Source organism: Crossiella sp. CA198, from assembly GCF_052078295.1.
Taxonomy (GTDB): Bacteria; Actinomycetota; Actinomycetes; order Mycobacteriales; family Pseudonocardiaceae; genus Crossiella.
The window spans coordinates 114008-170269 of sequence record NZ_JBQJIM010000004.1 but is presented as its reverse complement, the minus strand read 5'-3'; the positions used below and the strand labels follow the sequence as shown (position 1 = coordinate 170269).

The 56262-nt window shown below is 70.7% G+C and carries 51 protein-coding genes (2 of these 51 only partly in view); 26 read left to right on the top strand and 25 right to left on the bottom strand.

All coding sequences use genetic code 11. The features are described 5' to 3' along the window. On the top strand, positions 1-2149 hold the 3' portion of the coding sequence (locus tag ACTOWY_RS08060) for a S8 family serine peptidase (protein ID WP_441308979.1). 632 nt of this gene lie to the left of the window's left edge; the window shows 2149 of its 2781 coding nt (coding positions 633-2781); its start codon lies beyond the left edge, outside the window; its stop codon occupies positions 2147-2149. Here the strand turns inward: ACTOWY_RS08060 and ACTOWY_RS08055 are convergent. The 3 genes from ACTOWY_RS08055 to ACTOWY_RS08045 form a co-directional block, all read right to left on the bottom strand. Beyond that, positions 2139-3113: a hypothetical protein gene (locus tag ACTOWY_RS08055; RefSeq protein ID WP_441308978.1), complete on the bottom strand. Its 975-nt coding sequence runs from the start codon at positions 3111-3113 to the stop codon at positions 2139-2141. The genes ACTOWY_RS08060 and ACTOWY_RS08055 overlap by 11 nt on opposite strands. Before the next feature lie 111 nt (positions 3114-3224). Then, a complete protein-coding gene (locus ACTOWY_RS08050; RefSeq protein ID WP_441308977.1) occupies positions 3225-4682 on the bottom strand; it encodes a trypsin-like serine protease in 1458 nt (485 codons plus the stop codon). A 43-nt stretch (positions 4683-4725) separates the two neighbouring features. Further along, positions 4726-6252, bottom strand: coding sequence for a S8 family serine peptidase (locus tag ACTOWY_RS08045; protein WP_441308976.1), 1527 nt, complete (start codon positions 6250-6252; stop codon positions 4726-4728). Between the two features lie 142 nt (positions 6253-6394). Here ACTOWY_RS08045 and ACTOWY_RS08040 point away from each other — a divergent pair, with 142 nt between their 5' ends. After that, complete coding sequence (locus tag ACTOWY_RS08040) at positions 6395-9118, top strand: ATP-binding protein (RefSeq protein ID WP_441308975.1); 2724 nt, start codon at positions 6395-6397, stop codon at positions 9116-9118. A 13-nt stretch (positions 9119-9131) separates the two neighbouring features. Here the strand turns inward: ACTOWY_RS08040 and ACTOWY_RS08035 are convergent, their stop codons facing one another. Beyond that, complete coding sequence (locus tag ACTOWY_RS08035; RefSeq protein WP_441308974.1) at positions 9132-9791, bottom strand: response regulator; 660 nt, start codon at positions 9789-9791, stop codon at positions 9132-9134. A gap of 90 nt (positions 9792-9881) precedes the next feature. On the opposite strand from ACTOWY_RS08035, the gene ACTOWY_RS08030 reads away from it, so the two are divergent. The 5 genes from ACTOWY_RS08030 (at position 9882) to ACTOWY_RS08010 (ending at position 14175) form a co-directional block, all read left to right on the top strand. Further along, the gene (locus ACTOWY_RS08030; protein ID WP_441308973.1) at positions 9882-10628 is read left to right on the top strand and encodes an SDR family NAD(P)-dependent oxidoreductase; all 747 of its coding nucleotides are present in this window, start codon (positions 9882-9884) and stop codon (positions 10626-10628) included. Positions 10629-10710: 82 nt separating this feature from the next. After that, complete coding sequence (locus ACTOWY_RS08025) at positions 10711-11361, top strand: TetR/AcrR family transcriptional regulator (protein WP_441308972.1); 651 nt, start codon at positions 10711-10713, stop codon at positions 11359-11361. 179 nt (positions 11362-11540) lie between these two features. Next, positions 11541-12770, top strand: coding sequence for a cytochrome P450 (locus tag ACTOWY_RS08020; RefSeq protein ID WP_441308971.1), 1230 nt, complete (start codon positions 11541-11543; stop codon positions 12768-12770). A 12-nt stretch (positions 12771-12782) separates the two neighbouring features. After that, a complete protein-coding gene (locus ACTOWY_RS08015; RefSeq protein WP_441308970.1) occupies positions 12783-12974 on the top strand; it encodes a ferredoxin in 192 nt (63 codons plus the stop codon). Position 12975: 1 nt separating this feature from the next. Continuing rightward, positions 12976-14175 carry an NAD(P)/FAD-dependent oxidoreductase gene (locus tag ACTOWY_RS08010; protein ID WP_441308969.1) on the top strand — a complete coding sequence of 400 codons (1200 nt, stop codon included), beginning with the start codon at positions 12976-12978 and terminating at the stop codon, positions 14173-14175. Here the strand turns inward: ACTOWY_RS08010 and ACTOWY_RS08005 are convergent. After that, positions 14139-15227: a sensor histidine kinase gene (locus ACTOWY_RS08005; protein WP_441308968.1), complete on the bottom strand. Its 1089-nt coding sequence runs from the start codon at positions 15225-15227 to the stop codon at positions 14139-14141. The genes ACTOWY_RS08010 and ACTOWY_RS08005 overlap by 37 nt on opposite strands. Positions 15228-15361: 134 nt before the next feature. On the opposite strand from ACTOWY_RS08005, the gene ACTOWY_RS08000 reads away from it, so the two are divergent. The 3 genes from ACTOWY_RS08000 to ACTOWY_RS07990 are packed head-to-tail and all read left to right on the top strand — an operon-like array spanning position 15362 to position 17659. Next, positions 15362-16258, top strand: coding sequence for an ATP-binding cassette domain-containing protein (locus ACTOWY_RS08000; RefSeq protein ID WP_441308967.1), 897 nt, complete (start codon positions 15362-15364; stop codon positions 16256-16258). Beyond that, positions 16255-17040 (top strand): ABC transporter permease, encoded by a 786-nt coding sequence (locus ACTOWY_RS07995; RefSeq protein ID WP_441308966.1) that lies wholly within the window; start codon positions 16255-16257, stop codon positions 17038-17040. Before ACTOWY_RS08000 ends, ACTOWY_RS07995 begins: the two co-directional genes overlap by 4 nt. Then, positions 17033-17659 carry a DedA family protein gene (locus tag ACTOWY_RS07990; protein WP_441308965.1) on the top strand — a complete coding sequence of 209 codons (627 nt, stop codon included), beginning with the start codon at positions 17033-17035 and terminating at the stop codon, positions 17657-17659. The genes ACTOWY_RS07995 and ACTOWY_RS07990 overlap by 8 nt, the downstream gene beginning before the upstream one ends. Positions 17660-17711: 52 nt before the next feature. Here ACTOWY_RS07990 and ACTOWY_RS07985 read toward each other — a convergent pair whose 3' ends face one another. Further along, positions 17712-18839, bottom strand: a complete 1128-nt coding sequence (locus tag ACTOWY_RS07985; RefSeq protein WP_441308964.1) for an epoxide hydrolase family protein — start codon at positions 18837-18839, stop codon at positions 17712-17714. Between the two features lie 53 nt (positions 18840-18892). Between ACTOWY_RS07985 and ACTOWY_RS07980 the strand changes: the two genes are divergently transcribed. Next, a complete protein-coding gene (locus tag ACTOWY_RS07980) occupies positions 18893-19900 on the top strand; it encodes a helix-turn-helix transcriptional regulator (RefSeq protein ID WP_441308963.1) in 1008 nt (335 codons plus the stop codon). A 175-nt stretch (positions 19901-20075) separates the two neighbouring features. Here the strand turns inward: ACTOWY_RS07980 and ACTOWY_RS07975 are convergent, their stop codons facing one another. Further along, the gene (locus tag ACTOWY_RS07975; RefSeq protein ID WP_441308962.1) at positions 20076-21458 is read right to left on the bottom strand and encodes an ankyrin repeat domain-containing protein; all 1383 of its coding nucleotides are present in this window, start codon (positions 21456-21458) and stop codon (positions 20076-20078) included. Positions 21459-21650: 192 nt separating this feature from the next. On the opposite strand from ACTOWY_RS07975, the gene ACTOWY_RS07970 reads away from it, so the two are divergent. Together ACTOWY_RS07970 and ACTOWY_RS07965 are read left to right on the top strand one after the other, a co-directional pair. Then, the gene (locus ACTOWY_RS07970) at positions 21651-22028 is read left to right on the top strand and encodes an ArsR/SmtB family transcription factor (RefSeq protein ID WP_441308961.1); all 378 of its coding nucleotides are present in this window, start codon (positions 21651-21653) and stop codon (positions 22026-22028) included. Positions 22029-22031: 3 nt separating this feature from the next. After that, the gene (locus ACTOWY_RS07965) at positions 22032-23921 is read left to right on the top strand and encodes a heavy metal translocating P-type ATPase (RefSeq protein WP_441308960.1); all 1890 of its coding nucleotides are present in this window, start codon (positions 22032-22034) and stop codon (positions 23919-23921) included. A gap of 81 nt (positions 23922-24002) precedes the next feature. On the opposite strand, the gene ACTOWY_RS07960 is transcribed toward ACTOWY_RS07965, so the two are convergent. The 9 genes from ACTOWY_RS07960 to ACTOWY_RS07920 all read right to left on the bottom strand — a co-directional run bounded on the left by ACTOWY_RS07960 (position 24003) and on the right by ACTOWY_RS07920 (position 37031). Then, positions 24003-24749, bottom strand: a complete 747-nt coding sequence (locus ACTOWY_RS07960) for a GNAT family N-acetyltransferase (RefSeq protein ID WP_441309128.1) — start codon at positions 24747-24749, stop codon at positions 24003-24005. A gap of 5 nt (positions 24750-24754) precedes the next feature. Then, positions 24755-25798 carry a pyridoxal phosphate-dependent aminotransferase gene (locus ACTOWY_RS07955; protein ID WP_441308959.1) on the bottom strand — a complete coding sequence of 348 codons (1044 nt, stop codon included), beginning with the start codon at positions 25796-25798 and terminating at the stop codon, positions 24755-24757. Continuing rightward, a complete protein-coding gene (locus tag ACTOWY_RS07950) occupies positions 25795-26160 on the bottom strand; it encodes a cupin domain-containing protein (RefSeq protein ID WP_247764945.1) in 366 nt (121 codons plus the stop codon). The genes ACTOWY_RS07955 and ACTOWY_RS07950 overlap by 4 nt, the downstream gene beginning before the upstream one ends. A gap of 6 nt (positions 26161-26166) precedes the next feature. Beyond that, positions 26167-27240 (bottom strand): hypothetical protein, encoded by a 1074-nt coding sequence (locus ACTOWY_RS07945; RefSeq protein WP_441308958.1) that lies wholly within the window; start codon positions 27238-27240, stop codon positions 26167-26169. After that, positions 27237-28334 (bottom strand): CurL C-terminal domain-containing protein, encoded by a 1098-nt coding sequence (locus ACTOWY_RS07940; RefSeq protein ID WP_441308957.1) that lies wholly within the window; start codon positions 28332-28334, stop codon positions 27237-27239. Before ACTOWY_RS07940 ends, ACTOWY_RS07945 begins: the two co-directional genes overlap by 4 nt. Beyond that, positions 28331-32704: an amino acid adenylation domain-containing protein gene (locus ACTOWY_RS07935; protein WP_441308956.1), complete on the bottom strand. Its 4374-nt coding sequence runs from the start codon at positions 32702-32704 to the stop codon at positions 28331-28333. The genes ACTOWY_RS07940 and ACTOWY_RS07935 overlap by 4 nt, the downstream gene beginning before the upstream one ends. Then, on the bottom strand, positions 32701-34593 hold the full coding sequence (locus ACTOWY_RS07930) for an AMP-dependent synthetase/ligase (RefSeq protein WP_441308955.1): 1893 nt from the start codon (positions 34591-34593) through the stop codon (positions 32701-32703). The genes ACTOWY_RS07935 and ACTOWY_RS07930 overlap by 4 nt, the downstream gene beginning before the upstream one ends. A 161-nt stretch (positions 34594-34754) precedes the next feature. Continuing rightward, a complete protein-coding gene (locus tag ACTOWY_RS07925) occupies positions 34755-35570 on the bottom strand; it encodes a hypothetical protein (protein WP_247764940.1) in 816 nt (271 codons plus the stop codon). Between the two features lie 108 nt (positions 35571-35678). Next, positions 35679-37031 (bottom strand): KamA family radical SAM protein, encoded by a 1353-nt coding sequence (locus ACTOWY_RS07920; RefSeq protein ID WP_441308954.1) that lies wholly within the window; start codon positions 37029-37031, stop codon positions 35679-35681. A gap of 288 nt (positions 37032-37319) precedes the next feature. Here ACTOWY_RS07920 and ACTOWY_RS07915 point away from each other — a divergent pair, with 288 nt between their 5' ends. Further along, complete coding sequence (locus ACTOWY_RS07915; protein WP_441308953.1) at positions 37320-38867, top strand: MDR family MFS transporter; 1548 nt, start codon at positions 37320-37322, stop codon at positions 38865-38867. Next, the gene (locus tag ACTOWY_RS07910) at positions 38864-40213 is read left to right on the top strand and encodes a condensation domain-containing protein (protein WP_441308952.1); all 1350 of its coding nucleotides are present in this window, start codon (positions 38864-38866) and stop codon (positions 40211-40213) included. Before ACTOWY_RS07915 ends, ACTOWY_RS07910 begins: the two co-directional genes overlap by 4 nt. Positions 40214-40406: 193 nt before the next feature. Here the strand turns inward: ACTOWY_RS07910 and ACTOWY_RS07905 are convergent, their stop codons facing one another. Next, positions 40407-40658 (bottom strand): acyl carrier protein, encoded by a 252-nt coding sequence (locus ACTOWY_RS07905; RefSeq protein WP_441308951.1) that lies wholly within the window; start codon positions 40656-40658, stop codon positions 40407-40409. A 113-nt stretch (positions 40659-40771) separates the two neighbouring features. Here ACTOWY_RS07905 and ACTOWY_RS07900 point away from each other — a divergent pair, with 113 nt between their 5' ends. The 6 genes from ACTOWY_RS07900 to ACTOWY_RS07875 are packed head-to-tail and all read left to right on the top strand — an operon-like array spanning position 40772 to position 45756. Next, positions 40772-41800: a methyltransferase gene (locus tag ACTOWY_RS07900; RefSeq protein WP_441308950.1), complete on the top strand. Its 1029-nt coding sequence runs from the start codon at positions 40772-40774 to the stop codon at positions 41798-41800. 41 nt (positions 41801-41841) lie between these two features. Continuing rightward, a complete protein-coding gene (locus tag ACTOWY_RS07895; RefSeq protein WP_441308949.1) occupies positions 41842-42093 on the top strand; it encodes an acyl carrier protein in 252 nt (83 codons plus the stop codon). Further along, on the top strand, positions 42090-43640 hold the full coding sequence (locus ACTOWY_RS07890; protein ID WP_441308948.1) for an amino acid adenylation domain-containing protein: 1551 nt from the start codon (positions 42090-42092) through the stop codon (positions 43638-43640). Before ACTOWY_RS07895 ends, ACTOWY_RS07890 begins: the two co-directional genes overlap by 4 nt. Further along, on the top strand, positions 43637-44380 hold the full coding sequence (locus ACTOWY_RS07885; protein ID WP_441308947.1) for a class I SAM-dependent methyltransferase: 744 nt from the start codon (positions 43637-43639) through the stop codon (positions 44378-44380). Before ACTOWY_RS07890 ends, ACTOWY_RS07885 begins: the two co-directional genes overlap by 4 nt. Before the next feature lie 40 nt (positions 44381-44420). Beyond that, positions 44421-45314: an ectoine hydroxylase gene (thpD, locus tag ACTOWY_RS07880; protein WP_441308946.1), complete on the top strand. Its 894-nt coding sequence runs from the start codon at positions 44421-44423 to the stop codon at positions 45312-45314. Positions 45315-45354: 40 nt separating this feature from the next. Next, positions 45355-45756 carry an ectoine synthase gene (locus tag ACTOWY_RS07875; RefSeq protein WP_441308945.1) on the top strand — a complete coding sequence of 134 codons (402 nt, stop codon included), beginning with the start codon at positions 45355-45357 and terminating at the stop codon, positions 45754-45756. Between the two features lie 63 nt (positions 45757-45819). On the opposite strand, the gene ACTOWY_RS07870 is transcribed toward ACTOWY_RS07875, so the two are convergent. Next, entirely contained in the window at positions 45820-46224 is a 405-nt protein-coding gene (locus ACTOWY_RS07870) for an arsenate reductase ArsC (protein ID WP_441308944.1), read from the bottom strand. A 27-nt stretch (positions 46225-46251) separates the two neighbouring features. Between ACTOWY_RS07870 and ACTOWY_RS07865 the strand changes: the two genes are divergently transcribed. Further along, a complete protein-coding gene (locus ACTOWY_RS07865) occupies positions 46252-46551 on the top strand; it encodes an ArsR/SmtB family transcription factor (RefSeq protein WP_441308943.1) in 300 nt (99 codons plus the stop codon). Continuing rightward, the gene (arsB, locus tag ACTOWY_RS07860; protein ID WP_441308942.1) at positions 46551-47675 is read left to right on the top strand and encodes an ACR3 family arsenite efflux transporter; all 1125 of its coding nucleotides are present in this window, start codon (positions 46551-46553) and stop codon (positions 47673-47675) included. The genes ACTOWY_RS07865 and arsB overlap by 1 nt, the downstream gene beginning before the upstream one ends. On the opposite strand, the gene ACTOWY_RS07855 is transcribed toward arsB, so the two are convergent. Continuing rightward, entirely contained in the window at positions 47573-48910 is a 1338-nt protein-coding gene (locus tag ACTOWY_RS07855) for an NAD(P)-binding domain-containing protein (protein ID WP_441308941.1), read from the bottom strand. The two genes, arsB and ACTOWY_RS07855, sit on opposite strands and share 103 nt — an antisense overlap. Before the next feature lie 104 nt (positions 48911-49014). On the opposite strand from ACTOWY_RS07855, the gene ACTOWY_RS07850 reads away from it, so the two are divergent. Continuing rightward, entirely contained in the window at positions 49015-49857 is an 843-nt protein-coding gene (locus tag ACTOWY_RS07850; protein WP_441309127.1) for a helix-turn-helix domain-containing GNAT family N-acetyltransferase, read from the top strand. A gap of 146 nt (positions 49858-50003) precedes the next feature. Here the strand turns inward: ACTOWY_RS07850 and ACTOWY_RS07845 are convergent, their stop codons facing one another. Then, the gene (locus ACTOWY_RS07845) at positions 50004-50324 is read right to left on the bottom strand and encodes an ArsR/SmtB family transcription factor (RefSeq protein WP_441308940.1); all 321 of its coding nucleotides are present in this window, start codon (positions 50322-50324) and stop codon (positions 50004-50006) included. 61 nt (positions 50325-50385) lie between these two features. Between ACTOWY_RS07845 and ACTOWY_RS07840 the strand changes: the two genes are divergently transcribed. Further along, positions 50386-51435, top strand: coding sequence for a flavin-containing monooxygenase (locus tag ACTOWY_RS07840; RefSeq protein WP_441309126.1), 1050 nt, complete (start codon positions 50386-50388; stop codon positions 51433-51435). Positions 51436-51447: 12 nt separating this feature from the next. Here the strand turns inward: ACTOWY_RS07840 and ACTOWY_RS07835 are convergent, their stop codons facing one another. The 4 genes from ACTOWY_RS07835 to ACTOWY_RS07820 all read right to left on the bottom strand — a co-directional run bounded on the left by ACTOWY_RS07835 (position 51448) and on the right by ACTOWY_RS07820 (position 55287). Then, a complete protein-coding gene (locus tag ACTOWY_RS07835; protein ID WP_441308939.1) occupies positions 51448-52482 on the bottom strand; it encodes an LLM class flavin-dependent oxidoreductase in 1035 nt (344 codons plus the stop codon). Positions 52483-52575: 93 nt separating this feature from the next. After that, the gene (locus ACTOWY_RS07830; protein ID WP_441308938.1) at positions 52576-53424 is read right to left on the bottom strand and encodes a glycoside hydrolase family 16 protein; all 849 of its coding nucleotides are present in this window, start codon (positions 53422-53424) and stop codon (positions 52576-52578) included. A gap of 70 nt (positions 53425-53494) precedes the next feature. Next, positions 53495-54154, bottom strand: coding sequence for a DUF3159 domain-containing protein (locus ACTOWY_RS07825; RefSeq protein WP_441308937.1), 660 nt, complete (start codon positions 54152-54154; stop codon positions 53495-53497). Next, entirely contained in the window at positions 54151-55287 is a 1137-nt protein-coding gene (locus ACTOWY_RS07820) for an FAD-dependent oxidoreductase (protein WP_441308936.1), read from the bottom strand. The genes ACTOWY_RS07825 and ACTOWY_RS07820 overlap by 4 nt, the downstream gene beginning before the upstream one ends. 103 nt (positions 55288-55390) lie before the next feature. Between ACTOWY_RS07820 and ACTOWY_RS07815 the strand changes: the two genes are divergently transcribed. Next, positions 55391-55984: a TetR/AcrR family transcriptional regulator gene (locus ACTOWY_RS07815; protein ID WP_441308935.1), complete on the top strand. Its 594-nt coding sequence runs from the start codon at positions 55391-55393 to the stop codon at positions 55982-55984. Here the strand turns inward: ACTOWY_RS07815 and ACTOWY_RS07810 are convergent, their stop codons facing one another. Beyond that, a protein-coding gene (locus ACTOWY_RS07810; RefSeq protein WP_441308934.1) for an SAM-dependent methyltransferase crosses the window boundary here: on the bottom strand, positions 55985-56262 show its 3' portion. It continues 622 nt past the right edge of the window; only the last 278 of its 900 coding nucleotides appear in the window; the start codon falls outside the window, past its right edge — the gene reads right to left on this strand; the stop codon is at positions 55985-55987.

The following is a 56262-nucleotide window of genomic DNA, read 5'->3' as shown; positions in this document are numbered from 1 at the left end:
CTACACTTCGGCGGACCTGGACCTCGACTCGATGCGGATCGGACCGGGCACCGCGCCGCACGCCTCGCTCTACGCGCTGAGGGTGCTCGGCTGCACAGGCGGGACATACCTGGCCCCGAAGGCACTGGACTGGGCACTCGACCCGAACGCGCTCTTCATCCGCAAACTCGTGTCGAACGGCGTGGTCGCGGTGGCAGCTGCGGGCAACGAAGGCGACATCTACGACGTGGGCCTCTGGACGGGCAACTCCCCCGAGGCGATCGCGGTGGCGAACAGCCGGGACGCGTTCGCGATGCTCGACGGCGTCGCCATCGCGGGCAAGCCCGTCGCGGGGCAATACAGCACGAACTTCACCAAGCCGATCGCCCTCGAACAACCGGTGGTCCGGTTGACGTCCAATGTGGACGGTTGCAAGGAGATCACCGAGCCGCTAGCGGGCAAGTTCGTCTGGTTGGAGTGGGACGACAACGACTCGACCCGGGCCTGTGGTTCCGGCAAACGCGCGGACAACGCACAGCAGGCCGGTGCGGCCGGGATGCTGCTGCCGACCACACTGGATGCCTGGACCGGACCCGTCGGGGGCAACGCGCACATCCCAGCGTTCCAGTTCACCGCGGCGGCGACCGAGGCGGTGCGCCCGGCGCTGGAGGCAGGCACGCTGACGGTCCGGATGACGGATTCGCTGCGCAAATCGGTGCCGACCGTGACCCCGTCGCTCACGGACAGGATCGTGTCGACGTCCTCGCGCTCCCGGGCAGGCAAGCCCGACGTGGCGGCGCCCGGCGACTCGATCTTCTCCGCTGCCGCAGGCACCCGCGACCAGGGCGTGAGCCATCGGGGCACGTCGATGGCGACGCCGCACGTCGCGGGCATCGCGACGCTGATGCGGCAGGCACATCCGGACTGGACGGTCGAGGAGATCAAGGCCGTGATCATGAACACGGCCGGCGGCAACGTCCGGTCCGATGCCGGGATCCGCGAGGCCCCGATGCGGGTGGGCGCCGGCCGGGTCGACGCGCACTACGCGCTGAACGCCGATATCCTGGCCATGGCCGAGAGTCCGCACGGCGAAGTCGGGGCCTCCTTCGGCACGATCGAGGTCGACCGCCCGTTGTTGCGGTACCACACGATCAAACTGGTCAACAAGGGCACCAAGACGGTCCGGCTCACCGGCGGCTATGAGCCGATCACCACGGTGCCCGGCGTGACGTTCCGGCTGACCGAGCCCGTCCTGGTGCTCCAACCGGGCGACACCGCGAGTACGCAGGTGGAGCTTCGGATCAACGACCACACCAAGCTGCGCAAGACCCCCGACCCCACCGTCGACCTGTCCGGGAGCAGACAGTTCCTGGCCGAGGCTTCGGGCCTGGTCGAGTTCGCGCGCGCGGGCGAACCCTCGCTGCGGGTGCCGGTGTACGCGGCGCCGAAACCGGTATCGGCCCTGTTCGTGCAGGACGACGGCAGGGTCAACGGTCGTGACCTTGACCAGCACGAGTACCGGAACCGGATGACCGTGCTGAGGCTCGGCGGCACCAGCCCGCGGCTGCCGGACTGTTCCAGCCAGGTGCGACAGGACTGCGCGGTGAACCGCACTGCCCGTGGCGCGGACCTGCGCTATGTGGGTGCGACCTCGACTGACACCCTGCTCGCCTTCGGCGTCGCGACCTGGGACACCTGGGCGAACATCGGCAGCATCATCTCGCCGGAGGTCTGGTTCTCGGTGGGCGGCAAGGAGTTCAGCACGAAGGCGGTGAAACCGACCAACGCGAACGACGAGGTCACCAAGGACCAGTGGCTTGCCCGGACCACGGACAAGGAAGGCACGGTCATCGACGAGCAGCCACTCAACGGCCGCGCCGGTGACGTGGACACGAACCTGTTCGACAGCGACGTCGTGGTGCTGCCGGTCTCACGGTCGGTGCTGCCGGCCGGTCCGGTCAGTTACACCGTCTGGACAGCGAGTCGCTACACCGCGCCCGCGGACCCCGACGACTATGTCGACGAACTCCGCGAGCCCATGACGTTCAACTACGAACTGGTGATCCCTGAACTGTCCACTGTGGTTCAACCGGGCGACACCGTGCCGGATGGCAACCTCGTCCTGTTCCACCACAACGCATCGGGTAACCGCGCGCTGATCAGGGGATGAACACCGCGCCCACGCTCTGGTTGTTGGCCTCGATCACGAAGGAGTTGCTGCCGGAGTTCGCGGTGGCCCTGGTGTAGAAGACGAAGTCGCGCGAGCAGTTCGGCACGATGGGCACGTTGATGAGGTACTTATTGATCTTGAAGTGGTGGATGGTGGTGGTGACGTTGACTCCGGCGAGGTCGCCGTTGGTCGTGGTCTTGCAGGCCGAACCGTCCGCGGCGAGCTGCTCCATCACCAGTTGCGTGCCCACCAGTGAGCTGCGGCCGTCCATCCGGGCCTTGAGCGAGCGCTTGCAGAGGTCCCCTTCGTCGGTCTCGTCCTTGCCGTAGCAGACCGTCACGTTCAGGTCGCTGATCGCCTGGACGGCGGTGGCGCCCGCGGGGGCGGTGAACGATACGGGGTTCGCGCGCACCGAGGTGTTCACCAGGACCTTGCCGTTGAACGTCTGCCGCACCGCGGTGGTGGCGCCGTGGACGTCCTGCAGATAGGAGGAGGGCATCACCTCGAGGTGGCCGGGCCGGTCCGCGGTGTGGTTGACGAACTGCGCGTAGACCTCGCAGTGCAGCAGGCTGTCGGCGGGCGCGGTCACGAAGCCCCGGGTGATCAGGGTGGTCGCGGTGTTGGCCAGCACGTTCTGCCCGCTCACCAGCCGGGCGGCGTTGGTCGTCTGCCCCGGCCGCCGGCAGAGGACCAGGTGCGAGACCTCGCTGATCTCGTCCACGTCGTCCACGGTCAGCCTGCTGTTGAGGTAGCGGGTCTGCCCGGCCGGGATGGTGACCCGGCCACCGAGCGATCGGGTGATCTTCTGTGCGGCGGTGGCGCCCGAGCGCTGGGTCGCGTAGCCGCCCGGGTTGGAGATCGGCACCGGGGCCGCCGCGCTCGCGGTGCCCGGCACGACCACCGCCGACAACGCGACGACCAGGAGCCCGACACCGGCCACTGTGGACAGACGCTTGCTGCGCACTGAATTCCCCCTCGACTCGCTCACCGACCTGGCTGGCAGCATAGTCGCGCACCGCGCTCCCGCCTGTCGAGCCCGTGACGTGGGTGGTCGTCACGGGCTCGACGGGAGGAGCTACTGGACGGTGAGGGTGTACTCGGTGCTGCCGGTCTTGCCCGCGCTGTCGGTGGCGACGACGGTGATCTTGTAGGTGCCGGATTGGAACGGGGCGGCGATGCTCATCCGCGAGCTGCCGCCGGGGCTGACGGTGGAGGGCAGGAACATCGGTGCGGACGGCAGGCCGGTGGCGCTGAGGCTGATCGGGCCGGTGCCGCCGGTGACGGTGATGGTGCTGTTGATGAATCCGCCCGGCGAGACGGTGCCGGAAGCCGGTGTGGCGGCGGGCTTCGGGCCTTCGGTGGACCCGCCCTCGCCCACGGTGAGGGTGTAGCCGGCGGTCTTGGCACCGGAAGTGCCCTTGGCGGTGACGGTGATCTGGTAGGTGCCCTTCGGGGTGCTCGACGCGGTCTCGATGGTCAGCTTGGCGACCTCGCCCGAGCTGATCGAGGTGGGCTGGAAGGTGGCGCTGGCGGAGCCGGGCAGGCCTGCGGCGCTGAGTTCCAGCTTCTCCGGGCCCTGGTCGCCCGCCTTGCTGGTGACGCTGGTGGAGACGTGCTTGCCGGGCTCGACCTTGCCGGAAGCGGGGGACAGGTCCACGGTGAACTTGCCGTCGCCGGGCTGGCCGCCGATCTCCTTCTTCGCCCAGTCACCCATCTCATTGGTCAGCCGGGCCATGATGCTGTACCGGTCGCAGCCGCTGGCGCCCCAGGACACGACCCCGACCACCACTCCGTCCACCATGTACGGACCGCCGCTGTCGCCGGAGCAGGTGGCGACGCGGCCGTCGTCGAAACCGATGCACACCATGACATCCGGGTTGACCTTGATGTTGAAGACCTGGCAGTTCTTGGCGTCGTTGACTGGCAGGGAGGCCTTGTAGAGCACACCCGAACCGCCACTGGCCCCCGTCTTGCCGTAGCCGACGACGGTGCCGGACTTGCCGGGCGCGGTCAGCGCGCTGTCACCGGAACCCGCCACCTTCGCCCACTGGCTCTGCGGCACGGGCAGGTCGTCCTCGGTGGTGATCACCGCGACGTCGTAGCCGGTCTGCCAGGAGTTCGGGCCGGTGTAGCGCGGGTGCACCTTGTGCGAGGCGACCTTGGTGCGGAAGGTCTCGCCGCCGGGTGAGGTGAGGTCGTCATCGCCGTAGACGTAGCTCTTGGCGCCGCCGACGTCGATCATGCAGTGCGCGGCGGTGAGGATCTTGCGCTTGCCCACCACCGCGGCGGTGCAGGACTGGCCCTGCGGCCCACCGCCGCCGGCCCGCAGGCCCGCGATGACAAAGGGATTCTCCTTGACCGTGGTGCGCTGCCCGTTGACCACCTGGGTGCCTGCGTCCCCGGACCTGAGCTGGTCGGTGGGGGTGGCGGCGTCGCTGATCTTGTCGGCGGGTGCGGCCGCGGCGGCGGTCATCGGCAGGGTCAGCGCGGCCAGGGCCAGACAGATCGCGGTGACCAGACGTGGTGTTCTCATCGTGCTCCTCACATTGCAGGGTAAGGAAAAGCAGGGATGTTGATCAGAAGGTGATCGACCAGCCGGTCAGGGTGCCGGTGTCGAAGCGGTAGACATCGCGCACCGAGAGCCGCCAGGTGCCGTTGGCGTCCTCGCGGGAGGCGTCCACGGTGAAACTGCGGTGCACGCCACCGGTTTCGCCGACCCCGCCCGCGCGCTGCAGCGGATAGGTGGCTCCGCTCGGGCCGATCAGGTCGATGGCCAGGTCGCCGGTGTAGCCGTGGTCGATGTCCACCCGGACCGGCAGCGTCGCGGAAGCCTTGCCCTGGCAGGATTCCTGCACGACGCTGGTGCCGACCGCGGACCCGGCGTCCGGAATGGACAGATCCTCCTCGTTGGTCTTGACGCCGCAGCGGGGCGGCGGGTTGCCGCCGATGAATCCGGTGTAGAGCAGCTTGTTCGGCGAACCGGCACCCGGATTGGTGACCAGGTCCGGGGTGGCGTTGTCCACCAGCGCGTCCCGCACCTGCTGCGGGGTCGCGCCCGGGTGTGCGCCCAGGTACAGCGCGGCACCACCCGCGCCGTGCGGGGAGGCCATCGAGGTGCCGCTGCCAGTACGGAAACCGCCGGTGTGGTCGGTGGAGTAGATGTTGCCGCCGGGTGCGAACAGGTCAACGCAGCGGCCGTAGTTCCCGCTGCGGCCGCCACCCTGGTTGATCCAGCCGACGGTGAGCGCCTCCGGGGTGCGGCCGGGGCTGGCCGTGCAGGCGTCCTGGCCGTTGTTGCCTGCCGCGACCGCGACCACGAATCCCTTGGCCACCAACGCCTTGATCTGTTCGTCGCCGACGCCGACGGTGTCCATGACCAGGCTGAGGTTCACCACCCCCGGCTTCACCCCGTTCTTGCCCACCCATTCCAGGGCGCTGACCGTGGCCGAGTCCGGCCCGGAACCGCCGCAGTTGAGCGAACGGACCGCGACCACCTTGGCCTTCTTGGCCACCCCGACGGTCTTGCCCGCGATGGTGCCCGCCACGTGGCTGCCGTGCCAGAAGCAGTCACTGGCGTCGTTGTCGTTGTCGATGAAGTCGTAGCCGTGGCTGGCCCGGCCCTCGAATTCGGGGTGCCGGATGCCGATTCCGGAGTCGATCACGTAGGCGGTGACGTTGTCCGCGGTGTTCGGGTAGGCGTACTTCTTGTCCAGGCTGGTGGTCCGCTGGTCGATCTGGTCCAGGCCCCAGGACGGCGGGTTGGGCTGTTCCCCGGCCACCGCCCTGGTCGTGCCGTCCTCGTGCACCGCCTTGACCGAGGGGTCGGCGGCCAGGCGCTTGGCCTGTCCCTCGGACAGCTCGCGGACGGCGAACCCGTTCAGCGTCACCGAATAGGTCTCGGCCAGCACCCCGCCGTAGCGCTGGGTGAGCGTGGCCGCGGCGGCGCGGGCGCCCTCCTTGAGCACCACGATGTAACGTCCGGTGTGGTGCTCGCGGGCCTGGACGACCGTGCCCGCCGGCTCGGCGGTGGCGACCCCGGTGACGGTGGCCATCGCGACCGCGGCCACCGCCAGCAGGCTCGCGGTACTGCGTAGTCTGCGCATTGGTTCCTCCTTCTCGTATAGCGCTCGGACCTCACCATTCGGCGTCGGGGGAGGGGGAACAACCGTGGTAAACCCCCGTAGGGGTACTGAACTTGGGCGCAGGTCTTCTGAGGTCGACGGCCGCGGAATTACGCTGCGAGCCATGACCGGAGCGCCGTTGATCGGCCGGGACGCGGAGCTGGCCGCCCTGCGGGCCGCGATCGCGCAGCCGCCCGCGGTGGCCTTTGTGGAGGGCGAGGCGGGGATCGGCAAGAGCAGGCTGGTCGCCGAACTCGCCATCCTGGCACCCGCCCAGGTGGTGCTGGCCGCCTGTCAGCCGTTGCCCGACCCGTTTCCCTACGGCGTGCTGCTGGACTGCCTCAGCCACTGCGGCGACCGCCTGCGCGAGCCGGGACCGGTGACCGGCGCACTGCGTGACCACCTGCCCGAACTCGCCGACCGGCTGCCCCCGGCCCCGCCGCCGCTGGGTGATCCGGAAGCCGAACGGCACCGGGTGTTCCGCGCGTTCCGGCAGTTGCTCGGCGCGCTGGGACGGGTGGTGCTGGTCCTGGAAGACCTGCACTGGGCGGACGAGCGGACCCGGCAGGTGCTGCGGTTCGTGCTCGCCGACCCGCCGCCCGGACTGTCCCTGGTGCTCACCTACCGGCGCGAGGACCTCGCCGGTGCGGCCCCGCTCGGCCGGGCCCTGCGTGTCCCGCCCGGCGTGACCGGGGCACACGTGGTGCTGCGCCCCTTCGACGCCGGGCAGGTGCGCGCGCTGATCAACACGATGCGGGGTGTGCGGCTCGGCGCGGAGGCCGTGCTGCGTGAGACGGCCGGGATTCCGTTCGTGGTGGAGCAGGTGCTGCGTGCGGAGGGGCCCGGGGTGCCGGTCCTGGTGGCCGAGGCGGTCCAGGAGCGGCTGCGGAACCTGCCCGCCGCGGCACGTGCACTCGCCGAGGCCGCCGCGGTGCTGGACGTCCCGGAGCCGGGGGACACCCTGGCCGCGGTCGCGGGCGAGGCGGATCCCGAGCACCTGGTCACCCTGGTGCGTGCGGCCGTGCTGGTCGAGATTCCGTTGAACCGCTACGGATTCCGGTATCCACTGGCGGCCCGCGCGGTCCGCGAGTCACTGCCGGGCCCGCGCCGGGTCGAACTCCACCAGCGCGCCCTGCGAGCGCTGTCCCGCCTTGACCACAAGCCCCTGGCGCGGTTGGCGGCCCACGCCAAGGCGGCCGGTCTGACCGGGGATTGGCTGCACTACAGCGAATTGGCCGCCGACGCCGCGATCGTGCGCCGGGACCTGCCCGCCGCGGTCGAGCTGCTCTCCGCCGTACTAGCCGATGCGGACGTGCGCCCGCCGGAGGTGAACCGGCTGGCGACCAAGCTGTGCGCCACCGCGCTGACCGGCTTGCACGACCCCGCGGTGCTCACCCTGATCGAGGACCTGCTCGCCGATCCGCGGCTGACCGCCGAGGTCCGCGGGGAGGTGCGGCTGTGGTTCGGCCTGTTGCTGCTCCGCGACACCGGCGAACCGGACCGCGCCGAGGCGGAGATCGCACACGCCATCGACCAGCTCGGCGATCAGCCGGACCGGGTCGCGCGCGGCATGGCCGTGCTGGCCGTGCCCTACCTCAGCACCGCACCCATCGCCGAACACCAGGCCCTCCTAGACAGGGTGGACGGCGTGCTGGACCAGCTGCCCACCCGGACCCTGCGCACCGCTGTGCTGGCCACCACCCTCGGCGGCAGGCTGATCACCGGCGACCCCAGCGCCTGGTCCCGCGCCGCCCGCCTGCCCTCCCCGGCCGAGGTGACCGACCCGGAGGAGATCCGCCAGCTGGCCCGCGCGCACTGCAACCTGGCCGACGCCTGCTCCTGGATAGGCCACCACAAGCGAGCCCGCGCCTACCTGCGCACCGGCCTGACCCTGGCCGCCCGGGTCGGCGCCCCGTACGTGACCGGCACCGCCGAGGCCACCGCCGTCCGCCTGGACTGGCTGACCGGCCAATGGTCCGGACTCGACGAACGCATCACCGACCTGATCCGCACCTACGCCCACCTGCCCCCGGTGACCACCGAACTGCACCTGGCCCAGGCCTGGCTGGCCACCGCCCGCGGCGACTGGGCCCGCGCCGAGCACGGCTTCCACGCCGCCGTCGGCCCGCACCCGATCGCCGCCACCATGCCGGTGCGCATCGCCGCCGCCGGGGGACTGGCCACCCTGCGGCTCAGCCGCGGCGACCCCGCTGCCGCCGCACCACACGCCGAACGCGGCCTGACCCTGTTGCGCGCCAAGGGCGCCTGGGCCTGGGCGGGCGATGTGGTGCCCCAGGCCGTCGACTGCCACCTGGCCACCGGGAACGTCGACGCGGTGCAGGACCTCCTCGCCGAGCTGGCCGATGGCCTCACCGGCACCGACGCGCCCTGCGCCCAGGCAACCCTGACCGCCTGCCAGGCCACCCTCGCCGCCGCCACCGGCGACAACGAGTCCCACGGCTTGCGCCAGTCCGCGATCGAGCAGCACCAGACATTGGGCCTGACCTACCGCGCCACCCAGCTCGCCGAACGGGTCGCCGCACCGGGCGTCACCGAACTCAGCGCGCTCGCCCATGCCTACGACGCTCTCGGTGCCACAGTGGACGCTGCTCGCTGCCGACACCGGCTGCGTGGCACCGGGGTGGCCACGCCGTCACCCCGGGGCAGACGCGGCTACGGCAGCCAGCTTTCGCCACGGGAGCAGGACGTGGCCCGGCTGGTGGCGGGCGGCCACACCAACCGGGAGATCGCCGAGACGCTGTTCCTGTCGCGGCGGACGGTGGAGGAGTACGTGGGCAAGGTGTGCCGCAAGCTCAATGTGTCCTCCCGCAACGACATCAGGCTGTGAGGCTGCGCTCCGGCTAGCTCCGCGGTGTGCCGGACCCGCGGTAGTAGCAGGCCACCAGCTGCGCTCGATCGCGCACACCGAGCTTGGTCATCGCGTGGCTCACGTGCGATTTCACCGTCAGCGGGGACAGGAACAGGCGCTCGGCGATCTCCTGGTTGGACAGCCCGTGCGCGACGAGTTCGGCGACCTGCTGTTCCCGGGTGGTCAGGGCGGCCAGCGGCGGGCGTGGGGTGAGGCCGGTGTCCGGGAGATCGCGGACGGTGTCGAGTAGCTGGCGGGTGGCGCGGTGAGAGAGCAGGGAGGCGCCCGCCGCGACCGCCCGGACGGCGTGGTGCAGGTCCACGGCGGCGCAGCCCTTGCCCAGGAAGCCGTCGGCGCCCGCGCGCACGGCGTGCAGGACGTGCTCGGCCAGCTCGAAGGTGGTCAGCACGATCACCTTGACCTCGGCCAGGTCCGGGTCGGCGCGGATCCGGCGGGTGGCCTCGATGCCGTCCTGGCCGGGCATCTGGATGTCCATCAGCACCACGTCGGGCCGCAGTTCGCGGCAGCGGTCGACGGCCTCGGCGCCGGTGCGTGCCTCGCCGATCACCGCCAGGTCGGGCTCGCCGTCGAGCAGGACGCGGAAGCCGCTGCGGATGAGGTCGTGGTCGTCGGCGAGCAGAAGGCGGATCACCAGTCGGCTCCGTCCCAGGTCGGAAGTCTCAGTGGATAAATTAGGTTAGTCACATACCTTAGTGTGTCAACTGATGTTAGCCTGGATGGCATGACTACTACAGCGTTGAAGGGCCGGGTTGCCCTGGTCACCGGCGGCACCGGCGGAGTGGGTGGCGCCGTGGTGCGGGCACTCGCCGAGGCAGGTGCCGATGTCGCGTTCACCTACGCCAGCTCGCACGAGCGGGCCGGTCTGCTCGCCGATGAGGTGACCGGGCTGGGCGGGCGGGCCTTGCCGGTGCAGGTGGATCAGGCCGATGTCACCGCCGCGGCCGCCGCCGTCGGGGGCGTGCTGACGGGGCTGGGGAGGCTGGACATCCTGGTGCACAACGCCGTGTACTTCGTCGACGGCGAGCTGGCCGATCCGGACCGGGACGAGGCCGTGATGAGCCGCCAGTTCGCGGTCAACCTGCACTCGGTGGTCGCCATGACCAAGGCCGCCGCGCCGCACCTCGGCGACGGCGGGCGGATCATCCTGATCAGCTCCTACTCCGCGGCCGTCAGCGGCGGCTACCCGGTCGGTGACTACGCCGCCACCAAGGCCGCCGTCGAGGCCTACGGGCACAACTGGGCACACGAGTTCGGGCGGCGCGGCACCACGGTCAACATGGTCCGGCCCGGCGGGGTGGACAACGGCAAGCTGTCGCCGGACATGGCCGAACGGATGCTGCCGAGGATCCCGATGGGGCGCCTGGGCACACCCGCGGACGTGGCCGCGGTGGTGCGGTTCCTGGCCGGGCCGGAGGCCGGATTCGTCAACGGGGCGACCGTGACGGTCAACGGCGGGTCGACCGCCTGAGCGGCCCGCGGCCAAACATGGGTGTTAACTGAGAATCTTCACTCACTTTCGTTTTTCCGGTCGACTCGACTAAGCTCGTGGCATGACTGCTGATCGGGCCGCTGCCGCGCAGCTGGGTCTGCGTGAGCGCAAGAAACTGATGACGCGGCAGGCCATCCTGGACACCGCGGCCGAGATGTTCGCCGAGCGCGGCTACGACAACGTCACCGTGGTGGAGATCGCCGACGCGGTCAACATCTCGGCCAAGACCGTCTTCGTCTACTTCCCGGCAAAGGACGACCTGGTCTTCCACGGCGAGGACGAGCTGTGCGAGCGGCTGGTCGGCGCGGTGCGCGAGCGCCCGGAAGGCGAGTCGCCGCTGGAGGCCGTGGTCGGCGTCATCCGCGCCGAGCTGACCTCGGCAGGCGCCGGGTCGGTGGACGAGCTGGAGCGGCTGCGCGGACTGGTCGGCGACAGCCTGGTCCTGCAGGCCCGGATGCGGCTGATGTGGGAGCGGTTCGAGTGCGCGCTGGCCGCACAGCTGGCCGAGGAGGAGGGCCTGCATCCGTACGCGCCGCGGCCGCGGGTGGTGGCCGCGCAGCTGGTGCTCATCTACCGGCTGCTGGCCTCCCAGGAGGTGCTCGACCACATCCGCGCCAAGCCGAAGACCCGGCGGCGCGCCGCCTTCGCCGAGTGGCTGGACACCTCTGCCGACCTGGTCGGGGACGGTATCGGCGAGTACGGGAGGCGCTGACCTCCAGCGTCACGACCTCAGCAGCGGGATGGCCCTTGCGGTCATCCCGCTTTTCGCTGTCCGCGATGTGACCTCATTCGCCCATTAAGGTTGTTGACACGAAAAAGTGTGTCACCTACCTTTTGTGGTGTGCCTGGTCAGACCGCACCCGGCTCGTTTGTCCGGAAAGGACAGTCCCGATGACCGACAACGCCGAACTTCCCCAGATTCCGGTGGCCCGGACCTGCCCGTTCGCCCCGCCCACCGCCTACACCGCGCTGCGCGAGGCCGGACCGGTGGTCCAGGTGGGACTGCCCGGTGGCGGCACCGCCTGGGCGGTCACCACCCTGGCCGGGGTCCGCGAGGTGCTGACCCGCCCCGAACTCAGCTCCGACCCCACCCGCCCAGGCTTCCCCGAGCCCTGGCCGGACCCGTCGGAGGCAGCCGAGGAGCCGGAGCAGGATGGCGAACGCCCATTGCCGCAGCTGATCGAGATGGACGCCCCGGAACACACTTACTACCGGCGCATGCTCATCCCGGAGCTGACCGTCAAGCGGGTCAACGCCCTGCGGCCCGGCATCCAGGCACTCGTCGACGGCCTGATCGACACCATGCTCGACCGCGGTCCGGTCGTCGACCTGGTCACCGATTTCGCCCTGCCCATCCCGTCCACGGTCATCTGCCAGCTGCTCGGCGTGGCAGGCGACAGCCACGAGTTCTTCCAGTCCCGCACCGAGATCACCCTGGACAACACCGCCACCGCCGAGCAGAAGATGATCGCCTACCAGGAGCTGTACGCCTTCCTCGATGAGGTGGTGACCAAGAAGGAGGCCGAGCCCACCGAGGACATCCTGGGCCGCCTGATCAGCAAGCACCGCGCCAACGGCGAACTCTCGCACGAGATGCTGGTCAACACCGCGGTCCTGCTGCTGCTGGCCGGACACGAGACCTCGGCCAGCACCATCGCCCTTGGCGTGCTCACCTTCCTGGAACATCCGGCGCAACTGGCCCTGCTCCAGGACAATCCGGAGCTGGCGCTGGCCGCGGCCGACGAGATGGTGCGCTTTCACTCCCTCGGCGACGTCGACGTCTCCCGCGCGGTCACCGCCGAGTTCTCCTTCGGCGGCCACACCATCCGCCCCGGCGACGGCGTGCTGCCGGTCATGTCCGCGGCCAACCGGGACCCGGCGGCCTTCGACCGCCCCGACGAGTTCGACATCACCCGCTCCGACCCGCGCCACCACATCGGTTTCAGCTACGGCCCGCACCAGTGCCTCGGCCAGAACCTGGCCCGCGCCGAACTGGAGATCGCCTACCGCAGCCTGTTCCAGCGCATCCCCACCCTGCGCCTGGCCGTTCCGGTGGAGCAGCTGGAGTTCAAGACCGACTCGCAGATCTTCGGACTGCGCAGCCTGCCCGTCACCTGGTGAAGGAGAGCCGCCATGAAGATCATCGTTGACCGCGACAAGTGTTGCGGCGCCGGACAATGCGTGCTCGCCGCCCCAGACCTGTTCGATCAGGACGACGACGGCATCGTGCTGCTGCTCAACGCCACCCCCGCGCCCGCCGGGTTCGGCGCGGCGCGGGACGCGGCCACCCTGTGCCCGGCCGCCGCGATCACCATCGAGGAGTGAGATGAGCGAGCACATCGTCATCGTCGGCGCCTCCGCCGCCGGACTCAGCACCCTGGAACGGTTGCGGCGCGAGGGTTTCCCCGGCCGCGTCACCGTCATCGGCGCGGAACGACGGGCACCGTATGACCGGCCGCCGCTGACCAAACGCTTCCTCTCCGGCGAGTGGTCCGCCGAGCGCACCGAACTCCGCACACCTGATGCCCTGGCCGAACTGGCGGCCGACTGGCAGCTGGGCGTGGCGGCCCTCGGCCTGGACGTGCGCCACCGAAGGCTGCGGCTCACCGGCGACCGCACCCTGGACTACGACAAACTGGTCATCGCCACCGGCGTCCGGCCCCGTACCCTGCCCGGCACCGCGGACCTGGCCGGGGTGCACACCCTGCGCACCCTCGACGACGCCCTGGCCCTGCGCACCGCGCTGGCAGGCCGCCCACGGGTGGTGGTCATCGGCGCCGGACCACTGGGCTCGGAATTCGCCGCCACCGCGCACGACCGCGCCGACTCGGTCACCCTGGTGGACCCGCGGCCGGCGCCACTGCACCGCCAGCTCGGCGACTACCTCGGTGGCAGGCTCGCGACCCTGCACACCGCGCACGGCGTGGCCCTGCGGCTGGGCATCGGCGTGCATGGCGTACGCGCCGCGGCGGGCCGGGTCACCGGCGTGGAACTGGCCGACGGCAGCGTGCTGGCGGCCGACCTCGTGCTCATCGCGATCGGCTCCACCCCGAACGTGGACTGGCTGGCCGACAGCGGAATCCCGGTCTGGAACGGCGTGGTGTGCGACGAGTTCTGCCGCGTGACACCGGAGATCTACGCCGCGGGCGACGTGGCCAGCTGGTACCACCCGGACTATCAGCGCCGGATGCGGCTGGAACACCGGATGAACGCCACCGGGCAGGGCGCCGCGGTGGCCCGCAACCTGCTCGGCGCCGCCGAACCCTTCGCCCCGGTCCCGATGTTCTGGACCGACCACTACGACACCACCATCCAGGTGCACGGACTGGCCGGACCCGGAGCCTTCACCGTGGTCGACGGCGATCCGGCACAGGGGCGTTTCGTCGGCCTCTACGGCGACGGCAGGCAGGTGACCGGGGTGCTCAGCTGGAACAGCGTGCGCGCGGCCCGCACCTTCCGCCCGCTGCTCGGCGCCGACTGGACCAGCGCTCACCCCAGTGGCAGCACCGCCGCCACCGCGAACTGAGCATCGTCCCGGCCGACGGTGAGCGACCCGCCCGCGCTGCGCGCCCGCTCCCGCATCCCCGGAATCCCGTTGCCGCCCGAAGGACCCCGGCCCGGACCGCCCAGCTCGTTGCGCACACTCAGTTCCAGCTCCACCGCGCCGTAGGTCAGCCGCAACCAGGCGCGGTGACCCGCCCCGTGTTTGAGCGCGTTGGTCAGCGCCTCCTGGACGATCCGGTAGGCGGCGCGACCGACCAGCGGGGGCAGCGGCCGGGGAACTCCCTCGGTGGTGGTCTCCACCAGGAACCCGGCCGCAGCCAGGCTGGTGATCAGCTCGGGCAGCGCGTCCAGTTCCGGGACCGGGGCGCGCACCGCGGTCAGCAGACCACTCAACTCCGCGAGCACCGCGGTACCCGCCGCGCGCACGTGCGCCAGCGCGGCCTCGGCGGCGGCCGGATCGGTGGGCAGCAGCCGCGTCGCGACGGCGGCCTGCACGTTCATCACCGCGATCCGGTGGCCGACCACATCGTGCACATCCCTGGCGATCTGCAGTCGTTCCTCGGCGACCTGACGGCGGATCCCCTGCTCCCTGGCGGCTTCGGCGCGCAGCACCCGCTCCTGGGCCGCCGCCAGCAACGCCCGCCGGTGCCGGGCCACCTCACCGGCGATCGAGGCCAGGCCCGCCCAGGCCACGGTGGTCGCCGCGTCGGAGAGGCCGAACCCGGGGGCGGCGGGCACGGCCGCGGCGAGCACCACCGCGACTCCTGCGGTCAGCGACCGGGACCGCCACTGCGGATAGCGCTGCGCCTGGCAGTGCAGGGCGACCCCCAGCGCCACCTGGTAGGGCGTGATGCCGGTGCGCAGCAGGTAACCCGACAGCAACGCCGCCAGCAGCACCAGCACCGCCACCGTCGGCACCCGCCGCCGCGCCACCAGCACCACCAGCCCGGCAGCGGCAGGCAGCAGTTCCAGCGGGCCCCAGCGCACCCACGGCTCCCACAGCGGGGTGCACCAGCACAGCACCAGGAACACCCCCGCCACCACACCATCGGCCACCGCCCGATTCCACCGCATCCGGCCACCCTAGGAAGTCGGCGAGGACCCCGAATCCGCCCAGCGGAGCGGTTCCGGCCTCCTCCCCGGGGAGTGGTCGGGTCACCCCCACACGCCGATTCGCCCGCCATCCCAACGGTCCTAGCCTCGGCGCCATGATCGAAGTCGACCAAGTGTCCAAACGCCACGGTGCGACCCTGGCCGTGGACGGACTCAGCTTCACCGTCAAACCCGGTGTGGTGACCGGATTCCTCGGCCCCAACGGCGCGGGCAAGTCCACCACCATGCGGATGGTCCTCGGCCTTGACCGCCCGGACACCGGCCGCGTGCTGGTCGGCGGCCGGGACTACCGAGCCGAACCCGCGCCGCTGCACCGGATCGGCGCGCTGCTGGACGCCAAAGCCGTGCACCCGCACCGATCCGCCCAGGACCACCTGTGGTCCCTCGCGCTCACCCACGGCATCCCGCGGGCCAGGGTGGCCGAGGTGCTCGACCTGGTCGGACTGTCCACAGTGGCCACCCGCAGAGCGGGCGGGTTCTCCCTGGGCATGAGCCAGCGCCTCGGCATCGCCGCCGCCCTGCTCGGTGATCCCGAGGTGCTGCTGCTCGACGAGCCGGTCAACGGCCTGGACCCGGACGGCATCCGCTGGATCCGCGGCCTGCTGCGCGAGTTGGCCGAAGCGGGCCGCACCGTGTTCGTCTCCTCGCACCTGATGAGCGAGATGGCCCTGACCGCCCAGCACCTCATCGTGGTCGGCCGCGGCAGGCTCATCGCCGACGCCGCGATCGAGTCGATCACCGCGGCCGCCTCGGTGCGGGTGCGTGCACCCGGCGCCGACCGGCTGGCCGAAGTGCTGGCGGGCAACGGGATCTCGGTCACCCGCAACGCCGAGGACCCGCGACTGCTGGAGGTGCGCGGCCTGAGCGCGCTGGAGATCGGCGAACGGGCCGCCGCGGCCGGGATCGTGCTGCACGAACTCACCCCGGTGCGCGCCTCGCTGGAGGAGGCCTACCTGGAACTGACCCGCGAGGCCCTGGAGTACACCGCATGAGCACGATCACCCTGTCCTGGACCGGAATCCTGCGGTCCGAACTGGTCAAGCTGCGCTCTGTGCACACCACCGTGCTCGGCTTCGCCGCCACCGCGGTGCTCATCGTGGCCTACGGCCTGGTCAACTGCCTGGTGCTGCTCAACCCGGCGGTCTCGGAGAACAACCCCGGCCTGGACCCGGTGGCGCAGTCGCTCACCGGCCCGGTGCTCGGCCAGCTACTGGTCTGCACCCTCGGCGTGCTCGCGGTGACCAGCGAGTACGCCACCGGCGCGATCCGCGGCACCCTGGCCGCGGTGCCCCGCAGGCTGCCGGTGCTGTGGGCCAAGGCGGCCGCCCTGGCCCTGACCACCTTCCTGGTCGGCCTGTTCGCCCTGCTGGTGTCCTTCTACGCCGGTCAGGCGGTACTGGCAGGCGGTGGCCTGCCGACCGCGGCGCTGACCGATCCCGGTGTGCCACGGGCGATCCTGGGCTCCGCGCTCTACCTGGCCGGGGTCGCTGTGCTCGGCGTCGCCGCCGGAATCCTGTTCCGCGCCACCACCGCCGCGGCCGCCACCCTCTACGCCACCCTGCTGATCGCCGACTCGCTGCTCGGCCTCGCCCCGGCGCCGGTCTGCCGGGCGGTGGCGCCGTTCCTGCCGTCCAACGCCGGTTTCCTGTCCATGGGCGGGATCACCCCACCCGAGGGCTTCCTGTCCGTGACCGGCGGCGCCGCGGTGTTCCTCGGCTACCTCGTGCTCGCCGTCGGCGGCGCCGCCCTGGTGCTGCGGAGCCGGGATGTCTGAGCGGATCGGCGGAATCCCCGGCCTGGCCCTGGACCTGATGGAGGCCATCGGCGCTCCCGGCGCGGCGTTGTTCGTCGCACTGGACAGCTTCGTGGTCGGCTTCCCCGGCGAGGCCATGCTGCCAATGGCCGGTTTCGCGGCCAGTCAGGGCCGGTTCAGCCTGCTCTCGGCGTTGCTATGGACCACACTGGGCTCGCTGGCCGGCGCACTGGCGATGTACCTCATCGGCAGATCGCTTGGCCGGGACCGCACCCGCGCCCTGGTGGACCGGATCCCACTGATGAAAGCCACCGACTTCGACCGCGCCGAGACCTGGTTCCACCGGCATGGCAACAAGGCGGTCTTCTTCGGCCGGATGCTGCCCCTGTTCCGCAGCGTCATCTCGCTGCCCGCAGGCATCGAACGGATGCCGCTGGGCCGGTACCTGGCACTGACCGCGGCGGGCAGCCTGGTGTGGAACACCGTGTTCATCCTCATCGGCTACGTGCTCGGCGTGCAGTGGGAACTGGTGGAGCCGTACCTGGACGTCTTCCAGTACGGCGTGATCGCGGTGCTGCTGGTGCTGCTCGGCTACTTCGTGGTCAGCCGGGTGCGCGGGCGCGGCAGGGAGAAGGCGTAACCCAGCCAGTGGCCACCCGCCGGGATCCGGCGGGTGGCCACTGGAGCCGCGATCAGGCGCGGAAGAAGTCCCGCAGATCGCCCGCGAGCACCTCGGGCCGTTCCATCGCGGCGAAGTGCCCGCCGTCGGGAAACTCCGACCAGTGCACGATGTTCGAGTTGTCCCGCTCGGCGAAGGTCCGGATCGTGGTGAAGTCGTCCTTGAACACCGCGACCCCGGTCCGGGACGGGTTCACCGCCGGTTCCGCCGCCGCCCTGCCCTCCTCGAAGTGGTAGCGGCCCGCGGTCGCCTGGGTGTTGGTGAACCAGTACAGCGACACCTGGGTCAGGATCTGCTCGGTCGTCACCAGGCTCGTGCCGTTGCCGAAGTTGTTGAACAGCTCGCTGTAGGCGAGTTGGCCGACGGGGGAGTCGGCGATGGCGGCGCCGATGGTCTGCGGGCGGGTGCCGTTCATCTGGTTGTAGCCGCCGACGGACTGGAACCACTGGAGGTGTTCCAGCGCGGCGTAGTCCTTGGGCTCCAGCTTCTCGAACTCCGCCGGGTCGCCGGAGGGGAAGGAGAACAGCTGCAGCACGTGCAGGCCGAGGAAACCCTCCGGCTGCAGCAGGCCCAGCTCGCGGGAGATCATCGCGCCGCCGTCGCTGCCGTGCGCGCCGTAGGAGTCGTAGCCGAGGCGGCGCATCAGTTTGTCGAAGGTCTCGGCCACCTTCCGCATGGTCCAGCCGCGGCCGACGAGCGGTGTGCTGAAGCCAAAACCGGGGATCGAGGGGACTACGACGGAAAACGCGTCCGCCGCGTCGCCGCCGTGTGCGACCGGGTCGGTGAGTGGGCCGATCAGGTCGAGGAAGTCGGCGAAGGAGCCGGGGTAGGTGTGCAGCAGCAGCAACGGGGTCGCGTTCGCCTCCTTCGACGGGACGTGGACGAAGTGCACGGTCTGCTCGTCGATTTCGGTGCGGTACTGGGGTAATTCGTTCAGCCGGGCTTCCTGGGCGCGCCAGTCGAACTTGGTGCGCCAGTGCTCGACGGTCTCGCTGAGGTAGCTGTTCGGGGTGCCGTACTCCCAGTCGTCGGTGGGCGCGGGCCGCGGCAGCCGGGTGCGGGCCAGGCGCTCGTTGAGGTCGTCCAGGTCGGCCTGGGCGATGTCGATCCGGAAGGGGCGGATGTCCGTGGAGTTCGTCATGGCGCAGACTCTAGAGAACTTTTAGGCACGTTAGATTCCTATATGGTCACTTCATGCTCGATACTTCTTCGCGGCTGCTCGCCCTGCTGGCGCTGATGCAGTCCCGGCCGGAGTGGCCGGGTTCGGAGCTGGCCGAGCGGTTGCACGTCAGCGGGCGCACCATCCGCAACGACATCGAACGGCTGCGCGGGCTGGGCTATCCGGTCGAGGCCACCCGCGGGCCCGCCGGGTACTACCGGCTGGGTGCCGGGGCGAAGCTGCCGCCGTTGCTGCTGGATGACGAGGAGGCGGTGGCGGTCGCGGTCGGACTGCGGGCCGGACGTGGGGTCGCGGGCATCGAGGACAGCGCCGCGCGGGCGCTCAGCAAACTCGAACAGGTGTTGCCGCACCGGTTGCGGCGACAGGTGAGCGCGTTGCGCGCGGCGGTGTCCGAGGGGCCGGGCAACACCGGCAGCAATGTGGCCGATCCGGTGGTGGACGCGGCCGTGCTGGCCACGATCGCGGCGGCGGTCCGGGACACGGAGTTGCTCCGGTTCGACTACACCGCCCCGGCCCGCGACGACGACGCGCCACTGCGCAACGACGCCTCCGCGCCGTTTGGGGACTGGCCGGTGCTGGTGGAGCCGTATCGGCTGGTGAGCTGGCAGCGGTACTGGTATCTGGTGGCGCGGGGCGCGGAAACCGGGGCGTGGCACACCTACCGGGTGGACTGGATCACGCTGCGGATGCCGACCGGCCGCCGGTTCGCGCCGGTTCCCTTGCCCGGTGGTGACTACCTGAGCTTCGTGCTGCGGGATGTGGCCGTGGCGGGCTGGCGGGTGCACGCCCGGATCACCGTGCGTGCACCCGCGCAGGATGTGCTGGCCCGCATCAACCCGGCCGTCGGCGTGGTCGAGGCGGTGGACGAGTCCACCTCGGTGCTGGTGACCGGCGCGGACAGCCTGGAGATGCTCGCGGTCTACGTCGGCATGCTCGGCCTGGACTTCCAGGTCACCGAACCACCCGAGCTGGTCGAGCACATCCGCACCCTCGGCAGCCGCTACGCCCGCGCCGTCGAGTAGGCCAGCGCCCGCAAACCCGCACCGTGTTGGCCGTTGTCGTACGGTGAGTTGGCCGTTGTGGACGGCGAGTTGGGCCAACTGGTACGCCGGGTTGGCTGAAGTGGGCGTACCGGTTGGCCCAAGTGGTACCAGTTCGGCCAAGACTGGGTACGACAACGGCCAACACGCCGGTGGGTTACGGACCGAGCAGGTCGAGCACTTCCGCGCGGTCGAAGTGTTCTGCCCAGGATCGGGCGTCGCCGTCGAAGCGGCAGTCGCGCAGGCCGGGGTCCGCGCCCAGTTCCAGGAGTAGCCGGACCAGGTCGGTGTCGCCGACCTGGATGGCGGTGTGCAGCGCGGTCTGCCACGGGTGCTCCAGCGGCATATCGCCGCGCCCGCGGGCGTTGATATCGAACCCCTTGTCCACCAACAGTTTCACTGCCTCGGGACGGTGTTGCGCCGCGGCCCAGACCAGCAGGCCGGGCCGGGCGGCGCGGGCGGCGTCGACGATGTGCGCTGGGGTGGCCTCGACTTCGGCCCGGTCCCCGGCCAATGCCGCGGCGACGAAGGTGTCCACGGGGTCCAGCTTCGGTTCGGGCGCGTTCAAGTCACGCAACTGCTTGGCCAGCTTGCGGTGGCCGTTGCGCAGCGCGTGTTCCAGTGGCGTGGCGCCGTCGGCGAGCGGGCTGGTCACGTCGACGCCGTGCGCGGCCAGCAGCGCCACCCGCTGTCGCTGGTCGTGGGTGACCGCCCAGTGCAGCAGCCCGCGCACCAGTTCCTCGGGCGAGCCGATCAGGTCGGGCACCAGGCGTCGCCACGGGCCGCCGTCGCCCTGGCCGAGGCCGAATTCCAGGAGCAGTTCGGCGAAATCGTCCTGTTCGGTGAACATGCGGTTGTAGAGGCTTTGCCCGTCATTGGGGTCGGCGCCCGCGTTCAGGAGCAGGCGGGCCAGGGCGATGCTGTGCGGGTGCGGCGGCTGGTCTTCCTCACCGCCGCCCAGTGCACCGGTCAGCACGGTGAAAGGTGTTGGCAGGCCGAGGAAAAACCGGCCGTCGTTGGGGTCGGCGCCGGCGTCGAGCAACAGTCGCGCGGCGGCGAGGGTGTCCTCCTGGCTCACTTCGAGGCGGGCGTAGGCGAGGTACATCAGCGGCGGCCAGTCGAAGGGGGCGGCGGGCTTGACCGCCGAGGCCCCGGCGGCCAGATGTTGGTGCAGCGCGGGGACATCGGCGCATGCGGCGGCCACCGCGATGCTGGTCGCGGGCAGGTCCGGGTGCTGGTGCCGCAGTCGGGCCGCCTCGACCCACCGGTCGGGGGCGTCCTCGGCGAAGTTCAGGCAGGCCAGCCGGAGGAAGCGCGCGGCGGGTGATTCCGCGCCGGCCGGTTCGGTGTAGACCCAGGTGCGCGAGTTGAGCGCCTCGACGTGTCGTTGCAGTCGCGGCCAGCTGGCGAAGCCGTAGCGGCGGGCCAGGGTGCGCTGCGCGTCGGCGAGGGTGCCGCCGGGGGTGGCCCGGTGCAGCTCTTTGGCCTGCTTGCGGAGCTGGCCGAGATCGGGTCGTTCGGGCAGCGGGACGGTCGTCATCACGACCTCCTTCCATGTCCCCGTGGTCCGCGTGACGGGGTGAAAGGAGGTGGGTTGACCAGGGGTTACCCGCCTTCGATGGGCAGGCTCAGCCTTTTCCGCGGACCCGGAGGCGACCCAACTCGCCTGTCGGCAGCCTACCCCGCCATCCTGACCTTCGCCCGTCATATCAACGTCTGTTAGTTTGTCGATGTGAGTATTGATCGTGGTGACGAGTGCGACCTGCTGTGCCTGGACCTGCCGCACGCCGAGGAGATCCGGGCCGGACTGCCCGAGCTGCCCGCGGTCGAACCAGCCGCCGCGGCCGCGCGGGCGCTGGGTGATCCGACCAGGCTGACCATGGCCGCCGCGCTGTACTCCGGCGGCGAGCTGTGCGTGTGCGACCTGTCCTGGGTGGTCGGCCAAGCGCAGAACCTGACCTCGCACCACCTGCGCCAGCTCAAGCACGCCGGAATGGTCGGTTCGCGCCGGGACGGCCGCCTGGTCATGTACGCCCTCACCGAACGCGGCCGCACGCTGGTCGGCGCGGTACTCGGCGAGCGGGCCACCCCCGCGATCGTGCGGGGCTGAGCGATGTCCGACGCGTGCTGCGGCCCTCAGACCGCCTCCCCGGCCGCCGAACCGGCCCGGTTATGGCAGGTCAGGGAACTCCAGCTGGCCGCGCTCGCCGCGGTCCTGCTCGCCGCCGGTTGGCTGATCGGTGACGACCCGGTCGGCACCGGGCTGACGCTGGCCGCCGCCGTGGCCGGGGCCGTCACCTTCGTCCCCGGCGCGGTACGCGACCTGCTGCGCGGCCGGATCGGGGTCGGCACCCTGATGACCATCGCCGCGATCGGCGCGGTCGCGCTCGGTCAGCTCACCGAGGCCGCGCTGCTCGGCGTGCTGTTCTCTCTCGCCGAAGGCCTGGAGCACTACGCCGTCGCCCGCACCCGGCACGGTCTGCGCGCCCTGCTCGACCTGGTGCCGCCGACCGCCTCGGTGCTGCGCGCGGGCGCCGAAGTCCAGGTGGCGCCGGAAGAACTCGGGCTCGGCGACCGGATGTTGTTGCGACCCGGCGGCCGGGCGGCCACCGACGGGGTGATTCGCGCCGGGCACACCAGCCTGGACCTGTCCGCGATCACCGGTGAGTCGGTGCCGGTGGAGGCCGGGCCCGGCGAGGTGGTGCCCGCCGGGGCGATCAACGGCGGCGGGGCGATCGAGGTCGAGGTCACCGCGCTGGCCAAGGACTCCTCGCTGGCCCGGATCGTGCACATCGTCGAGCAGGCCCAGGACCGCAAAGGCAGCGGGCAGCGGCTGGCCGACCGGATCGCCCGCCCGCTGGTGCCCGCGATCATGATCCTGGCGGTGCTGATCGCCGGACTCGGCGCGCTGCTGGGCGATCCGCTGCTGTGGCTGGAACGAGCCCTGGTGGTGCTGGTCGCCGCCTCGCCGTGTGCGCTGGCCATCGCCATCCCGCTCACCGTGGTCGCCGCCGTCGGCGCGGCCAGCAGACAGGGCGCGCTGGTCAAGGGCGGGGCCGCACTGGAGGAACTGGGCCGGATCGGCGTGGTGGCGCTGGACAAGACCGGCACCCTCACCCGCAACAGCCCGCGAGTAGTGGAAATCCGCCCCGCTGACGGCATCACCCGGGACCAAGTGCTGACCGCGGCTGCCGCGCTGGAGGCCCGCAGCGAACATCCACTGGCCCGCGCCATCCTGGCCGCCACCGACACCGTGCCCGCGGCCACCGATGTCACCGCGGTGCCCGGCCACGGCCTGCACGGCGTCCTCGACGGTTCCATCCTGCGCCTGGGCAAACCCGGCTGGATCACCTCCGGCCCACTGCACGCCGAGGTCGAACGGCTCCAGGAAGCCGGAGCCACCGTCGTACTCATCGAACGCGACGGCACCCTGCTCGGCGCGATCGCCGTGCGCGACGAACTCCGCGCCGAAGCCCCGGAAGTCGTCGCCCAGCTGCGCAAGCTCGGCATCGAGGTCGCCATGCTCACCGGCGACAACGCCCGCACCGCGACCGCCCTGGCCACCCAGGCCGGGATCAGCACCGTGCACGCCGACCTGCTGCCCGAGGACAAAGCCGCCCTGCTGGCCCAGCTTCGTGGCAGCCGCCGGATCGCCATGGTCGGCGACGGCGTCAACGACGCCCCCGCGCTGGCCACCGCCGAGGTCGGCATCGCCATGGGCGCGATGGGCACCGACGTGGCCATCGAGACCGCCGACGTCGCGCTGCTGGGGGAGGACCTGCGTCACCTTCCGCAACTGCTCACCCACGCCCGGCACGCCCGCCGGATCATGCTGCAGAACGTCGGGCTGTCCCTGGCCATCATCGGGGTGCTGATCCCGTTGGCGGCCTTCGGTGTGCTCGGCCTGGCCACCGTGGTGTTCGTACACGAGCTGGCCGAGGTCCTGGTGATCCTCAACGCCATCCGCGCCGCCCGCGGCACCCGGCTGCCCGCGGTGGCGTGAACCGCACCGCGGGTACAACTTGGCCCAACTGGTACGCCCGCTTGGGCAAACTTGGCGTACCAGTTGGCCCAACTCGCCGGGTCAGGCCGCTGGGCTGTCGCCGTCGAAGTCCACCCGGACGCCGGAGAGCAGTTCGGCGGTCACCATCGGCCGGGCGGCCAGCGGTGCGGTGGTCCCGGCGTTGTCCGGGGTGAGGCCGAACAGGGGCAGGGCCGGGGCCAGGCCGTGGATCTCGACCGGGACGGTGCGGTTCTCCTCCCAGGTCTGACGGTCCATCCGGTAGCGGTCGCTCAGGACCTGGCGGCCGCGGACCTGGTTGACCTGCATGCCGTCCGGCTGGAAACCCAGCTTCTTGAACACCGTCTGCGAGGCGGTGTTACTGCGCTGCACCACCGAGAAGGAGTACTCCGCGCCGAGGCCCTCGAAGGCCAGGTGCAGCATCGCGGCCCTGGCGTAGGTGCCCACGCCCTTGCCCTGGAACGGCAGGCCCAGCCACGCGGTGCCGAGGACCTCGCGGGTGAGGTGGAAGTCCCTGGCGCCCATGCTGTAGCAGCCGATGACCTGATCCTGGTGCACCGCAACGAGATACAGCGTCCAGTCGTTGGGGGTCCAGGCGCCAAGGGAGTTCCAGTGCCGCTGCACCACCCGGCGGGCCACCACCTCCGGGTCGCCGTCGGTCCAGTGCGAGAAGAACGGCATCTCGCCGGGATCGTGCACGCCCCTGGCGGCGACCTCGGCCAGCTCGTCCAGGTCGGCCAGGCTCGGCCAGCGCAGCTCCACCTCGGGGGTGCTCAGGCGCAGGCCCGCGATCGGCCAGTGTCGCAACATCTCGCTCACTTCCCTTCCACAGACTCGATCGCGTCCAGCGCGTCCAGCAACCGCAGCAGCTCCGCCGGCGTGCCCATGGACACCCGCAGGTGGCCGGGGAAGCCGAACAGGCCCGCGTCGCGGACCAGGATCCGGTGCTCGGCGGCCAGCCGGTCCTGGGCGGTGCGGGAGTCGGCCACCGCGACCGCGACGAAGTTGGTCACCGAGGGCAGCCAGCCCCGGCCCCTGGCCGTGAGCTGGTCGCAGAACCAGCCGCGACGCTCCACATTGGACGCTCGAACGCCTGCCAGGTGGTCCTGATCGGCCAGTGCCGCGATGGCCGCGGCCTGGGCGATCGTGTTGGCGCTGAACGGCATCGTGCCCTGCGCGGCCCGCAACGCACTGAGCTGCTCGGCCGCGCCGATGGCGTAGCCGATGCGCAGCGCGGCCAGCCCGTAGGCCTTGGACAGCGTGCGCAGGGCCACGATCGGCGCGCCCCGGTCCAGGTAGTCGCGCACCTGGGGCGTGCCGGGGTCGGCGAAGTCCAGGTAGGCCTCGTCGAAGACGATCGGCACCCCGGACTCCTCGGCCGCGCGCACCAGCCGGTCCAGCTCGGCCCGGCTCAGCACCCCGCCGCTGGGGTTGTGCGGGTTGCACACGTAGCCAATACCGTGCTGCGGCAACGCTTCCGCGAAGTCCTCGACGTCCAGCGCCCCACCGGAAAGCGGCAGCGCGGTGCAGCCGCGGCCACTGGTTTCCAGGCAGGTCTGGTACCCGGGGAAGGTGCCGGCCGTGGTCAGTCCCGGCCGGTCCGGCGCGCCAACGGCGAGGCTGGTCAGCAACACCAGCTCGTCACTGCCGTTGGCCACCGCGACCTGCTCGACCGGCAGCTTGTGGTGCGCCGCAATGGCTTCGGCCACCCCGGCCCGCGCAGGGTCGGGGTAGACGCTGACCTGGGTCAGCGCGGCCGCGGCGGCGGCGAGGGCGGCCGGGCTGGTGCCGTAGACACTCTCGCTCAAGTGCAGCCGGGTCAGGCCGTCGGCGTGGGCCGCGTTGAGGCCGCCGCTCACGTCTTGTCCCCGATCAGCACGCCGAAGCAGTAGCTGCCACGTTCGGCCTCCAGGGTCAGGAAGCAGTGCACGCCACCGGCCGGGATGCGCATCACCGCTGGCGAGGTCAGCTCGTGCTTCTCCCCGTCCAGCTGGACCTCGATCCGGGCGCCGCCGGGGGTGGGCGAGATCAGGAAGTAGATCTCGTCGACCTCGTGCGTGTGCGGGGCAGCCACCGGCTTGCCGACCAGCGCGCTCAGTTCGCCACCGGCCAGCTGCACCGGCAGGCCGCCGAACATGTCCGCGGTCAGGTAGAACGGCGCGGGCTGGTGGTGCCCGGCCACGGCCAGCGGGATGGGCAGGTTGGTGTGGATCTCGGCCATCTCAGCTCACCGTGCTTCCAGGACGAACAGCCACGAGTGCGGGGCGCCGAAGGGCACCGCGCGGCGCAGGTGCAGGCCGGCCTCGGCGAAGAGCTGCTCGTAGGCCTCCTTGGTGTGCAGCGGCACGCCCATCAGCGCGTGCGCCAGCTCGAACCCGGTGGAGAACACCGGCAGCGTGGCGTCGTCGTCGCGGCGCGGCCGGATCACCGTGTCGGCCAGCAGGAACGTGCGCGCCTTGGGGAAGACCTCGCGCATCCGGGGCAGGATGTCCCGGCGGGTGGCCGGGTTGGCCAGCAGGTCGTGCAGCAGGAAGAAGCTCATCACCGCGTCCACCTCGGCGATGGCCGCGCGGTGCTCCTGCGCCAGCACCACGTCCAGCACGTCGGCCTGGATCGCGCTGACCCGCTCGGCCATACCGGCCGCGGCGATGGTGCGGTGTGCGATCTCGGTGGCCGGACCGCTGATGTCCAGGCCGAGTCCACGGGCGCCGGGGCGTCCGCCCACCACCCGGCTGACCCGGGCGGAGGTGCCGCTGCCCAGGTCGGCCAGCACGCTGAAGTCGACCTCGGCGAGCACCCCGTCCAGGATGTGCGCCATCAGTTCGCGGTCGCACTGGGCCGAACCCAGTGCCACCATGCCCTCATCGCGCAGCACGTCCTGGCTGTAGGTGCGCTCGCCCAGGGCCAGCGGGCCCGCGTTGGCGAAGACCTCGTTGTAGCCGCCGACCGCCCAGGTGAAGAAGCCGTGCATGCGCACGACCTCGCGCCCGGCCTCGGTCAGCGTGACCTTGTCGCCGTCCACGCTGACGTGGCCGAAGGAGCGGGCGGCGTGCACGAAGGAGCGGAACATCGGCTCGTCCACCGAGTGCTCGGCGCAGAAGGCGGAGACGTCCACGAATCCGGCCGACTCGAACTCGGCGAGCACACCGAGGCGGTTGAGCGCGAAGAGCACGTTGGCGGCGATGTAGCCGTTGAACGCGCTGTCGGCGCTCATCGGCAGCGGCGCGCGGCCGCGCCAGTCCTGGGCCAGCACCGGGTTGTCCTCGATGCGGTCGGTCCTGGTCACGTCGGTGACGGTCATGCGAAGTTCCCCTCCAGTGTTCGGGATCGACCAGCCCGGTACTCCTGGTGGAGGCGGCCGAGCATGGCGTTGAGCTGTTCGGGTCCGGTGATCGCGCGGTAGGCGAGCACGGCCAGGTCCCCTCGGGTGGTGACCAGGGCGCGGACCAGTGGTGCGTCGAGCAGCTCGAACGGGGTGGTGGCCCATTCGGTGAGTGCCGCCCGGCTGTGTTCGTCGGTGGTGGCCTCGGCCACGGTCAACTCGGCCAGCGGCCGGGTTCGGACGTGCGCGAACCAGCGGTCGCCGTCGCGGTGCACGATGGTGCGCAGCGCGGGTTCGGCGGCCTGTAGTTCGGTGAACAACCGTTGCAGCACAGGCACATCCGGGTTCTCGCCCAGCGACACGGTGGCCAGCACGTTGTTGTCCGCGCGGCCCTCGGTGCGCACCTGGTCGGTGAACACCAGCCGCAGCGGCACCGGCGCCAGTGGTGTCACCGACTCCAGGTCCGGGTCGGCGCCCGCGCCGTCGGTGGCCAGCGCGTCGGCCAGCGACTTGACCACAGCGTCCACAGTGGACGCTCCGGCCAGGTCGGGGCGGACCCCGGTGAGGCGGCGCAGCCGGTGCTGGCAGCGGTCCAGTTCGGCCGGTGAGGCGGTGGCCAGCACCGTGTCGGTCAGCCCGGCCAGTTCCGCCACCGCCGCCGGGTCGATCACCGGCATGGTCATGGTGACGCGGCGGAAGGCGTAGCCGGGCAGGTGGATCCGCCGCCCGGAGCGCCGCTGGGTGAGATCGGCGGGCACGCCCTGGCACCAGCGATCGGCCAGGCTGACCGCCGGATCGGCCGCCTCGGGACCGAGGAAGGAGGCCCCGACCCGCCCGTGCACCCGCTGCTCGCTGACCGGCGCGGTCAGTGCTTCGATGGCCTGGGCGTGGCCGGTGGCGAGCACCACGCAGCGGTGGTCGAACTCCTCCCGGCCCCTGGCCAGGGTGAAGGCCACATCGCGCAGGTCGGCGTCCGGGTGCTCGCGCAGCCAGTCCGCCAGCCGCTGCCGCATGGCCGCCAGCACCGCCGGGTGCCCGGCGGACAGCGGCAGCAGCCAGGTCTGTTCGGTCACCGGTCCTCCTCGCGGTGCTCCTGGATGATCAGGTGTGCGTTGGTGCCGCCCAGCCCGAACGAGCTGACCCCGGCGGTGCGAGGTCCGTCGGCGCGGGTCCAGGTCCGGCCCGCGGGCAACAGCTCGAACTGCTCGGCCAGGTCGGCCACGGGTTCGGCCACATTCGGCGTGGCTGGCAGGAAACCCTCGCGCACGGCCAGCGCGGCCTTGATCAGCCCGGCGATGCCCGCGGCGGTGTCGGTGTGCCCGATGGCCGCCTTGACCGAGCCGAGCGCGAGCGGTCCGCCCGAGCCGTAGACCTGGGTCAGCGCACCGAGTTCCACCGCGTCACCGAGCCGGGTGCCGGTGCCGTGGGTCTCCACGTAGTCGACCTCGGCGGCCGGAACCCCGGCGCGGGCCAGCGCCCTGGCCAGCACCTTGGCCTGACCATCCACGCCCGGCGCGGTGTAGCCGACCTTGCGCAGACCGTCGTTGTTGATCGCCGAACCCTTGATCACCGCGTGGATCGGGTCCCCGTCGCGGCGGGCGTCGGACAGGCGCCGCAACAGCACCGCACCCGCCCCGTCCCCGGCGACAACGCCGGTGCTGCGCTGGTCGAACGGCCGGGACACCCCGTCCTCGGCGAAGACCTGCCCCGGCTCCCAGACGTAGGAGCCCTCCGCGTTGGCCTGGATGGACACGCCACCGGCCAGCGCGTAGTCGCAGTCGCCCCGGCGCAGGCTCTCCGCGGCCAGGTGCACCGCGACCAGCGCGGTGGAGCAGCCGGAGTCCACCAGCATGGACTCGCCGCCCAGGTCGTGGTGGTAGGAGAACCAGGTGTTCATGAAGGTGGCCTCGGTGAAGACCACCTCGCCCGCGGGCAGGAAACCGTCGGTCGCCGGCTTGACCCCGGGCACCGCGCGGCCGCCGTAGAGGCTGGTCCGCCCGCGCAGGTCGGACATGCGCAAGCCGGCGTCTTCCACCGCGGCCCACAGGCATTCGTAGAACACCGCGTGCTGCGGGTCGACCGGGCGCGGCTCGTCCGCGCCGATGCCGAACAGGCTGCCGTCGTAGGCCAGTCCGTCGGCGAGCAGGCCGTAGCGGTACACCGTGCGCGACCCGTCGGCGTGCTCGACCGGCGCGCGGCCGGTGGTCAGGCAGTCCCGCCCGGCCCGCAGATTCGCCCAGTACTCCTCGACATCGCGGGCTCCGGCGAAGCGACCGGCCATGCCGATCACCGCGATGTCCTCGGCCGCGTCCGCCCCGCGCAGCACCACGGGCAGCGCGGTCACCGGCGCCGCCCCGGAGAGCAACTCGGCCTGGTCGGCCGCGGAGGGGTTGCCCATGAGCTGCGCGATGGACACGGTGACCCCGGTCCGGCTGCGCAGCGCCTCCTGGAGCTTGACCACCAGCAGCGAGTGCCCGCCAACGTCGAAGAAGCTGTCCCGCGCGCCCACCTCGGCCACCCCGAGCACCTCCCGCCAGGCCGCCAGCACCTGCTCCAGCGCCCCCAGCGGGCGTACGGGCTCAGCCCCACCGCCGAGTTGGCCAAACTCGTACGCCCCGTTGGCCAAACTCGTACGCCCGGTTGGGCCAACTGGACCGGCCGCCGTGGGTTTGGGCAGTTTGGGCCGGTCGATCTTGCCGTTGCGGTTGAGCGGCAGCTCGGACAGTTCGACCAGGTGCGTGGGCACCGCGAAGGAGGGCAGCACCCGGCGCAGGTGTGCCCGCAGAGTGTCCACATCGGACTGTCCGGAGTAGACGACGTAGGCGACGATCTCCCGCTCGTCCCGCTGGTTCTGCGCGGTGGTGACGAAACAGGCCTCTACCAGGTCGTGCGCCAGCAGCGCGGCCTCCACCTCACCCAGCTCGACCCGCTGGCTGCGGATCTTGACCTGGTTGTCGGCGCGGCTGACGAACTCCAGCAGGCCCTCGGCGGTCCAGCGCACCCGGTCCCCGGTGCGGTACAGCGTGCCGGGCCCGAACGGGTTGGGCACGAACACCTTCGCGGTGCGCTCCGGGTCGTTGAGGTAGCCGTGCGCGACGCCGGGGCCACCCAGCAGCAGTTCGCCGATCACCCCGGCCGGGGCGGGGCTGGTGCTGCCCTCGAACACCACGTGCAGCTCGGTTTCCGGCACCGGCACCCCGATCGGCACCGTGCGATCGGATTCGCGCACGGTCTCGATCGGCCAGTAGGTGGAGGTGAAGGAGTTCTCGGTCGGCCCGTAGCTGTGCACCAGGGTGCCCGGCGCGCACCAGCGCAGCGCGCGCCGCACGTGCGGCACCGAGATCCGCTCGCCGCCGAAGTACACCCGGCGCAGCGACTGCAGCAGGTCCGGGGTGTCCTCGATGATCCGGTTGAGCAGCGGCGTGGTGATCACCAGCGTGGTCACGCCGTGCGCCCGCACCTGCGTGCGCAGTTCGACCGGGCTGAGCACGATGTCCTTGTCCAGCACCAGAAGCGCCGCGCCGTGCGCCAGCGCGCCCCAGATCTCGTAGGTCGCGCCGTCGAAGTTCAGCGGGCACAGGTTGGCGATGACGTCGGTGTGCTCCAGCCGGAGGAACCGATCCGCACCCATCAGCCGGGCCATGCCGATGTGCGGCAGCACCACGCCCTTGGGTCGGCCGGTCGAGCCGGAGGTGTAGAGCACGTTGAGCGTGGACTCCGGCCGGATCTGGGCCACCGGCGGTGTGCCCGGCAGCTCAGCGGCCTGCGTCAGCGCCGCGTCCAGGGCGTGCCCGCCGACCTCCTCGGCCTGTTCGGCCGCGCACAGCACCAGCACCGGGGCGGCGTCGGCCAGCACGAGTGCCCGCTGGTGCGCCGGGTAGGCCGGGTCCAGGGGCAGGTAGGCCGCGCCGGAGAGGGCCACCGCGAGCATCGCGACCACGGTGTCGACTCCCGGCGGCAGCATCAGCGCGACGATCCGCTCCGGACCGGCCCCGCGTTCGCGCAGCCAGTTCGCCAGCGCACCCGCGCGGTGGGCCAGTTCGCCGTAGCTCAGGCTCTGCTCGCCGTGCCGCACCGCGAGCGCGTCCGGCCGGGTTTGGGCGTGGCCGAGCACAAGTTCGGGCAGCAGCACCGTGGTGCTCTCGGCCGCCTCGGACGCGGGCGCCGGGTCGGCCAGGGTGCCGAGCAGGTCCCGGCAGTCCTGGCCGGGGTCGGCGACCGCGGCGGTGAGCAGCGCGGTGAGCTGGTCCAGCACCAGGCGCACGGTGGCCTCGTGGTAGACCGCCGTGTCGTAGTCCACCCGCAGCCGCAACGAGTCCGGGCGCTCGATCCCGGCCAGGCCGAGGTCGTACTTGACGCCCTCCACCTCGTGATCGAGCAGCCGCACCGGCGCACCGGCCACGGTCCAGGACACCGGTTCGGCCGAGCGATGGTCGAAGACCGCGCGGTAGACCCCGGCCTCCGCGCCGTGCCGGGCCAGTGCGGTGCGCAACTGGTCCAGCGGCACCCGCTCGTGTTCCAGCCCGTCGAGCACCTGTTCGCGCACGGCTCCCAGGAGCTGCCGGAAGGTGTCCTGCTCGCCCAGGCGCACCCGCACCGGCAGCACGCGGGTGTGCAGGCCGATCTCGTGGTCCAGCCGGGGATCGCTGCGGCCGCTGAACGGCATGCCGAGCACCCCGTCCGGCTCACCGCTCCACGCGGAGAGCAGCAGGCCCCAGCCGGCCAGCAGCACGGTGGCTGGCGAGACCCGCTCCGCCTCGGCCAGCTCGCGCAGTCCGGTGAGCGCGGCCGGGGACAGCTCGGAGACCAGCGTGCCGCCCGCTCCCGCACCGGATTCCGGGCGGACCAGGTCGGTGGGCACGGCCAGCGCCGTCCACCCGTCCGCGGTGAGTTCGGCCCAGTAGGCCAGATCCTCCGCGGCGGTGTCCTCACTGTCCACAGTGGACTGTGCGGGCAGATTGGCCGGCACGCCGTCCAGGCGGGCCTGGTAGGCCTGCAACAGGTGGTCGGCCAGCAGCTCCATCGACCAGGTGTCGGTGACGATGTGGTGCACGGTCAGCACCAGCAGCGCACCGTCGGCACAGCGCAGCAGCCCGGCCCGCAGCAACGGCGGGGAGGCCAGGTCGAAGGGCCGATCGCCCTCCGCCCGAGCCCACGCCAGCGCCGCGTCCCGGGAATAGGGCCCGGAACGGGGCAGATCGGCCAGGCTGACGGGCAGGTCGGGTCGCACCACCTGGTGCAGTTCGCCGCCGTCGAGCTGGAAACTGCTGCGCAACTCAGGGTGCCGGGCCAGCACGTCGGCCAGCGCGGCCCGCAGCGCCGGCACGTCCGGGGGTGTGCCGAACTCCAGGTCGATGCTCGCGTTGTACCGGCCGGACTCGGGTTCGCCCTGCACCGCCAGCCACATCTCCAGCTGGGTGGCGCTGGCCGGTCGCGAGGTCATCGCCCTTCCCCGTACAGCTGCTCGATGACCTCGGCGTACTTGGCCGCGATCGGGTTGCGCCGCTTCTTGAAGTTCGCGGTCAGCTCGCCGCCGTCCACCGACCACACCGCGGGCAGCACCCGGAAGGCGCGCACCTGTTCACTGACGGCCAGTTCGCCGTTGGCCTTGCGCACCGCCTCGCCGATCTCGGCCAGCAGGTCCGGATGCCGGCTCAGTTCGGCCAGCTCCGGGCTCAGTTCGCGTTCGGCGGCCCACTCCGCGACCCGGTCGGCGTTCAGGGTCAGCAGCGCGGTGACGTGCGGTCGCCGGTCGCCGATGGCGCAGGCCGCGCCGATCAGCGGATGGCGCTGCAACAGGAACTCGATCTTCGTCGGCGCGATGTTGGTGCCGGCGGTGTTGATGATGAGTTCCTTCTTGCGGCCCACAATGTGCAGGTGGCCCTGCTCGTCGTAGGCGCCGATGTCCCCGGTGCGGAACCAGCCGTCCGGGGAGAGCACCTCGGCGGTGGCCTCGGGATCCCGGTAGTAGCCCTGCATCACCATGCCGCCGCGGATGATGATCTCGTCGTCGTCGGCGAGCCCGATCTCCACACCTGGGTAGGGCTTGCCAACGCTGCCGTTGGGTCCGTCGCTGGTGACCGAGGTGGTCAGTTCGGTCATGCCCCAGGACTGCGTCATGGACAGGCCCAGCGACTGGAAGAACTCGATGATCTCCGGGTCGATCGGCGCGCCACCGCTGACCGCGCGCAGGCACTCGTCCAGCCCGGCCTTGGCCAGGATCGCCCGCAGCACCGGTCTGACCTGCTCGGCGGGCCCGCGCAGGTCCTCGGGCACCTCCTCGCCGCGCGCCTGGAACCTGGCGAGCTGTCTGCCTACCTGGAGGCAGCGCCGTACCAGCGCGGTGCGGCCGGGTTGCGGATCGTTGTCGATGGCCGCGTTCAGCTCGGAGTGCAGTCGCTCGAAGATCGCCGGCACGCCCATCAGCAGCGAGGGCCGGACCTCGCGCAGGTACTGGAACAACTTGGCCGGGTCGGGGCAGAAGTTGATGACCGCCCCACCCATGATCACGTGACCCCAGTGATCGACCATGCGCGCGCCGACCGTGCCCAGCGGCAGATAGGAGATGATCTTGAGGTTCTGGGTGGGCAGCGTGCCCTGCTCGGGTTCGGCGGGCTTGCTGCCGTCGGGCTCGCGGAAGCCGGCCGCGATCGACCAGCGGACGTTGCGGTGGGCCAGCATGACGCCCTTGGCCGCGCCGGTGGTGCCGGAGGTGTAGACCACGGTGGCCAGATCGTCCGAGCTGAGGCGGGTGGTGGCCTCGGTGAAGAAGTCCGGCCGGCCGGGGACCAGCTCGGCGCCCCGAGCCCGCAGGCTTTCCCAGGTGTGCAGCCAGCCCGCCTCCTCGGGGGCGACCTCGCCGGTGAGCAGCACCACGGTGCGCAGGTGCGGCAGCCGGTCCCGGACCTCCTCGAACTTGGCCAGCAGCTCCCGGTTCTCCACAAACGCGACGGTCGCCTGGGAGTTGTCCGCGATCTCGGCGACCTGGCTCGGGGACAGCGTGGTGTGCATCGAGGTCGCCACGCCGCCCGCGGCCTGCGCGGCCAGGTCGGCGATGTGCGGCTCGGGCCGGTTGCGCGACATCAGCAGCGCGAACTCCTTGGGCCGGAAGCCGATCAGCTCCAGGCCCAGCGCGACCTCACGCACCGCGTCCCGGTACTGGTTCCAGGTCAGCGACTTCCACTCGTCGCCTTCCTTCCACAGCATCGAGTCGGCCTCGCCCAACCGCTCGACGGTGTCCAGGAACCCGCTCAGGACGGTGTGTCCCTCGATCTCCGCCTTGACCTCATCGCGCACGACGTCCACGTCGGCGACGGGCATGAGCCGCGTCATTCTCGTACTCCAAGCGTCCGATTTCTCCGGTTTGCGGCAGTGTGGTGCCCGCCGGAAAAATGATGTGAGAAACCGCCCCCAGTGACGGAATTCTTGTGCGCTGATCGCGATTCTTCGGCGGGAACGGCCGCAGTGGCGATCGGCGAATTGTCTTGCCGGAATTACACCGAGAGACGGTGGTAAGCGTCCTCGGCCGCGCTCCACAGGGCCGGGAAGAGGGCCTTGTCCGAGCGGTGCTGCACACCGGAGATCGGGCGACCGCCCAGGCTCACCGGCAACGTCTCGTCCTCGGTGCGGGCGCCGGACTCACCGGCCCGCAGGCTGGGCAGACCGCCCAGCTGGGACCACACCATGCGCAGGTGCGTCTGCTTCCACTCCATCATGCAGGCGTCCAGTCGCAGCAGCGCCTCCCGGACCAGCGCGAGCGCCTCCACCTGCGAGGATGCCGGTTCGCCGCCCGCGGTGTCGTTCTGCAGCTGGATGAGTCCGGCCAGGTCGACGCTCTCGCGCAGCATGGCGGTCTCGAACTGCTTCCACAGCACCTTGGCGATGCGGCGCAGGTTGCGGTAGCCCGGCGAGTCCAGCCCGGTGGCATCCTGCGGCAGCGTGTTGCGCATGGTCAGCAGGCTGTGCTGGGGCAGGTGCTCCAGCAGCAGTTTCACCCCCATGTTGCCCATCCGACTGACCTCGGTGGATCGGTCGATCAGGCGGGCGGCGGCGGTGTAGCGGCTCTCGTCCAGGTGCTTGATCACCCGGCGCAGCTCGTAGTGCACATGCGCCCAGGAGTACTCGGTCACCAGGTGCGTGACCTGGAAGAAAGGCTGCTCCGGGTGCAGCACGTCATTCTCCGGAATGAGTGCGTCCAGTGCGGCGGTCAGGTTGAGCACGCCCTCGTAGTGGCTGCCCGTGTTGTAGGCGTAGGAGAGCTGCGGATTGCTTTCCCCAGGATTGAGCACACGTTTCTCGTGCGGACTCATGTCGAACCTTCCCCAGTTTCATGATTCCCCGGTGGGACCGTACCACGCATTTCTTCCGGCCTGCACACGGTCCGATCGAAGTTTTTGCGGTGGCAGGTAAAGACTTGTTCAAGAATTCTGCTGCTTCCGCCACCAGGCCCGACCTGACTCGGGCAGGGTCCCGACCGGGTCGTAGTAGGTGTGGCGGCGGGCCAGTACACCAGCCTCATCGGCCTCGATACCGGTTCGATAGTTCTTCGTCCAGTAGGAGATCCCGAGTTCGCGATCGTACTCGGCGACCTGGTCCACCCACCGCTTCCCGACATAGGGCACGTCGCACACGATTCGCGGTGTGGCGAAACCGGGCAAATACCCCATGATGGCGCGCTGCAGTTCCTGCGCCTCCCAGACCGCCACCCGCCAGTGCTCGGCATGCGGGATCATGTCGCACATATAGAAGTAGTAGGGCAGCACGTTCGCCTCGCCCTGCAAGGCGAAACACAGGTCCAGCAAGGCTTCCGGCGTGGTGTTGACCCCACGCATCAGCACCCCCTGGTTCCGCACATCCCGCACACCGGCGTCCAGCATTGCCCCTGCCGCTTCGGCGACCAGTGGGGTAATGGACTGCGCGTGGTTGACATGGGTGTGGATGGCGAGGTTTACTCCGCGCTCGCGCGCACGTCCCGCCACCCGGGTCATACCCTCGACCAAGGCAGGCTGCAACCAGTGTTGCGGTAATCCAGCCAGGGCCTTGGAGGCCAGCCGGATATCGCGGATCGAGTCGATGTCCAGCAGCCGTGAAACGAAGGCTTCCAGTCGCGGCCACGGCACATTGGCCACATCGCCGCCGCTCACTACCACGTCCCGGACCCCGGGAGTGCGTCGCAGGTAGTCGATGATGCGGTCCTGCCGGTCGGCCGGCTTCAACGTCAGGCGGTGTTTGTCCACCGTGGGCGTGGAATTGCCGACCAGGTCCATGCGGGTGCAGTGCCCGCAGTACTGTGGACAGGTCGAGAGCAGTTCGGCCAGCACCTTGGTCGGGTAGCGGTGGGTGAGACCTTCCACCACCCACATTTCCGCCTCGTGCAGCGAATCGCGCTCGGCGTGCGGATGCGAGGGCCACTCGGCGTCCCGGTCGGAGGCCACCGGGATCATGTACCGGCGGATCGGGTCGGCGTAGAAGGCCGCGGTGAACTCGGCGGGCCGCATGGCCGCGTCCGGGGCCATCGTGTTGAGCATCTGCGGCGGCACCAGCATGGACATGGTGGCCAGTCGCTCCTGGTCAGTGGCCAGGTCGGCGAGGAACTCCGCACTGAGCAGGCCGCCGGTCACCTCGTTGAGCTGCCGGGCGTCGCGCACGCAGTGCACCCGCTGCCACTGGGCGTCCCGCCACTGCTGCTCGGTCACCTCGCGCCAGGCGGGAAAGCGGCGCCAGTCCGGCTCCACCAGCTCCCGCCGGGCATACGTGTAGGGCTGTGGCAAGCCTGGCTTGCCCTGGTTTTCGTGGATGTGAACCCCTCCCTCGGGCCGCAGCGGAGCGTAGAGCGGCATCGCGCGGGCGCAAACACCTTTCGAATATGTTGTATTTGATGTCACCTGATTCAGGGGCGCTGGGCAGGGATTTTGTCGGGTTGACAGCGCCTGCGCGGGGCTGTGGTAGGAAGGAACAGCCGAATCGCGCCTGGGGGCTTCACGTCGGCACCGCCGACCTGTTTCCACACTGAGGATTTCCCGCGCGCATCACTTCGCGTGTGATGAGGACGTACACAGGTGAGCACAACCGAGTCAAGTGCCGTGCCCAACGCGGCGAATCCGGACATCGAGCCCGATGCCCGGAAAATCCGAATAGTCTTCACCGGTCTGGTCCTGGCGATGCTGATGGCCTCGCTCGATCAGACCATCGTGTCCACCGCGCTCCCGACGATCGTCGGGGATCTGGGCGAAGTGGACAATATGGCCTGGGTGGTCACCAGCTATGTGCTAGCCACGACCATCTGCATGCCGATTTACGGCAAGTTGTCCGACCTGGCCGGCCGCAAGAACGTCTTCCTGGTCGCGATCGGGATCTTCCTGTTTGGCTCGGTGCTGTGCGGACTTGCCGAGAGCGGCACCGGTCTGATAGTCGCGCGCGCAGTCCAGGGCATTGGCGGCGGCGGCCTTTTTGTGCTGTCGCAGGCGATCATCGCCGATGTGGTGCCGCCGCGGGAGCGCGGCCGGTACATGAGCTTCCTGGGTGTGGTATTCGGGGTCGCCTCGGTGGCCGGACCGTTTCTCGGCGGAATCGTCACCGACGCGGTGTCCTGGCGCTGGTGCTTCTTCATCAACCTGCCGGTGGGCGCGCTGACCATCATTTTCGTCGCGCTGTTCCTCAAGTCGAACAGCACCGGGCGGGCCTTCCGGCTGGACTACGCGGGCACCGCGCTGCTCGCGCTGGCCAGCACCGGCATCGTGCTGGTCTCCAGCTGGGGCGGCACCCGCTACGGCTGGACCTCGCCGGTGATCCTCGGCCTGATCGCCGGGGTGCTGGTGTGCGCGGTGCTGTTCGTGCTGGCCGAGCGCCGGGCGGCCGAGCCGGTCATCCCGCCGCACCTGTTCCGCGATCCGGTGTTCGTGCTCACCTCGGCGGTGGGCCTGCTGGTCGGCGCGGCCATGTTCAGCGCGGCCAGCTTCCTGCCCACGTTCTTCCAGATGGCCAACGGGGTCAACGCGACCGAGTCCGGGCTGCTGATGCTGCCCATGGTGGTGGCCTTCATCATCGTGTCCACCTGGACCGGCAAGCAGATCGCCAAGACCGGCCGCTACAAGGTCTACCCGGTGGCAGGCACCGCGGTGATCACCCTCGGCTTTGTGCTCATGTCGCTGATGGACAGCACCACCCCACTCGTGCTGAGCGGGGTCTACACCGCGGTGGTCGGCGTGGGCATGGGCCTGGCGATGCAGGTCCTGGTCGTGGCGGTGCAGAACTCGGTGCCGCAGGCCGACCTGGGCACGGCCACCTCGGCGCACACCTACTTCCGCGAGATCGGCGCCTCACTCGGCGTGGCACTGGTCGGCGCGGTGTTCACCGGACGCCTGGCGGTGAGCCTGGCCGAACGACTGCCCGTCGGCGGCCTGCCCGAGGGCGTCTCGGTCACCCCCGAACTGGTGCGCGGCCTGGCGCCGGAACTGCGGGCCGGAGTCGCCCAGTCCTACGCGGACGCGCTGCCGCAGGTCTTCCTGTACCTGGCGCCGGTGCTCGCCCTGGCCGTGGTGTTCATGGCCATGGTCAAGGAGAAGCCGATGGGCGGCGCCCCCGCACCCGCCGAGGAGTCCGCATGAGCACGCCGCTCTCGCTGGAACAACAGCTGTACTTCGACATGTGCGCGGCGGACTACCGCCACCGCACCATCACCACCGTGCGCAGGCTGCGCGGCGTGCTGGACCTGGCCGCGTTCACCGCCTCGGTCACCGAGGTGGTCAACCGGCACGACGCACTGCGCACCCGGGTCGACCGGCGCGGCGAACCGGTGCAGCACCTCGGCGAACCGATCGAGGAGTTCCCGGTCCGAGTGGTGACCGGCTTCTCCGCCGAGGAGCTGGACAAGGCGATCGCCGAGGCATGGCGACTGGTCAGCGCGGAGATCGCGGTCGCCGCGGACGGTCCACTGCGGGTGGAACTGGTGCAGCTGGCCGAGGACGACCACCTGCTGGCCATGGCCGAGCACGACATCGCCGCGGACAGCTGGTCCAGCGCCTTGGTGCTCAGCGAGATCCTCGCCGCCTACCGGCACCGGGTCGCCGGCGGACCGGCCCTGGAGCCGGTGCCTGGCACCTTCGCCGGGCACATCGCCGAGCAGGCCGCGGCGGGGGAGCACCTGACCGAGGAGCAACTCTCCTTCTGGCGCACCGCGTTCACCGGGTCATCGGTGGACGTGGTCGATCCGGCGCGGCGGCGCGACGAGGGGGTGCTCACCCGGCTGGACTCGATGCTGGACACGGGGACCACCTCGGCGGTACGGGCCTTCGCGGCCAAGTCGAAGGCAACCCCGTTCGCGCTCACCCTGGCCGCGGCCGCGGCGGCCGTGGCGGGGGAGTGGGGCCAGTCCGCACTGCGCCTGACCACCGCGCTGCTGGGCCGGGACGGCCGGGGCAGCCGGGAACTGGCCGGAGTGTTCCACCGCCTGGCCGACATCCGGGTCGACGTGCTCGCCGGGCAACCGTTGCGGGAACTGGCCCGCGCTGCTATGCGGTCCACAATGGACAGCACGCGGCAGGCCGCTGCGCCCTACAGCTACACCCGGCTGCTCGCCGAACTGGCGGGGGAGGAACACACCGGGGCTGCGGCGCAGCTGCACCGCATCCGCACCGGCGAGGGCGGCCGGGCGCTCAACGTGGCCTTCGAGTTCTTCCTGCCCGGCGAGGGCAACGTGCCGTCCACAGTGGACGCTTCGCTGTCCGTCGAGCCGGTGGACCTGTCCGCGTTCAGCACCCAGGTGCGCTACAACGCCTACGACGTGATCTTCATCGTCGGCTTCGCCACCGAGGTCTACCTCGGGGTGTTCTACAACGACGAGGTGGTCCCGGCCGCGACGGCCGCCCGCCTGGTCGAGCGGATGTCCACTGTGCTGCGCACCTGCACCCCCGACAACCCGAACCTCACGGTGGCCGATGTGCCCGACCCCTAAGCCCCCACCCGCCACCGTGTTGGCCGTTGTCGTACGGCGTGTTGGCCGTTATGGACGCCGTGTTGGCCGTTGTGGGCGCCGTGTTGGCCGTTGTGGGCGGTGTGTTGGCCGTTGTGGGCGGTGTGTTGGCCGAAGGGTGTACCAGTTCGGCCAACACTGGGTACGACAACGGCCAACACGCCAGCGAGTTGCGCTAGGGGGCCGGCTCGTTGAGGCGGGCCGCCAGCTTGGCCGCGAGGTCCTGGAGGTCATCCGCGTCGAAGATCAGCTCGGCCGGGACCTCGACCCCGAGGTCGGTGCTCAGTCCGTCGGCCATCTTGGCCGCGGCCAGCGAGTCGCCACCCAGCTCGAAGAAGTTGGCGCCCGCCATCGGGGCGTCGGCGCCCAGCGCTTCCCGCCCGGCCTCCGCCACGCTCTTGCTGACCCGTGAACCGGACTCGTTCATCAAATTTCTCCCCAAGTTGTTGCCAATGACTGCAACCAACAGTAAGCCTCAGCCTGGGAACGCGACACCGCAATTCCACATTTTCTCGAACACACCTTGAACCTGGGGGATAAGTGACCACTGTTGACCCGCTGTCCGATTTGGTGCGGATGGCTTCGATGCTCACCCCGTCGACGATCCGGGTGGCCGCCACGCTCCGGCTGCCCGATCTCATCGAATCCGGCGTGACGACCCTCACCGAACTCGCCGAGAAAAGCGGAACCGACGTCGAGGCGCTCGGCCGCACCATGCACTACCTCGTGCTGATCGGCCTGTTCACCGAAACCGGACCGCAGACCTACGCGGTCACCGAGGTGGGCCGGGTGCTCACCGAGGAGCACGGCGCGGGCATGCGCCGCTGGCTCGACCTGGAACAGCCCGGCCGCCGCATCGAGGCCAGGATGGAGCCGGCCATGGCCGGGCTGCTGACCTCGGTGCGCACCGGCGGCCCGAACTACGAAGAGGTCTACGGCCGCAGCTTCTGGCAGGACCTCGACGCCGACGCCGAACTCGCCGAGTCCTTCAACGGCTCGCTCGCGGTGCACGTCAACGGCTTCGCACCCGAGGTGGCCAGCGCTTATGACTGGAGTTCGGTCAAGCACGTTGTCGACGTCGGCGGCGGCACCGGCGCACTGGTGGCCGAACTGCTGAGCGCCCACCCCGAGCTGAAGGCCACCCTGGTCGAGCTGGACACCGTGGTCGCGGACGCCCCGCCGGTGCTGGCCGCGGCCGGGGTCGCCGACCGCTGCGAGATCGTCGGCGGCAGCTTCTTCGACCCGCTGCCCACCGGCGGCGACGTATACCTCATCGCCAACTGCGTGCACAACTGGAACGACCAGAATGGGGTGAAAATCCTCAGCCGCCTCGCCGAGGCTGCGGGCCCCGGCGGTCGCGTGGTATTGGTGGAAAGGCTCCTCGACGAAGAGCGCGAGGGACTGTTCGCGGCCTACGCGAATTTGTTGATGATGGTGCTGCTCGACGGCAAGGAGCGCACCGAGAAGGACTTCAGGGAACTCGCCGCGAAGGCCGGTCTGCGGCTTGACTCGGTGCGGCAGCTGGAGTACCCAGCATTGGCATTGTTGGAATTCACCGTCACCGGATGAGGCCACCAGGCTCGTTCTCGGGACCACTGGGGAAATGACTGATGAAACATTCCTGCGATCCGGAATCGGTGCGGGCGGCCTTCGCCGCCGCACTCGGCCGGGACGATTTCATCGACGAGGAGAGCTTCTTCCGCGTCGGCGGCCACTCACTGCTCGCCGTGCGCGTGATGAAGTCGATCTCGGCGGCGGTCGGCGCCCGGCTGCCGGTCAAGCTGCTCTTCGACCACCCCAGCGTGGTCGAGCTGAGCCAGGCCATCCAGGACCGGCTCAGCGCCGCGGGAGCCCGCCCATGAGCACCCGGCCGGTGCTGACGATGCTGGCCGAACGGGTCGCCGCCGCCCCCGCGGCGGCGGCGATCCGGGACGACGGCGCCGAAGTGAGCTATCACCAGCTGTGGCGACGATCCGGCCGGATCGTTGCCATGCTGGCCGCGGCGGGCGCCGGACCCGGCGTGCCGGTCGGTCTGCACGCCCGGCGCGGCGCGGACCTGGTGGTGGCGATCATCGCGCTGCTGCGGGCAGGCAGCGTGTGCGTGCCGCTGGACCTGTCCTACCCGGTGGACCGGCTGCACTTCATGCGCGCCGACGCCGAACTGGACCTGGTCCTCGGGCACGCCGGGGAGTTCGCCCGCCTCGGCGAGCTGACCACGGTGGCCACCGAGGGCACGCTCGCCCTCGGCGCCTGGCCGGATCGCCCCGCGCGACCAGCACAGTCCATTGTGGAGCCAGGCCCGGCCGATCTCGCCTACCTCACCTACACCTCCGGCTCCACCGGGCGGCCCAAGGGCGTGCGGTACGAGCACGGCGGCCTGGACAACGTGATCACCTGGCAGGTCGCCGACAGCGTGTGCGGCCCCGGCGCGCGGACCCTCCAGTTCGCCCCGGTGTCCTTCGACATCTCCTACCTGGAGGTGCTGGCCACCCTGTGCGCGGGTGGCACGCTCATCTGCTGTGAGGACGAGGTCCGCTACGACCCGGAACTGCTCTGGGAGCTGATCGCGGCCGAACAGGTCAACCGCCTGTTCATCCCGTTCGTCACCCTGCAGGGCCTGGCCACCTACGCCGAGGGCGTCGGCCCGGAGACCCACCCGCTGCGCGAGGTGTTCGCCGGCGGGGAGCAGTTGCAGATCAACGAGCACATCCGGTCGTTGTTCCGCACCCTGCCGGACTGCTCGCTGCTCAACCACTGGGGCACGGTGGAGGTCTTCATCTCCACCACCCACCGGCTGCCCCCGGAAGTGGAGCGCTGGCCGGTGCTGCCGCCGATCGGCCGCGAACTGGCCAACACCACCGTGCACGTGTGCGACCCGGACGGCCGGGTGCTGCCGGACGGGGAGATCGGCGAACTGGTCGTCTCCGGCGACAGTGTCGGACCCGGCTTCTGGAAACTGCCGGAGGCCACCGCGCAGCGCTACCGGCCCGACCCACTGGATCCCTCGGTGCGGGCCTACCGCACCGGCGACCTCGGCCTGCGCAACGCCGACGGCCTGCTGGAATGCCTTGGCAGACTGGACAGTCAGGTCAAGGTGCGCGGCTTCCGGGTGGAACTCGGCGAGATCGAGGCCGCGCTCGCCGCCATGCCCGGCCTGGCCGACTGCGCCGTCCTCGCGGCCGGGACCGCCGAAGACCGGCACCTGATCGCGGTGCTGATCCCGGCAGGCGAGGCCGAACCCGGCCACGACGAGGTACTGGCCTGGCTCACCCCGCGCCTGCCCGCCTACATGCTGCCCAGCCGCACCGAGCGCACCGGCGCCTTCCCCCTCACCCCCAGCGGCAAGGTCGACCGCCGCGTGCTCGCCCAACGCCACAACCACCAGCCGACCTTCGGAGCCACACCATGACCACCACACACAAGGACCTCGTCTGGTACGCCAGCACCATCGCCCGCGCCGTCCAGGACATCGGGCAGCGGGTGGGCAAGGAGGTCAACTCCGCGCTGCAGGAACTGCGCGGCCCCGCCGAGTTCCGGCACGGCGTCTGGGACGCGGTCGACTCGATCGCGGGCTTCAACCGTGAGCGCGCGGACAGCCTGGTGCTGTACTCCCTGGCCAAGAACACCCCCGGCAAGGGCGTGGCGGTGGAGGTCGGCTCCTTCCTCGGCCGCTCCACCGCGATCATGGCCCTGGGCGTGCGCGCCGCGGGCGGCACCGGCCGGGTGGTCGCCATCGACCCGCACCGCGGCGGCACCGGGGACATCGACTCCGAGGACCCCAACGCCGAGGCCAGCACCTACCCGCTGCTGCTGCACAACCTCCGCCGCCTCGGCCTGCTGGACCTGGTCGACATCGAGAAGACCGACGCCCCGGAAGCAGGCAAGAACTGGGTGCACGGCCCGGTGCGGCTGCTGTTCATCGACGCGCTGCACACCTATGAGGCCACCATGGCCGACTTCGAGGCCATCGAACCGCACCTGGACAAGGACTGCGTGGTCGTCTTCGACGACTACTGCGCCCAGGAGTACCCCGGCGTGATCCGCGCCGCGGACGAACTGGAGCGCGCGGGGCGGCTGCCCAAGCCCGCCCGCACCCTCAACCGCTACCGGGTCTTCGGCGTGCACGACTGGTCCGACGCCCTCCGCTGACCCGATTCATGCAGTGCCGCAAGGAAAGGAACGATGTCACGTGCTGTCTGAGGACGTGCAGGTGTACCGCACCAGGGACGGTCGTCCCGGTGAGATCCGCCCCCGCCAGGACCCGGTGGTCTACGGCGGGGCCGAGGACGGGCCGCTGACCGCGGCGGAGCTGGATGGCTACCAGCGCAACGGTTTCCACACCTTCGATCAGCTGCTCACCGCCGAAGAGGTGCGGGAATGCCGCGAGGAGGTGGCGCGGCTGGTGCAGCGGCCGGAGCGCCACACCGACGAGCGCTACATCGTCGAGCCCGCCGCCGACGAGGTGCGCTCGATCTTCCAGGTGCACGCGGTCAGCCCGCTGTTCGACCGGATCATCAAGGACTCGCGCCTGGTGTCGGTGGCCCGGCAGCTGCTCGGCTCCGAGGTCTACATCCACCAGACCCGGGTCAACGCCAAGCCCGCCTTCACCGGCAGCGGCTTCTACTGGCACTCCGACTTCGAGACCTGGCACGCCGAGGACGGCATGCCGCGGGTGCGCGCGCTGAGCTTCTCCATCGGCCTGACCGAGAACTTCCCGCACAACGGCCCACTCATGATCATCCCGGGCTCGCACCAGTGGTTCGTCTCCTCCGCCGCGCCGACCCCGCCGGAGAATCACAAGTCCTCCCTTGGCAAGCAGGAGGTCGGCGTGCCCGAGGAGGAGATCCTGCACCGGATCGCCGAGGACAACGGCGGCGTGCACCAGGTCGTCGGCGCCCCCGGTTCGGCGGTGGCCTTCGACTGCAACTGCATGCACGGCTCGGCGGAGAACATCACCCCGTACCCGCGCGCCAACCTGTTCGTGGTCTTCAACAGCGTGCACAACACCCTGGTCGAGCCGTTCGCCGCGCCCGCGCGCCGTCCCGAGTACCTGGCCGACCGCACTTTCACCCCGCTCGGCTGACCCCGGCCGCACAACCCCATTGCCCGAGGAGGAGTACGCGATGCTCATTCGCACCCTGGAAGAAGTCATCGGCACCGAGCGCGACGTCGCCTGGGGCGACGGCCGCAGCCGCCGCCTGCTGGTCGAGGCCGACGGCAAGGGCTACGCCCTGACCGACACCTACGTCCAGCCCGGCGCCGAGGCCCACCTGCAGTACGACCACCACCTGGAGGCGTGTTACTGCGTGGAGGGCTCCGGCCAGGTCGTCACCGCCACCCAGGTGCACGAGATCACCGTCGGCACCATGTACTGCCCGGATCAGGGCGAACCGCACATCCTGCGCTCCGATGACGGCATGCGCCTGGTGTGCGTGTTCAACCCGCCACTGCGCGGCCACGAGTCGCACACGCTGAGCGCGGGCGCCCCGTCCAGCTACGAACCGAACCAGATGCAGTCGGCCTGATGGGTGCACGCGGAGGAGGCTGACCGCTCAGCGCGCGTCAACCTCCTCCGGTCCCCGCCGGCCTCACCCGTCGAGCAGCTCCGCCAGCAGCCCGCGCACCCGCCGATCGATCTCGTCCCGGATCGGCCGCACCGCCGCGAGCCCTTGTCCGGCAGGGTCTTCCAGCGCCCAGTCCAGGTACCGCTTGCCGGGGAACACGGGGCAGGCGTCCCCGCAGCCCATGGTGATGACCACGTCCGCGGCTTCAACGTCCTCAGTGGACAGTCGGGCCGGGATCTGCGCGGTGATGTCCAGGCCCCATTCGGCCAGCGCCTCGGCGGCGGCCGGGTTGACCTGGTCCGCGGGTGCCGAGCCCGCCGAGCGGACGGCGACCCGGCCCAGGGCGTGGTGCCGCAACAGGGCGGCGGCCATTTGTGATCGACCGACGTTGTGCACACAGACGAACAGCACCTCGGGTTTACGCATCATTCCCGAATGGGATATCATCCCAAACTGATGCGACTGGACACGGACATCCTGCGGCTGATCGCCGACCCACTGCGCGCCCGCATCCTCGAACTGCTGGCGGCGGAAGCCCTGTGCACCTGCCACCTGATCGAGGAGACCGGCGCCAAACAGGCCAACATCTCCAACCACCTGCGCGCCCTGCGCGAGGCAGGCCTGGTCGAGGCCGAGCCCTGCGGCAAGTTCACCTACTACTCGCTGCGCCCCGAAGCACTCCGGGGCGCAGCCGCCTCGCTGACCGCACTGGCCGACCGGGCCGAGCGTCACCCCCAGGCCAGGAGGCCCTGCTGATGACCGCCACCGCGCCCGCCGAAGCCGACGTCCTGCCTCGACTGTCCTTTGTGGACCGTTTCCTGCCGGTGTGGATCGGCGCGGCCATGCTCGCCGGAATCCTGCTGGGCCGGTTCATCCCTGGCCTGCAAGGGATCCTGGAGGCGGTGAAGGTCGGCGAGGTCTCGCTGCCGATCGCGCTGGGCCTGCTGTTGATGATGTACCCGGTGCTGGCCAAGGTGCGGTACGACCGCCTGGACACCGTCACCCGCGACACCCGCACCATGGTGCTTTCACTGGTGCTCAACTGGATTCTCGGGCCCGCGCTGATGTTCGCCCTGGCCTGGCTGATGCTGCCGGACCTGCCCGAGTACCGCACCGGCCTGATCATCGTCGGCCTGGCCCGCTGCATCGCCATGGTCATCATCTGGAACGACCTGGCCTGCGGCGACCGCGAGGCCGCCGCCGTGCTGGTGGCGCTGAACTCGGTGTTCCAGCTGGTGATGTTCGGCCTGCTCGGCTGGTTCTACCTCGACCTGCTGCCCGGCTGGCTCGGCCTGACCACCACCGGCCTGGAAGTCTCCGCCTGGACCATCGCCCAGTACGTGCTGATCTTCCTGGGCATCCCCCTGGCCGCCGGGTACCTCACCCGCAGGCTGGGCGAGCAGCGCAAGGGCCGCGCGTGGTACGAGTCGAAGTTCCTGCCCCGGATCGGCCCGATCGCCTTGTACGGCCTGCTGTTCACCATCGTCGTGCTGTTCGCGCTGCAAGGCGAGACGATCACTTCCCGCCCGCTGGACGTGGCCCGGATCGCGTTGCCGCTGCTGGTCTACTTCGCGCTGATGTGGCTTGGTTCCTTCGCCCTGGGCAAGGCCGCCGGACTGAGCTACGAACGCACCACCACCCTGGCGTTCACCGCCGCCGGCAACAACTTCGAGCTGGCCATCGCGGTGGCCATCGGCGTCTTCGGGGTCACCTCGGGCCAGGCCCTGGCCGGAGTCGTGGGGCCGCTGATCGAGGTGCCGGTGCTGGTGGGCCTGGTTTACCTCAGCCTGTGGCTGCGCGGGCGGTGGGCGGTCCGATCGGACCAGGCCACCGCTGCCGGGTCGCCGCAACAACCACCCGCGTCCGCGGGCGTGTCGTAAAGCCCGGAGCCGCCGCACACCCCGGTCTCCGGCAGCGACAGCTCGACCCGGCGGGCGCCCGCATGGTCACCCGCGAGTTCGGCCGCGATGCTGCGGACCTGTTCGTACCCGGTCATGGCCAGGAAGGTCGGGGCGCGGCCGTAGCTCTTCATCCCGGCCAGGAACAGCTTCGGCTCCGGGTGGGACAGCTCGGCGACGCCGTGTGGATAGACCGTGCCGCAGGAATGCACGTTCGGGTCGATCAGCGGGGCCAGTGCCACCGGCGCCTGCAACACCGGGTCCAGGTTGAGCCGGACCTCCGACAGCCAGGACAGGTCAGGGCGGAACCCGGTCAGCACCACCACGGATTCCGCGGGAGCCAGTCGGCGGCCGTCGTCGGCGACCAGTACGACGGTGTCGCCGTGGCCTTCGACGGTCTCGGTGCGGAAGCCGGGAACCGCGGTGATGTGCCCGGCCGCCACCGCGTCCTTGGCGCGCTGGCCGAGGCGGCCGCGGGCGGGCAGCTGGTCGGCCTCGCCACCGCCGAAGGTGCTGTCGGTGACGCCGCGCCGCAGCACCCAGGTCACCAGGGTGCCGGGTTCGCGCTCGGCGAGTTCGGCCAGGTCGATCAGTGCGGTGAACGCGGAATGCCCGTTGCCGACGACCACGGTGTGCCGTCCCGCGTGCCGCTCCCGCAACTGTTCCGGTGCGGTGCCGCGGTAGGTCACCAGTTCCGCCGCCGTGCGTTCACCGGCCGCGGGCAGGCCGTCGGCGCCCGCCGGGTTCGGGGTGGTCCAGGTGCCGCTGGCGTCGATCACCGCACTGGCGAGCAGCCGGCGCTCCGTGCCGTCGGCGGAACGGGTGTGCAGCACGAACGGTTCGGTGTCCCGGCCCGCGTCCACGATCCGGTCCCGGCCCCGCCGGGTCACCCCGATCACCGTTTCGCCGCAGCGGACCCGCTCGCCCAGCGCCGCGGCCAGCGGTTCGAGGTAATGCCGGGTCCAGTCCTCGCCGGTCGGGTAGTCCGCGTGCGCCGGGTGCCGCCAGCCGGTGGGCGCGAGCAACCGCGCCGCGGCCGGGGCGACCAGCTCCGCCCAGCGGGAGAACAGCCGGACGTGCCCCCACTGCCGCACCGCGGCGCCCGCGGTGGCCCCGGTTTCCAGGACCAGCGGCGGCAGACCGCGTTCGAGCAGTTCGGCGGCTGCGGCCAGGCCCACCGGCCCGGCTCCCACCACGACTACCGGGAAGTCGCTCACGTGCACCCCTTTGATCGATGACTGTCGATACAGGTGGTCAATCTACAAACGTCGATGAATGGACGCAAGCATCGATTCTCGTCAATACTGTCCGGGTGACCGCGATGGAGGAGACCGCAGCAGACCCGCTCGACCTTGGGGCGGCCGCCCGCTACGCCACCTGGTTCGCCTGCCTGGCCGACCCGACCAGGGTGCGGCTGCTGCATGCGGTGGCCGTGGCCGGTGAGGTGGCGGTCGGTGTGCTGGCCGAGCAGATCGGCATCGGGCAACCCACCTGCTCCCACCACGTCCGCAAACTCGCCGACGTCGGCTTCGTCCGGCTGCGCAAGGCCGGGACCACCACCCTGGTCTCGGTCAACGAGGCCTGCTGCACCGGCCTGCCGCACGCCGCCGACGTGGTCATGGGCGCCCTGGCCGCCCGCCCGTGCTGCCCGGAGAACCTCCCCTCCGACGTCGCCGTGCGCGCGCTGACCGAGGCCGACTGGCCCGCGGTCCGCCGCGTCTACGGCGAGGGCATCGCCACCCGCGCGGCCACCTTCGAGACCGAGGTCCCGCGCCGGGAGATCCTGGACCGCAGGTGGCTGCCCGGCCACCGCTGGGTCGCCGAGGTCGACGGCCAGGTCGCGGGCTGGAGCGCGCTCAGCCCGGTCTCGCCCCGCGAGTGCTACGCCGGGGTCGCCGAGACCTCGCTCTACGTCGGCGCCGACTTCCGCGGCCGCGGCGTCGGCAAGTCATTGCTGCACCGCCAGGTCACCGCCGCCGACACCGCGGGCCTGTGGACCCTGCAGACCACCATCCTCACCGAGAACAAGCCCGGCCTGGCGCTGTATCGCTCGGCAGGCTTCCGCACCGTCGGCATCCGCGAACGTATCGCCCAGCTCGACGGCCGCTGGCGGGACACCGCCCTGATCGAACGCCGCAGCGGCTCCACCCAGACCACCTGCTAGCCACCCACCCGCCGTCGTGTTGGCCGTTGTGGACGGCGAGTTGGCCCAACTGGTACGCCGGTTTGGCCCAAGTGGGCGTACCAGTTGGGCCAAGTGGTACGAGTTCGGCCAAGACTGGGTACGACAACGGCCAACACGCCGGGGGGTTATGGGCAGCAGACCGCGAGGTAGGTCTGTAGGTCGGTCAGGGCTGCGCTGATGCCTGTTGGGTCTGCGCGGTAGTAGACCGTTTTGCCTTCTCGGCGGGAGGTGAGCATGCCTGCCTCGCGCAGCATGGTGAGTTGCTGGGAGGCGGTGGACTGCCCGGCCTCCAGCCGTTGCGCGACCTCGCCGACGGACAGCTCGATGCCGCCCTGGAACAGCATCATCGTCTGCTGTCGATGCTCGCTGGCCAGCGCTTTCAGGAAGCGGCGGGTCGCGTCACTGAGGTCAGCGGCCCCGCCGCAGGCGGATTCGGTCTCGCTCATGCCGCCATCATCCCACATGTTGCGTCATTTCATGAAATGAGGATATGTTGCGGCCGTGACCATCCACGACGCCATCGTCATCGGCGGCGGCCAGTCCGGCCTCGCCGCCGCCCATGCCCTGCGCGCCCGCGGCGCCCGCCCCCTGCTCCTGGAAGCAGGCGAACGCCCGGTCGGCTCCTGGCCCGGCTACTACGACAGCCTCACCCTGTTCTCCCCGGCGAGGTACAGCGCCCTGCCCGGCCTGCCCTTCGGCGGCGACCCCGAGCGCTACCCGCATCGCGACGAGGTCGTCGACTACCTCGCCCGCTACGCCACCCGCCTGGACGTCGACCTCCGCACCGGCACCCGGGTCACCGAGGTGACCGCCGACGGCCCCGACCTGCTCGTGCGCACCGCCGACGGCGCCGAACTGCACGCCCGCAAGGTCATCGCCGCCACCGGCGCCTTCGGCCGCCCGAACCGACCCGCCCTGCCCGGCCTGGACACCTTCACCGGCACCCTGCGCCACGTCGCCGACTACCGCGAACCCCTTGCCTACCAAGGAAAACGAGTCATCGTCGTGGGTGCGGGCAACTCCGCCGTCCAGATCGCCGCCGAACTCGCCGAGCACGCCACGGTCACCCTCGCCAGTCGCGCCCCGGTCAAGTTCACCCACCAGCGCCCGCTCGGCAGGGACCTGCACTTCTGGTTCCACCTCACCCGGATCGACCGCCTACCGATCGGTCGGTTCTTCCCCCCGAATTTCACCCAACCGGTCCTGGACCACGGCCCCTACCGCGCCGCCCTGACCGCGGGCCGTCCCGACCGCCGGGACCTGTTCACCAACATCGACGGCTCTACCATCACCTGGGCCGACGGCTACCAGGAGCAGGTCGACACGATCATCCTGGCCACCGGCTACCGCCCGAACCTGGCCTACCTCGGCCCACTCGGCGCCCTGGACGGCGACCAGCGCCCACTGCACCGTTCCGGACTGTCCACTGTGTACCCGGGTCTCGGGTTCGTCGGCCTGGAACTCCAGCGGAGTCCGGCCTCGGCCAGCCTGCGCGGCGTCGGCGCGGACGCCCGCTTCGTCGTCACCCGGCTGCTGCGGCAAGCGGCCCGCGGCTGAGGGCCTGGCTTTTCAGGCGAGGAGTTTCGCGAGCTGGGCCATTTCGGTGGACGGGTCGAGCACCGGCTGGATGAGCAGTTCGTCGATGCCGGCCTGTTCCAGGGTGGTGATGCGGGCGAGCAGATCCTCGCGGGTGCCGACCAGGGCCAGCATGGTCATCAGCGAGGGCAGGACCAGGTCCCGGTCCTGCGCTGCGATGCGGCCGAGGTAGTTGGGGTAGAGCTTGGTGTACCGGTCCGGTGCGGTGGAAGTGGTGCCGCGTCGGTCGAGGAGTCGTTGCACTGCTTCGCGTTCCGCGGGGCCGAGTTGGTCGGCGAAAGCGGGGCTCTCGGCGGCGGTGTCGGCGGCGAAGGCCAGCAGGGACAGGACGAGGTGGCCGGTCGCGTCGCGGGCCGCGTCGCTGTGCGGGTCCTCGTGCTCGTCGAGCAGGTGCAGCGCGGTGACCAAGTAGGAGGCGCGGTGTGCGCCTTGAGCGGCGTCGTGCAGTGCCTGCCAGGCGGTGGGGTCGAGCAGACCGAAGGAGATGAGGCCGGTGCCGCGGCGGCCGGCGACAGCGGCGGCCTTCGGGCCGAGCGCGGCCACCACGAACTCGATCGGATCCGTGGTGTTCACCTGCGTGCCGGCGTGCAGGAACCGGATGTCGCGGACCCGGTCGCCTTCGCGGTACCCGGTGGTGCGTCCGGCGCACAGATCCTGCAGCGCGGCGGTGAACTTCTCGACCGCGGCCGCGGTGGTCGGTGGCAAACCCAGGGTGCGCCGGGCGGTGTTCCCGGTGCCGACCCCGCAGCGGATCCGGCCCGGCGCCAGGGCGTTGAGGCTGGCGAGCGCGCTCGCGGTGGCCGGGGCCGAGCGCAGTGCCGGGGAGGTCACGCCGACGCCGAGTTTGATGCGGCGGGTGGCCTTCGCGCACAGCGCCAAGGCGACGAAGGGGTCGCCTTGCACCATCGGGGTGTCGTAGATCCAGAGGCTGTGCAGGCCCAGCTCCTCGGCCTGCACAGCGAGGTCCTCCACCCCGGGGTGTGCGGTGACCACGACGCCTGCGCGCATCAGAACCTCCAAGGAGTGAGGATCGAACCCGCTCAGCCTGCCAGGTCCCGGACACCCTTGTCGCACAAGGGTGTCCGGCCCGCGACCAGGGTGCTACCGCCACTCGAACACGCGCACCCAGTCCACCACCAGGTGCTGCGGGAACACCGTGCTGCCATCCGGGCTGCCCGGCCAGTTACCGCCGACGGCCAGATTGAGGATCATGAAGAACCGGTGGTCGAACACCCAGCGGTTGCCACGCAGATCCGCCGCGGTGCGCTGCTGGTAGAGCTGTCCGTCCACGAACCACTTGATGTCCGTCGGCGACCACTCGACGGCGAAGTTGTGGAATCCGTCGGTGTAGCGCCGCCCGTCCGGGGAGTTCTTCGACGCGCCGATGCCCTGCGCGCCGGAGTAGCCGGGCCCGTGGATGGTGCCGTGCACGGTGTAGGGCTCGCGGCCGACGTTCTCCATGATGTCGATCTCGCCGCAGTTGGGCCAGTGCGCGGTGTCGATATCGTTGCCCAGCATCCAGAACGCCGGCCAGATGCCCTGCCCGACCGGCAGTTTCATCCGCGCCTCGAACCGCCCGTAGGCCCGCTCGAACTTCCCGCGCGTGGTCATCCGCGCCGAGGTGTACTGACAGGCCCCGCCGTGCCAGCAGTTGCCCCACTGCTCCCGCCAGGCGATGAGCACCAGGTTGCCAGCCTGGTCCACCACCGCGTTGTTGGTGCGGTCGGTGTAGTACTGCAACTCCTTGTTGCCCCACCCGTCCGACCCGTTGCCGATCTCCATATTCCACTTGTTGCGATCCGGCCCGGTGCCCTGCGGCTGGTTGAACTCATCCGCCCACACCTGCACCCACCCGGTGGGCGCGGCGGCGGCGGACAGCGGAGCGGAAACACAGACCATGGCCAGCGTCGCGGCGAGCAGGCTGCGCAGGCGGGGTGCCCTCGGTGGCATAGCAACCTCCAGTGGGAGCGCTCTCTTCGCTGGCGGCGGAGTACCAGTGCAAACCTTGGGACCAGGAGTGTCAATCCGTCGGTCGGACGTTGACGCGGGCCCGTCGAGGTGCTTGCGCCTGCTCCGCTTGGCCGCGCAGGATCCGCCAGCACAGGTACACGCAGGCGCCGGCCGCGGGTGCGCCGCCCAGCACCGTGGCGGCGATGCCGAGCGGCGTCACCTGATCGGCCAGGTACAGCGGCACCAGCGCGGCCGTGGCGAGGCCGAACTTCGCCGCGAAGATCGCGGTGCACAGCTGATAACGCCGCCGCCGCACCGGATCTCGCCGCCAGCCGAACCGTTCACCGCGGGCCGCCCCGACGACCAGGCCGATCACCGGCCACCGCACCAGCATGGACAGCAGGAACACCGCGGTCCCGGCCGACTGGATGAGCACAGCAGGCAGGTAGAAGTCGACCGCGTGCCCGCTGCTCCCGGCCAGCAGCGCCGACAGCCCGACCATGCCCAGTCCCAGCGTTGCCTGCCAGTACTTCCGGTCGGTGAACACCCGCACCACCGCGAACACCAGCACACCGCCGACCGCCACCAGCGCGGAGGTCAGCACCTGGCCGGAGAGCAGGTAGGCGATCAGGAACAGCACCCGGGAGGCGACGCCCTCGGCGACCGTGCGCCAGCCGCCGACCGCGGCGAACAGCGACACCGATTTCTGGGTCAGCAGAGCGAGGCTCATGCGCTCGCCTTCGCCGGGACGAAGCTGGTGCGGCGCATGGTGTTCTCGTAGGCGGCGAGCGCGTCGAGCAGGGTGATCCGGCCGCGATCGACCTCGGCCAGGGCGTCGCGGAGGTGGTGTGCGTCCTGCATGGCCAGGTTGGCGCCGAAGCCCGGGGCCAGGTGGATGGCGTCACCGAGGACGGTCACTGGACTGGCCTGCCAGGGGAGTGGCGGCGGGATCATCCCGATGCGCAGGGCAACGGTAGCGTCCGGCCAGGCCCGCGCCACCACCGACCGCAGTGCCGGGGGCAGGTCCGAGATCAACTCCGTGGCCCGGTGCCAGACCGCGGCCGGTGATTCGGCTGAACCGAGCCGATCCTGGGTGCTGGGCAGGGCCCACATCAGGTAGTCCTCGACCTCGGCGACCGCGCTGGGGGACAGGGCCGGTAGCCACCGATTCCTTGCGGTGGCAGGGGATTCGGTGAATCGCAGCAGGCCCAGCGCCAGCATCGTGCCGCCTGCCCGCATGCTGGCTGGGCTGTCGCCGATCAGGTCGGGCAACCCGGTGTCGGCCACCGCTCGCAATGGGGTCGCGCCCATGAGCATGCGCCGTCCGGTGTCGACCACCTGCACGTGCGGCAGGTACTGGCGGCGGATCGCCGACCCGATCCCGTCCGCGCCGACCAGCACGTCCGCGGTGTCCACGCTGCCGTCGGCGCACCACACCCGGACCGTGCCGTCGCCGCGCTGCACGAACCGGGTGACCTCCGAGTCGAATCGCACCACCTCTTCCAGTCCGGTCAGCAATACCGCGCGCAGCAACGGGCGATGAGCCTGCCGACCGGGTCGCGCCCGACCGGCCAAGCCGTCGGATGGCTGCGTGCTCTCGACGGCGAGCGAACCGTCCACTTCGGACAGTGCGAGGGTCTGCTCGCGCGGTCCGCCCATGGTGGCTTCGGCCATCGCGGCGTGTGCCGGTGGCAGACAGGCCCGCAGTGCCGAGGCGCCGCGCTCGTCGATGTGCAGGCTGATGCCCTGTGGACGTCCCTGAGCGCTGTCCCGCTCGTACACGACCACGTCGATCCCCGCCCGGCGTAACCCGTGCGCCAGCGTCAGCCCGCCCACTCCCGCGCCGACCACGATCACCCTCATGTCCCAGCCACCTTTCTTCATCGCCTGATGAAGAACACCCTACGGACGAGGGGAGTGAAACGCCACCAGGTGATGAAGAAACGGGTGTTAGGCTGCCTCGGTCATGACAGAACCAGGCACCCACCGTCGTCCCGGCCGCTGGCGGTCCGGCGCGGAGAGCAAGCAGCGGATCCTGCGGACGGCCCGCGATCTGTTCGGCCAGCACGGTTACGGCGGTACGACCGTGCGCGCGATCGCCACCGCGGCCGGGGTGGACCCGGCGATGGTGTTCTACTTCTTCACCAACAAACAGGGCCTGTTCGCCGCCGCGGTCGAGATGTCCGGCGCCGTCCCGCCCGCCATCGAGTCGATCTTCACCGCGGGTCTCGACGGCATTGGCGAGCGCGTTGTCCGCACGCTGCTGGAGAACCTGGACAAGTCCGACCGCACGCCACTGGTGATGCTGACCAGGTCCGCGCCCACCGACAACCAGTCCGAGGCGCTGCTGCGCGAGTTCATCGACCGGGAGATCACCGACCGGCTCGCGGCCCTGCTCGACACCCCGGACGCCGCCCTGCGCGCGGGCATGGTCAACGTGCAGATCCTGGGGCTGGCGGTGGCGCGCTACATCGTGCGGATCGAGCCGATCGCGTCAGCCCCGGTCGATGAGCTGGTGGCCCGGTTCGGTCCGCTGGTGCAGCACTGCCTGACGGGGTAGTCAGGCGGGTTTGTCCAGGACCAGCGCGGTGTACCGGCACGGCGCGACCAGGCCGGTCAGGTGCGCGTCCATGATCCGGATCAGCTGTCGCCAGTCGGCCTCGGTCAGCCCGGCCAGCGCGGGCCGGTACCGGCGGGCCGCCCACCGTCCGGCCCTGGTGGACAGGATCCGGCGCAGCACCGGGGCCACCCGGCCGTAGTGGGCCAGGGCATGCGGGGTCCAGTCGTGCACCGCGCGCACGGTGAAACCGGTGGCCACGGCGGTGCTGAGGTAGCGGT

Bases quoted from the DNA above. Each gene is read 5' to 3' on its own strand.
- ACTOWY_RS07875 (WP_441308945.1), top strand. From the start codon at position 45,355: ATGCTCATTCGCACCCTGGAAGAAGTCATCGGCACCGAGCGCGACGTC.
- ACTOWY_RS08000 (WP_441308967.1), top strand. From the start codon at position 15,362: ATGATCGAAGTCGACCAAGTGTCCAAACGCCACGGTGCGACCCTGGCC.
- ACTOWY_RS08010 (WP_441308969.1), top strand. From the start codon at position 12,976: ATGAGCGAGCACATCGTCATCGTCGGCGCCTCCGCCGCCGGACTCAGC.
- ACTOWY_RS08050 (WP_441308977.1), bottom strand. From the start codon at position 4,682: ATGAGAACACCACGTCTGGTCACCGCGATCTGTCTGGCCCTGGCCGCG.
- ACTOWY_RS07950 (WP_247764945.1), bottom strand. From the start codon at position 26,160: ATGGCCGAGATCCACACCAACCTGCCCATCCCGCTGGCCGTGGCCGGG.
- ACTOWY_RS07960 (WP_441309128.1), bottom strand. From the start codon at position 24,749: ATGTTGCGACACTGGCCGATCGCGGGCCTGCGCCTGAGCACCCCCGAG.
- ACTOWY_RS08025 (WP_441308972.1), top strand. From the start codon at position 10,711: ATGACTGCTGATCGGGCCGCTGCCGCGCAGCTGGGTCTGCGTGAGCGC.
- ACTOWY_RS07815 (WP_441308935.1), top strand. From the start codon at position 55,391: ATGACAGAACCAGGCACCCACCGTCGTCCCGGCCGCTGGCGGTCCGGC.
- ACTOWY_RS08045 (WP_441308976.1), bottom strand. From the start codon at position 6,252: ATGCGCAGACTACGCAGTACCGCGAGCCTGCTGGCGGTGGCCGCGGTC.
- ACTOWY_RS07985 (WP_441308964.1), bottom strand. From the start codon at position 18,839: ATGACGAACTCCACGGACATCCGCCCCTTCCGGATCGACATCGCCCAG.
- ACTOWY_RS07930 (WP_441308955.1), bottom strand. From the start codon at position 34,593: ATGACGCGGCTCATGCCCGTCGCCGACGTGGACGTCGTGCGCGATGAG.
- ACTOWY_RS07820 (WP_441308936.1), bottom strand. From the start codon at position 55,287: ATGAGGGTGATCGTGGTCGGCGCGGGAGTGGGCGGGCTGACGCTGGCG.
- ACTOWY_RS07865 (WP_441308943.1), top strand. From the start codon at position 46,252: ATGCGACTGGACACGGACATCCTGCGGCTGATCGCCGACCCACTGCGC.
- ACTOWY_RS08040 (WP_441308975.1), top strand. From the start codon at position 6,395: ATGACCGGAGCGCCGTTGATCGGCCGGGACGCGGAGCTGGCCGCCCTG.
- ACTOWY_RS07980 (WP_441308963.1), top strand. From the start codon at position 18,893: ATGCTCGATACTTCTTCGCGGCTGCTCGCCCTGCTGGCGCTGATGCAG.
- ACTOWY_RS07910 (WP_441308952.1), top strand. From the start codon at position 38,864: ATGAGCACGCCGCTCTCGCTGGAACAACAGCTGTACTTCGACATGTGC.
- ACTOWY_RS07830 (WP_441308938.1), bottom strand. From the start codon at position 53,424: ATGCCACCGAGGGCACCCCGCCTGCGCAGCCTGCTCGCCGCGACGCTG.
- ACTOWY_RS07895 (WP_441308949.1), top strand. From the start codon at position 41,842: ATGAAACATTCCTGCGATCCGGAATCGGTGCGGGCGGCCTTCGCCGCC.
- ACTOWY_RS07835 (WP_441308939.1), bottom strand. From the start codon at position 52,482: ATGCGCGCAGGCGTCGTGGTCACCGCACACCCCGGGGTGGAGGACCTC.
- ACTOWY_RS07850 (WP_441309127.1), top strand. From the start codon at position 49,015: ATGGAGGAGACCGCAGCAGACCCGCTCGACCTTGGGGCGGCCGCCCGC.
- ACTOWY_RS07825 (WP_441308937.1), bottom strand. From the start codon at position 54,154: ATGAGCCTCGCTCTGCTGACCCAGAAATCGGTGTCGCTGTTCGCCGCG.
- ACTOWY_RS08015 (WP_441308970.1), top strand. From the start codon at position 12,783: ATGAAGATCATCGTTGACCGCGACAAGTGTTGCGGCGCCGGACAATGC.
- ACTOWY_RS08020 (WP_441308971.1), top strand. From the start codon at position 11,541: ATGACCGACAACGCCGAACTTCCCCAGATTCCGGTGGCCCGGACCTGC.
- arsB (WP_441308942.1), top strand. From the start codon at position 46,551: ATGACCGCCACCGCGCCCGCCGAAGCCGACGTCCTGCCTCGACTGTCC.
- ACTOWY_RS07885 (WP_441308947.1), top strand. From the start codon at position 43,637: ATGACCACCACACACAAGGACCTCGTCTGGTACGCCAGCACCATCGCC.
- ACTOWY_RS07975 (WP_441308962.1), bottom strand. From the start codon at position 21,458: ATGACGACCGTCCCGCTGCCCGAACGACCCGATCTCGGCCAGCTCCGC.
- ACTOWY_RS07965 (WP_441308960.1), top strand. From the start codon at position 22,032: ATGTCCGACGCGTGCTGCGGCCCTCAGACCGCCTCCCCGGCCGCCGAA.
- ACTOWY_RS07870 (WP_441308944.1), bottom strand. From the start codon at position 46,224: ATGATGCGTAAACCCGAGGTGCTGTTCGTCTGTGTGCACAACGTCGGT.
- ACTOWY_RS07925 (WP_247764940.1), bottom strand. From the start codon at position 35,570: ATGAGTCCGCACGAGAAACGTGTGCTCAATCCTGGGGAAAGCAATCCG.
- ACTOWY_RS07890 (WP_441308948.1), top strand. From the start codon at position 42,090: ATGAGCACCCGGCCGGTGCTGACGATGCTGGCCGAACGGGTCGCCGCC.
- ACTOWY_RS07995 (WP_441308966.1), top strand. From the start codon at position 16,255: ATGAGCACGATCACCCTGTCCTGGACCGGAATCCTGCGGTCCGAACTG.
- ACTOWY_RS07990 (WP_441308965.1), top strand. From the start codon at position 17,033: ATGTCTGAGCGGATCGGCGGAATCCCCGGCCTGGCCCTGGACCTGATG.
- ACTOWY_RS07905 (WP_441308951.1), bottom strand. From the start codon at position 40,658: ATGAACGAGTCCGGTTCACGGGTCAGCAAGAGCGTGGCGGAGGCCGGG.
- ACTOWY_RS07945 (WP_441308958.1), bottom strand. From the start codon at position 27,240: ATGACCGTCACCGACGTGACCAGGACCGACCGCATCGAGGACAACCCG.
- ACTOWY_RS07935 (WP_441308956.1), bottom strand. From the start codon at position 32,704: ATGACCTCGCGACCGGCCAGCGCCACCCAGCTGGAGATGTGGCTGGCG.
- ACTOWY_RS07845 (WP_441308940.1), bottom strand. From the start codon at position 50,324: ATGAGCGAGACCGAATCCGCCTGCGGCGGGGCCGCTGACCTCAGTGAC.
- ACTOWY_RS08005 (WP_441308968.1), bottom strand. From the start codon at position 15,227: ATGCGGTGGAATCGGGCGGTGGCCGATGGTGTGGTGGCGGGGGTGTTC.
- ACTOWY_RS08030 (WP_441308973.1), top strand. From the start codon at position 9,882: ATGACTACTACAGCGTTGAAGGGCCGGGTTGCCCTGGTCACCGGCGGC.